This window comes from Shimia litoralis, from assembly GCF_005518135.1.
Classification (GTDB): Bacteria; Pseudomonadota; Alphaproteobacteria; order Rhodobacterales; family Rhodobacteraceae; genus Shimia_E; species Shimia_E litoralis.
This window is the reverse complement of the sequence record NZ_SULI01000007.1, coordinates 1-56,375: the sequence shown is the minus strand read 5'-3', so window position 1 is coordinate 56,375 and position 56,375 is coordinate 1. Positions and strand designations below refer to the sequence as shown.

Below are 56,375 nucleotides of genomic sequence, written 5' to 3'. Positions count from 1 at the left end.
AGCGCACCAATGCCTATCTGCGGGACCGCAAGCAATTTGGCGTCGCACTGGCGCAATTTCAGGCTCTGCAGCATCGCGCCGCCGACTTGTATACGCAAATTCAAACAACCGAAGCGATCACCAGTGCGGCACTTGCTGCATTCGATGCAAACCATGAAGACGCAGAGCGTTTGTCACGAGTCGCCAAGGCCAAGGCCAATAAAACGGCGTCTTTGGCCGTGCGCGAGGCCGTACAAATGCATGGCGGTATCGGGATGACGGATGCTATTGATATCGGCCTATTCATGAAAAAGGCGCGCGCGTGCATTGAGTATCTTGGCGATGACAGTTGCCATGCGGAGTGGTTGTTACAGGATCGAGGTCTCTGATCCTCTGATATTTGCGAGGGCTGCCCGGCATTGGGGTATGTGCGCGCAAAATCGACAATGGCGCGCGTATCCCGCGCGCGCCCTTCTTGCCAGAATCTCTCAAGACCCAAAGATCGCCATGCCGTATTTGCGGAATATCCGGTCGGAAGGCGCCCTTTTCGGTCGCAAATTTGAACCCGCTGAGGCGCGAAATGGCACGGGAATCGCGAAAAAGTGTGAATTTCCGCACATTTTTTTGACGCTTCGTCACTGGCAAAGGGTCGCACCTAGCGTAAAGCCCTAAAAATAAGGGGCATTTCCGGTATGCGGAATCTGTCAAACAATGTTGCTAGGTGAGCATAGCTCTGCTACATCCACGACGGATTTGACTGCCCTGAGTTTTCGGGGCTATGAAACGCCCCCGACGACGGCATACAATTGTATGCCAAAATCGGGGCCAGAAAGCGGAAGGGTGGACGTGTCCGAACCAGCTTCGATCTCCTCCGGCATTGCTGCGCGCTATGCCACAGCGGTCTTCGAGATCGCAAAAGAGAACAAGGCGCTTTCCAAGTTGGAAGGTGGTCTTGATGACCTTAGTGCTGCATTGGCCGAAAGCGCAGAATTGCGCGACCTGATTTCCTCGCCGGTTTATAGCCGCGAGATGCAGGGCAAGGCTATTGCGGGTATTGCAAAGAAAATGGGCCTTCAGCCTGTGCTGGTAAACGTTTTGGGCTTGATGGCCGAGAACCGCCGCCTGTTCGTGTTGCCACAATTGATTATTCAATTGCGCGCCATGATCGCTGAAGAAAAAGGCGAAGTCACTGCAGACGTGGTTTCCGCAAAAGCTCTGACCAAAACGCAGAGCGAAAAACTTTCAAAGACACTTACGGCCCGTGTGGGCAAAGATGTCAAAATCAATGCGACCGTTGATGAATCCCTCATTGGCGGTCTTGTCGTTAAGGTGGGCTCGAAGATGATCGATACGTCGATCGCCTCCAAGCTCTCTTCCCTCCAGAATGCAATGAAAGAGGTCGGATAATGGGTATCCAAGCAGCCGAAATTTCTGCGATCCTTAAGGACCAGATCAAGAACTTTGGCAAAGACGCCAAAGTGGCCGAGGTTGGCCGAGTGCTTTCCGTCGGTGATGGTATCGCACGCGTCTATGGTCTGGACAATGTTCAGGCCGGTGAGATGGTCGAATTCCCAGGTGGCATCATGGGCATGGCCCTGAACCTGGAAAATGACAACGTTGGTGTTGTTATCTTCGGGACCGACCGTGACATCAAAGAAGGTGACACAGTTAAGCGCACCAACTCGATCGTGGACGTTCCAGTTGGCCCAGAGCTTTTGGGTCGCGTCGTAGACGGTCTGGGTAACCCGATCGACGGCAAAGGTCCGATCGAAGCCAAACAGCGCGGTCTGGCAGACGTAAAAGCACCGGGTATTATCCCGCGGAAATCGGTTCACGAGCCAATGGCGACTGGTCTGAAGTCTGTAGACGCGATGATCCCAATTGGCCGTGGCCAGCGCGAGCTGATCATTGGTGACCGTCAGACAGGTAAAACTGCTGTGGCACTTGACGCCATCCTGAACCAGCAGTCTTACAACGACGCCGCTGGCGATGACGAAAGCAAAAAACTGTACTGTGTGTACGTTGCGATCGGTCAAAAGCGTTCGACTGTTGCCCAGCTGGTTAAGAAACTCGAAGAATCTGGCGCACTGGCGTATTCGATCGTTGTCGCAGCGACAGCGTCCGATCCTGCACCTATGCAGTTCCTCGCACCTTACTCGGCAACCGCGATGGCGGAATATTTCCGCGACAACGGCAAGCACGCCCTGATCATCTATGATGACCTTTCTAAGCAGGCTGTTTCTTATCGCCAGATGTCTTTGCTGTTGCGTCGCCCACCCGGACGTGAAGCTTATCCTGGTGACGTTTTCTATCTTCACTCGCGCCTGTTGGAACGTTCGGCTAAACTGAACGAAGACAACGGTTCCGGCTCGCTGACAGCGCTGCCCGTGATTGAAACTCAAGGTGGTGACGTTTCTGCGTTTATTCCAACCAACGTGATTTCGATCACCGACGGTCAGATCTTCCTTGAAACCGAATTGTTCTACCAAGGCATCCGCCCTGCTGTGAACACTGGTCTGTCAGTTTCGCGTGTTGGCTCTTCGGCTCAAACCAAAGCGATGTCTTCGGTTGCTGGCCCTGTTAAACTGTCGCTGGCTCAGTATCGTGAGATGGCTGCGTTTGCTCAGTTCGGTTCCGACCTTGATGCTTCTACACAGCAATTGCTGAACCGTGGTGCGCGTCTGACTGAATTGATGAAGCAAGCTCAGTACTCGCCGCTGACCAACGCCGAAATCGTATGTGTCATCTTTGCGGGTGTGAACGGCTATCTTGATACAGTCGACGTCAAAGACGTTGGCCGTTACGAGCAAGGCATGTTGCAGCACCTGCGTAGCAAACACGCCGACCTTCTTCAGTGGATCACAGACGAAGATCCCAAGATTAAGGATGCAGCCGCGGATAAAGTCAAAGCAGCACTCGACGAATACGCCGCTGACTTCGCTTAAGGGGCCTGACAGATGCCAAATCTTAAGGATCTCAAAAACCGGATCGCGAGTGTGAAAAACACGCGTAAGATCACAAAGGCCATGCAAATGGTTGCCGCGGCGAAACTTCGCCGCGCGCAGGAAAGTGCCGAACAGTCACGCCCCTACACAGAACGGTTCAATGCTGTTCTGGGTGGGTTGGCTGCTTCGGTTGGTGGATCTGACTCTGCGCCCAAACTGCTTAGCGGTACGGGCAAAGATGATGTGCACTTGCTTGTCATCATGACAGCTGAGCGCGGTTTGTGCGGTGGTTTTAACTCGAACATTGCCAAACTTGGCCGTGCTCGGGCCCAAGAACTGATCGCGCAAGGCAAAACAGTGAAAATTCTCACTGTTGGCAAAAAAGGCCGTGACAGCATCAAACGTGAATTTGGCGATAATTTCGTCGGCCACGTTGATCTCAGTGAAGTGAAGCGCGTTGGTTATGATAACGCCCAAGACATCGCGCGCGATATCTTGGCCCGTTTTGATGCCAGCGAGTTTGACGTCGCAACGATCTTCTATGCGAAGTTCGTGAATGTTGTGACGCAGATCCCCACCGCACAGCAAATCATCCCGGCAGCATTTGATGCCGTCGAAGGTGAGACTGCAAGCACTCTGTATGACTACGAGCCAAGCGAAGAGGCCCTTTTGGCCGATCTTTTGCCGCGCGGCGTGGCCACACAAATTTTCGCTGCTCTTCTGGAGAATGGCGCCTCGGAACAAGGCTCACGGATGTCCGCTATGGACAACGCGACACGTAACGCTGGCGAAATGATCGACAAACTGACTATCGAGTATAACCGCTCGCGTCAGGCCGTCATCACCAACGAGCTGATTGAAATCATTTCGGGCGCTGAGGCGCTCTAAGAGACAACCGGAGACAAACACATGGCAAACGCAAAAGGCAAAATCACGCAGGTGATTGGCGCCGTTGTCGACGTTCAGTTTGAGGATGATCTGCCTCAGATTCTGAACGCTCTGAACACTGAAAACAATGGCAAGAAACTGGTTCTGGAAGTTGCTCAGCACCTTGGCGAAAACACTGTACGTGCCATCGCTATGGACGCAACCGAGGGTCTGGTTCGTGGCGCAGAGGTCACAGACACGGGCGCACCTATTCAGGTTCCAGTTGGTACCGGCACATTGGGCCGTATTCTGAACGTAACTGGCGACCCCGTTGATGAAAAAGGTCCGGTTGAAGCAACCGAAACCCGCGCGATTCACGGCGACGCTCCAGCATTTTCCGAGCAGTCCACTGCAACGGAAATTCTGACCACAGGTATCAAGGTTATCGACCTTTTGGCCCCTTACACCAAAGGTGGTAAAATTGGTCTGTTCGGCGGTGCCGGCGTTGGTAAAACCGTTCTGATCATGGAACTCATCAACAACATCGCAAAAGTGCACTCTGGTGTGTCTGTGTTTGCGGGTGTGGGTGAGCGTACACGTGAAGGGAATGACCTTTATCACGAGATGATCGAATCTGGTGTTATCGTTCCTGAGAACCTGACCGAGTCGAAGATTGCTCTGGTTTACGGCCAGATGAACGAGCCTCCCGGTGCGCGTATGCGTATTGCTCTGTCCGGCTTGACGCTGGCGGAACAGTTCCGTGACGACACAGGTTCGGACGTTCTGTTCTTCGTGGACAACATCTTCCGCTTTACCCAAGCTGGTTCAGAAGTTTCGGCTCTGCTGGGTCGTATTCCTTCGGCGGTTGGCTATCAGCCAACATTGGCGACCGACATGGGTGCGATGCAAGAACGTATTTCGTCAACCAAATCTGGTTCGATTACTTCGGTGCAAGCCGTTTACGTTCCTGCGGATGACCTTACCGACCCTGCACCAGCGACATCGTTTGCGCACCTTGATGCGACAACTGTTCTGGACCGTGCGATTTCGGAAAAAGGTATCTACCCTGCTGTGGATCCACTTGGTTCGACCTCGCGTCTTCTTGATCCGCTGATCATTGGTGATGAGCACTACAAAGTGGCAACTGACGTTCAGCAAATCCTGCAACGTTACAAGTCGCTTCAAGACATCATCGCGATTTTGGGCATGGACGAGCTGTCAGAAGAAGACAAACTGGCCGTTGCACGTGCACGTAAGATCGAGCGCTTCTTGTCTCAGCCGTTTGACGTTGCGAAAGTGTTCACTGGCTCTGACGGTGTTCAGGTTCCTCTGGAAGACACAATCTCGTCGTTCAAAGCTGTTGTGGCTGGCGAATACGATCACCTGCCCGAAGGTGCCTTCTATATGGTTGGCGGCATCGATGAAGTGATCGCTAAAGCCGAAAAAATGGCTGCTGAAGCGGCCTAAGGAGGCCCGAAATGGCAAACACGATGCAATTTGATCTGGTCAGCCCTGAGCGAAGCCTCGCTTCGCTTCAGGTGACTGCCGTACAGATTCCTGGCGCAGACGGTGATATGACTGCAATGCCCGGCCACAGCGCGGTTCTGACCTCGTTGCGCCCTGGTGTCGTACATGTTCAGTCACCTGATGGGGACAAGGACTTTGTCGTCACACGCGGTTTTGCCGAGATTTCGGCAGACTCTGTGTCTGTGATTGCCGAACACGCGCATGTGGGTTCGGATGTCAAAAAGGCTGATCTGGAAGATGTTCTGACTGCCGCGCGCGAAAGCGCCAGCGCAGCCAGTGCAGAGGATAAAGATGCTGCAGAGAAATTTGTAGCTGATCTTGTTCATCTGCTAGAGAACATGGACTAAGGATTAGCTCCTTAATCTATAGAAAAGGCCTCACCGCGCTGGTGGGGCCTTTTTTGTTTGCACTCGAAAGAGATTTGTTCTTTATCAGTGCGATCAACTGGAAGAACGAATGAAACGACTACAAAATCATCTTATCGGTGTCGAACAAGGCGATGTGCCGTTGTTCGCCGACTTCGAAGACGGCGGTGAAATGTGGACAGGAACTGGTCCACGCGAACGCCGCAAGAAGATTAAGTTTTCAGAGGAATTCAAGACCCCGCCTTCGATACAGGTCGGGTTGTCATTGTCAGACATGGACAGTGGCCCGCATCACCGTGCAGAGGTGACGGCAGAAAACGTCGGACGGCGTGGGTTTGATCTGGTGTTTCGTACATGGGGCGATAGCCGCGTGGCACGTGTTCGCATGAGCTGGTTTGCCATTGGTGAGTTGGCGCATGACGATGATTGGGCCGTAGAGTAACGACCTAACCCTTTCGATACAGGGCGGTGCTTTCACAGATGTCCTGTTTTACCCTACGCGTGGGCTGTTGTCTTTGTTCGCAACAGCGGCGGCCTTCATCCGATCCAACAACTCTTGCTTGGCATCTTTGCGAGCATAGGGATTCTTGTTGGTCCCTCGCGCGTTGTGTTCTTGGTGGCGGGGCTTATTCGTGCCCTTTCTTGGGGCGCCTGCGGCTTTGTAGTCCATCATAAACTCCTTGGGACGTTGGCGGGAATTGGATGCTCATGCCTTAGCAGGTGCACGATTGCAAGCCGATCTCTGAAACCGAGTGTCTTGGTGAATGCAAGCTGACAGGTTTGTCGAAAGACCAAAAAGAAAGAAGGCGCCACGAGGGCGCCTTCGAATTCAAATGTGTCGATCAATGTTTAGAGATCGTAGAGGCCTTCATAAGCTGGCTCTAGAGTTTCTGTTTCGAACAACGATGAAACGCTCGTGCCATTCCAGATATTCAGGATTGCTTGGGCAAACAAAGGAGCTGTGGGAACAATCCGAATGTTTGGTGTGTTTTTGACCGCATCAGTTGGCTCGATCGAGTCTGTGATGACCAAGGATTTCATCACGGAATTCGAGATACGCTCGACAGCAGGGCCGGAGAGCACACCGTGCGTGATGTATGAATGCACTTCGGTCGCGCCGTGCTCCATCAAGACTTCTGCAGCTTTGCAGAGCGTTCCGGCGGTATCGCAAATGTCGTCTACAATGATACATTTCTTGCCAGACACATCGCCGATCACGGTCATTTCTGCGATCTCACCGGGCTTTTCGCGACGTTTGTCAACGATTGCCAGCGGGGCATTGATCCGTTTGGCAAGTTCACGTGCGCGTGCAACGCCACCGACGTCAGGGGACACGACCATTACATCGTTAAGGCCAGTGTCTTTGAACTGATGCAGAATATCGAGCGCAAAGATCGGGCTTGCGTACAGGTTATCCACCGGAATATCGAAGAAGCCCTGAATTTGGGCGGCGTGCAAATCCATGGTCAGAACCCGCTCAACACCAGCTTCGACGAGCATATTCGCGACCAGCTTGGCAGAGATAGGCGTGCGTGCTTTGGCGCGACGATCCTGACGTGCATATCCAAAGTACGGGATCACCGCAGTGATGCGCTTGGCCGAAGAGCGGCGCAACGCATCTGCCATAATCAACAGTTCCATCAAGTTGTCGTTGGCTGGGCGGGATGTCGATTGGATAATGAACATGTCCTCGCCGCGGACGTTGTCATAGACTTCGACGAAAATTTCTTGGTCGTTGAACCGTTCAACACGCGCATTAACCAGCCCGAGATTGCGGTGGATCGACATGCGGCGCGCGATCGCCTTGGCCAGTGGAATATTGGCGGTGCCGGTGATAAGTTTCGGTTCCAGAGTAGTAGGCATGGTGAGTGGTCCCCGAGGAAGATGTCCGATAGAGCAGATGACAGATTCGTGACGTGCACACCGCTTAACATGCCCCTAACGTCTGGCAAAGATATGCCTTTGCCTGGAGGGACCTAAATGGCACATATTGACTACTATTTTTCGACGATTTCCCCGTATGCGTATCTGGCGGGTGCGCGATTGGAGGAAATTGCCGCGAAACATGGCGCAACGATTACCTATAAACCTCTGGATATTATGGCCCAGTTTTCGCGCACGGGTGGGACTTCGCCCAAAGATCGTCACGTGTCGCGCCAAGAATATCGTGCAATGGATTTGGTTCGACAGGCCAAAATGCTGGGCATGGACTTTAACCTAAAGCCCGCACACTGGCCGACCAATATGGCACCTTCATCTTATGCCGTGATTGCAGCAGCAAAAGCAGGCGGCGGCGACGTTGGTGCCTTGGTGCAAAGCCTGATGCGAGCCTGTTGGGTCGAGGAAAAGGATATCGCAGAGGACAGTGTCATCAAAGAATGCCTGACCAACGCAGGATTCGATCCTTCTTTGGCGGATAGCGGGCTTTTGGTGGGTGCTGAGACATATGCGCGTAATCTGGAAGATGCGGTCGAGGCGGGGGCTTTTGGCGCGCCGTTTTATGTCACGGATGATGGTGCGCGGTTTTGGGGGCAAGATCGTCTTGTCTACCTTGACCAGCATCTTGCGGATGCGTCCTAACCGCCTATCGCGGTTGCAATCCCAAGGAATGCCAAACGCGCATTCCTTGGATACCCGCCAAGATGATCAGGGCGTGTTGCCGCGCACAAGGTCGACAAACTGATCTATCAACGCGTCCGAGATGCTCCAGTCACAGACCAAGCGCGCTTCTAGCATTTCATTGGGATCGTCACCTTCGAGCGTGCCAGACCACACATAATACATTGCGCCAGCATCATGCAGACGTTGATGTGCTGCGCGTGGAAAACTGCAAAAAATCATATTGGCTTGCGGCTCGTGCATGAACGACACGGTCTCAGTGTCGCGCAATCCGGCAACCAAGCGCGCACAGTTGGCGTTCGCTTGGCTTGCGTTCTTCTGCCACAAGTCGTCGGCAAGATAGCTTTGCATCTGGGCCGACAAATAGCGATGCTTTGAGAAAAGATGCGCACCGCGTTTGCGGCGCAATTCAAATTCCATAGCTTTATCTGGATCAAACAGGATCAGCGCCTCGACGCCGACACACCCGTTTTTGGTTCCGCCAAAACTGACAACATCAACGCCAGCCTTCCACGTCATCTCGGCTGGAGTGCAGCCAAGAGCCATCATCGCGTTGCCAAAGCGCGCACCGTCAAGATGAACAGGCAAGCCAAAGCCTTTTGCAACGGCGCATAGGTCGGTCAGTTCCTGAACTGAATACGCACTACCACGTTCGGTCAATTGGGTGATCGACACAGGTCCGCGTTTTGGTCCGTGCACGCCGCGGGTTTCTTCGTTCGCGATTGCCGTCCGCAATGTTTGCGGTGTCATCTTGTCGCCTTGGCCAACAAGGGTCAGCTTTGCGCCACCAGAAAAGAACTCGGGTGCATTGCATTCATCTTCGTGGATATGCGCGACGGGGCTGCAAAAAATTGTCTCAAAGGGCTGACATACACAGGACAAAGCCAATGAGTTTGCCGCAGTGCCTGTCGCAACAAGGTACACGGCAGCGTTGGGGGCCTCGAATGTATCGCGAATTTGCGCACGCACGTCATCCATGATCGTGTCGGCACCATACGGCAGGGCATACCCCGTGTTTGCGTCTGCCATCGCTTGCATAATGGCAGGGTGGGCAGGACCGGCGTTGTCAGATGCAAAATACACTAGATAGGCTCCTCGATGATGTGGTCTTCCCAATCTTCTTCGGGGGTTTCGAATTCGGACACGGTCCACCCTTGGACGGATACACCCGCATCGTGCACAGATTTCGGGGTGCCCGTCAGCAACGGGTGCCACTCGGGCAGAGATTTACCTTCCCATAAAAGACGATAGGCGCAGGTTTGGGGCATCCAATAGGCGTGTTCGTCTAGGTTCTTGGGGGTCAGCACAATACATTCCGGCACAAATTGGTGGCGAATGTCGTATTGGGTGCACCTGCAGCTTTCGTCATCCAGCAACCGACATGCCACGCGTGTCAGCGCGACGTCGCCGGTATCGGCATCTTCCAATTTGTTCAGACAGCATTTCCCGCATCCATCACACAGCGCTTCCCATTCCTGTTGGTTCAGTTTGGCCAGCGGCTTGCGTTCCCAAAAACGACGCGACAGCCCGCGGCGGTCAATTGGATCTTTGGCTGTCATTGCGTGTCCAGTATTTGGCGGCATGTGTTACAGTCCGCATCCATTTGAGCAATCAGCGCGTCCAGTCCATCAAATTTCATTTCCGGGCGCAGATACTCGACAAGAGCGACCGAGAGGTTGGCCCCATACAGGTCGCCTGAAAAATCAAACAGATAGGTTTCGATATTGGCTTGGTTCTCGCCAAACATCGGGCGCACACCAACCGAAGCTGCTCCTCGATAACTGCCTTGATTTGGTCCGTCTAACACGTCGACCATGACGGCATACACGCCAAATTTCGGAGGGTGCAAACCATCGATCGACATATTCGCCGTCGGAAAGCCCAGTTCGCGCCCGCGCTGTTCGCCACCAATCACAGGGCCGTCAATGCGATGCCAATGTCCCAGCATCTTGGCTGCATCTCTGGGGCGCCCTTCGGATATCGCATGCCTGATATTGGTCGAGGACACCTGACTTTGGCTGGATTTGACCAACGGAGCAATTGTCACTCCAAATCCCAATTGTTGGCCCAAGGCCTCAAGGTCTTCGGCGGTGCCTTTGCGCCCTTTGCCAAAGCAAAAATCGGCACCAATCACGACGTGCGTTAATCCCAATCCATCTGCCAGAACGTTTTTGGCGAACTCAAAGGGCGTGAGCTCCGACAAGGCCGTGTTGAACGGCAGTTCATACAGCAGATCGACACCAAGCTTTTCAAGACGATGCGCGCGGCTTTTGGAGTTGGTGAGGCGAAAGCTTGGCCCTTTGGGTGCGAAATATTCTCTGGGGTGGGGTTCGAACGTCACAATCCCCAGTGGAGCCTTGGGGGCCGCGTTTCGGGCAATTTCAATGACAGATTGGTGCCCCAAGTGGACACCATCAAAGTTGCCGATCGCAGCACTTGCGCCGCGATCTTGGGGGGGGACGAATTGATAATCTCGAAGTATGCGCATGAAGCTGGGTTACCTGTCTGGGCGATCGCTTGCAAGAGGGCAGGGTGCATGCCTGAGTTTGACAAGAAAAGGGGGTACAGTGACTGTACCCCCTTGGGACATTAGAGCGATTATTCAGACAAAACGTTGAGCAATGAGCCGCTCGTGGTCTTAGCGTGAAGGCGCCAGCACGGTGGCTTCGCCAATCAGCACCTTTTTGCCATCTACTGAACAGTGGCAATCCATTTTGACGCGGCGTTTTTCTGGGTCAAAATCTGTGACTTTAACTTCGGCGTATACTTCATCACCGGGGCGTACTGGTGCCAAGAACTTGAGGGTTTGCCCCATATAGACGGTCCCATATCCCGGAAGCTGCTCTCCGATCACTGCGGAGATCAGCCCAGCTGTCAGCATGCCGTGCGCGATACGCCCTTTGAACATTGTGCCTTTTGCATAGTCATCGTCCAGATGCACTGGATTATGATCTGTCGAAACCTGAGCGAACATTTGGATATCTTCGTCAGTGATCACTTTGGTCAGTGAACGCGCAATTCCCACTTCCATTTCGTCGATATAGATAGTGCCGCGCGGCAAGGTCTCAGTCATCTCATTCTCCAGATTTGGGATGGCTTGGTAATTTTAAGGCGCATTTTGCGCAATTCTCGCAACTTTATTACTTTGCAGGTGCAGAAGATCAAGCCCAAATCGCATCACCGCAGTTGGCCAATGGTAAAATTGGGCGCAGAGTTTTCTTTTTGCAGATACTCTTGCAGGGCCATTGGATCAGGGGTGTCGGTGGTACGTGTTTCTTCGGCGGCCAGCCCGCCTGAGATGAACAGAGAATCGATGTCTTCGCCCATCGCGCCTTTGATGTCCGTTTGCGCGCCATCGCCAATGGCGAGGATCGCAGAATCCGGGATATCTTTGCCCAGAGCAGCAAGGCGACGTCGCGCGAGGTCATAAATAGGAGGGTGCGGTTTGCCAAAGTAGAGGCTTTCGCCGCCCATTTCTGTGTAGAGCTGTGCCAATGCGCCTGCGCACCATTCCCGTACGTCGCCGCGATCGACGACCAAATCAGGATTGGCGCACAAAAGTTTGAGGCCATTGGTCTTGGCATACAGAAAATCCGCGCGGTTTACGGCGGGATCGGCCATTGGGTCAAATGGGCCACAACACACGACACCTTGGGCGTCGGTGAGGGGGACGCGCTTGATAGGCACTGGATTCTCAATCACGTCCAATGGTGCGAAAAACTCTTCGTCTCGCCGCCATTCTCCCATGAAATATACATCTTCGCCCACCGCCCCGGTGAACATCGCGGCTCTGGCGCTGTCACCAGAGGTGGCGATTGTGTCATACGCATCGTCAGGAACACCAAACAGGCCAAGTTGCGTGATGACACCCGCGCGTGGTTTGGGCGAATTGGTCACCAGAACCACAATGCCGCCGCGCTGGCGATACGCCTGAAGCGCGCTTACGGCCTCTGGATAGGCGGTGACGCCGTTATGAACACACCCCCAAAGATCTACGAACAGAGCGTCGTAACGGTCGGAAACTTCTGCGAGGGATTGAATAATCTGTGTCATGCCGGCCTATCCTGCGTACGCGTTGAGTCAAAAGTTGTATCGCAAAGCCGATGCGGTGTTTCCAGCGAAATCCGGTGGATGACCTGGGCAGAGTATCTGAGCGGCGCGTCTTGCGTGGCCGCAATAAAGCAAAGTGCGAAGACAATTGTGTGACATTTCAAGACATATCGTTGTGGTTACGGTACGTTTTGCCGTCTTCGCAACGTAAGGTGTCGAATGGTGAAACGACTGCCTCTTGATCCCGTACATCAACACGTCTATACGCCCACGGTGGCCAATCTGGCTATAGAATCAAAATTAAGAAAAGCCGTGTTTGACCTCTTACGCTTCGTGGGTCATTTCCGGCATAAGGAGAAGCGATATGAAACTTCATGAATTGCGCGACAACGAAGGCGCCACCAAACGACGCAAACGCGTTGGCCGTGGCCCTGGTTCGGGTATGGGTAAGACTGCTGGCCGTGGTATCAAAGGTCAAAAGTCTCGTTCGGGTGTAGCCATCAACGGTTACGAAGGCGGCCAAATGCCGTTGTACCAACGTTTGCCTAAGCGCGGCTTTAACAAGCCAAACCGTAAGAAATTTGCTGTTGTGAACTTGGGTCTGATCCAAAAGTTCATCGACGAAGGTAAGCTGAACGCGAAAGAAGCAATCACCGAAGAAGCGCTGGTAGCTTCCGGCGTTGTACGTCGCGTTCTTGACGGTGTTCGTGTTCTGAACAAAGGCGAAATCACTGCCAAAGTTGAACTGAATGTCACCGGTGCCTCCGCTGCAGCTGTTGAAGCTGTTGCAAAGGCAGGCGGCTCGCTGAAAGTCACAACCGCGCAAGCGGCTGAATAAGAGGTTGTGAGCCGGCGCTGAGCCGCTTACATACTCCTTAGTTTTCCAAACGCCGCCAAACCGGAGAACGGTTTTGGCGGCGTTCTTATTACAGAGAGATCCGAATGGTATCTGCAGCAGAGCAAATGGCGGCCAACACAAGCTGGGCCGCGCTTGGTAAAGCCACCGATCTTCGCAACCGCATCCTGTTCACATTGGGTTTGCTGGTCGTGTATCGTCTTGGCACCTATATTCCTGTGCCCGGCATCGACGGCGTCGCACTTCGTGAATTCATGGAAGAAGCCGCACAAGGTATTGGGGGCATCCTGACGATGTTCACCGGTGGTGCCTTGGGTCGGATGGGCATTTTTGCTTTGGGAATCATGCCGTATATCTCGGCGTCGATTATTATTCAGCTTCTGACCTCTATGGTGCCTGCGCTTGAGCAGCTTAAGAAAGAAGGCGAGCAGGGCCGCAAGAAGATCAACCAATATACCCGCTATGGTACGGTTGCTCTGGCCACGCTACAGTCTTACGGATTGGCTGTCAGCCTCGAGGCAGGAGAGCTTGTGACCGACCCGGGTATGTTCTTCCGGATTGCCTGCATGATTACGCTGATTGGCGGTACCATGTTCCTGATGTGGCTGGGTGAGCAAATCACCGCACGCGGGATCGGTAATGGCATTTCGCTGATCATTTTTGTGGGTATTATCGCCGAAGTTCCTGCCGCACTGGCGCAATTCTTTGCCTCTGGCCGGTCCGGTGCCATCAGCCCAGTTGTGATCATTGGTGTCATGGTCATGGTGATTGGTACGATTGCGTTCGTGGTGTTCATGGAGCGCGCTCTGCGCAAAATCCACATCCAGTATCCGCGCCGCCAAGTTGGCATGAAAGTCTATGATGGTGGGTCGTCTCACCTTCCGGTCAAGGTGAACCCAGCAGGCGTGATCCCCGCGATCTTTGCGTCGTCGCTGTTGCTGTTGCCGACCACAATCTCGACGTTCTCTGGCTCGCAAACGGGTCCAATCATGTCGACGATCCTGGCGTACTTTGGACCGGGTCAGCCGCTGTATCTTTTGTTCTTTGTTGCGATGATCGTCTTCTTTGCCTATTTCTATACGTTCAACGTGTCGTTCAAACCGGATGAAGTTGCGGATAACCTCAAGCAACAAAACGGATTTGTCCCGGGTATTCGCCCCGGCAAAAAGACCGCCGAGTATTTGGAATATGTCGTCTCGCGGATTTTGCTGCTCGGCTCCGCGTATCTCGCGGCTGTGTGTTTGCTCCCTGAAATCCTGCGTGGTCAATTCTCCATTCCGTTCTACTTCGGTGGGACATCGGTGCTGATTGTCGTGTCGGTTACGATGGACACAATCCAACAAGTGCAAAGCCATCTGCTTGCACACCAATACGAAGGCTTGATTGAAAAATCACAGCTTTCCGGTAAAGGGCGCGGCAAGCGCAAACGGAAAGGACCGGCTCGCCGATGAACCTTATTCTTCTAGGACCACCCGGTGCGGGCAAGGGAACTCAGGCGCGCCATTTGGTAGATGACCGCAACATGATCCAGCTTTCTACAGGCGACATGTTGCGTGAAGCCAAAGATAGCGGAACAGAAATGGGCGAAATCGTTGCCGGCGTTATGGCGCGTGGCGATCTCGTGACCGACGAAATCGTGATCGGCCTGATCCGTGAAAAGCTTGAAGGCGACAAAGCAGGCGGTTTCATCTTTGATGGGTTTCCGCGCACGCTTGCGCAGGCCGATGCGTTGGGTGAACTTCTGGCCGAAAAGGGCGAAGTTCTGGATGCGGTCGTCGAAATGAAAGTGGATGATGAAGCGTTGGTTCAACGTATCACAGCGCGGTCGACATGTGGGGCTTGCGGTGAAGTCTACAACGACATCACCAAGCCACAGCCCGCAGATGGCAAGTGCTCGAATTGTGGTGCTGCGGACTTCAAGCGTCGTGCAGATGATAACGAAGACAGCCTTAAGAACCGCTTGATGGAGTACTATAAAAAAACATCTCCGTTGATCGGCTATTATTACGCCAAGGGTGATCTTAAGACCGTAAATGGGCTTGGAGAAATCTCGGATGTCAAAGCCGAAATAGAAAGCGCGCTTGGATAAGGCACCATACAGAAATGATCGAAAGCTCCTCAACTTGAGGGGCTTTTTTTCTGAGCTGTAACAGCGCAAGCAATGGCAAAATTGCACCAACGTAGATCAAATTGGCGCCGACTGTTCTCGTGGATGAAAGTTGATCTTGGTTTTTTTGTCGCCAAAAGTTACGAAATTGTTAATTGTATCAGTTATTTTTGTATTTGTTTTTTTTCCGAATTTTCGCATGAGGAATCCTCCATGCAAATTTGTCCATTTTGCAAAACAGAATTACCAGATGACTCCATAAAATGTTCGGGCTGCGGCGCGCGCCATGGATACTTGATCCGCAAGACAGTACAGCAAAAGCCTTGGCTTATGGTTCGTCTTTTTGTTTGGATCGGGATCGCCGTCGTTTGTTTGCTCGGAGGCTATGCCGTCACGGCGGCCCTCGCAAAAATCCCATTGATTGCGATGGCGATTTTCGCGGTGTGGAAGGCAATTCCATACGGGGTATTGTTGCGCAAGAAGGCGCGCTGGTGGCGCCGAACCTAGTCAGATTTTGGCACCAGAGGGGGGCGACGAAAAGATATATCCCAAAGCCGCGTGCGTGGGGTTGACGATATCCCGTAATCTCAATATTCAGCCCTATCTCGAAAGAGAATCATAATCATTTTGCGGGTCGCACCCAATGAGTGAGATCACCTGATCAGCTGAAGCCCGATGGCGCGATATTGCCTCGGGCTTGTGTTGTGAAAAAAGGTTCCGGAGCTACGGAATCGCAACGAAAAAGGAAAGTGGCACTTGGCACGTATCGCCGGCGTTAACATCCCGACCCACAAGCGGGTCCCGATCGCCCTGACATATATCACTGGTATTGGTAACACCTCTGCCCAAGCAATCTGCGAAGCCGTAGGCATCGACGCAACTCGCCGTGTAAACGAGCTGAGCGACGCTGAAGTTCTGGCTGTGCGCGAGCATATCGATGCGAACTTCACCGTTGAAGGTGACTTGCGTCGTGAAGTTCAGATGAACATCAAACGCCTGATGGATCTTGGTTGCTACCGTGGCCTGCGTCACCGTCGTAACCTTCCTGTACGCGGTCAGCGTACCCACACTAACGCTCGTACTCGCAAAGGTCCTGCTAAGGCCATTGCTGGTAAGAAGAAGTAATAGGAGGGTTTGATCAATGGCACGCGAAAAGACTCGTACGAAGAAAAAAGAGCGTAAGAACATCGCCTCGGGCGTTGCTCACGTAAACAGCTCTTTCAACAACACAAAAATTCTGATTTCTGATGTGCAGGGCAACGCCATTTCATGGTCGTCCGCCGGTACCATGGGGTTCAAAGGCTCTCGTAAGTCTACACCTTATGCTGCTCAGATGGCTGCAGAAGATGCAGGCAAAAAAGCACAAGAGCACGGCGTGAAAACCTTGGAAGTTGAAGTTCAAGGCCCAGGTTCTGGTCGTGAATCAGCACTGCGCGCGTTGGCTGCTGTTGGATTTAACATCACGTCTATCCGCGATGTAACTCCGATGGCACACAACGGCTGCCGTCCGCCAAAACGCCGCCGCGTCTAAGCGAACTTTGCACCTCTGGGGCCGCGTCTGACGCTCGGCCCCAGTTCGTCATTTTGAAACCTCGGGAGTCTTGACCTTTGGGACATGGAGGTCAGACAAGAATGGAGGGACGCATGATCCACAAGAATTGGGCAGAACTAATCAAGCCGACACAGCTTGACGTAAAACCGGGAAATGATCCGGCACGTCAGGCGACGGTCGTTGCCGAGCCGCTGGAGCGTGGTTTTGGTTTGACAATGGGCAACGCGCTGCGTCGTGTTTTGATGAGCTCGCTGCAAGGCGCTGCAATCACCAGCGTTCAGATCGACAACGTTCTGCATGAGTTTTCCAGCGTTGCCGGCGTTCGCGAAGATGTCACCGACATCATCCTGAACCTTAAGCAGGTATCTGTTCGCATGGAAGTTGAAGGACCTAAGCGTCTTTCAGTGAATGCTAAGGGTCCCGGTGCGGTGACCGCAGGCGATATCTCTGACAGTGCAGGCATCGAAATTCTGAACAAAGATCACGTGATCTGCCATTTGGATGACGGCGCTGACTTGTTCATGGAACTGACTGTGAACACCGGCAAAGGCTATGTGGCTGCAGACAAAAACAAACCTGAAGATGCGCCTATTGGCCTTATCCCAATCGATGCCATCTATTCGCCGGTTAAGAAGGTCTCTTATGACGTTCAACCAACCCGCGAAGGTCAGGTTTTGGACTATGACAAGCTGACGATGAAGGTGGAAACCGACGGGTCGATCACACCAGATGATGCTGTGGCATTTGCTGCACGCATTCTGCAGGATCAACTGTCGATCTTCGTGAACTTCGAAGAGCCCGAGTCGGCCAGCCGCCAAGACGAAGACGATGGTCTCGAGTTCAACCCGCTTCTTCTCAAGAAAGTGGACGAGCTGGAATTGTCTGTACGTTCGGCAAATTGCCTGAAGAACGACAACATTGTCTACATCGGCGATCTGATCCAAAAGACCGAAGCAGAAATGCTGCGGACACCAAACTTTGGCCGCAAATCTTTGAACGAAATCAAAGAAGTGCTGTCAGGTATGGGGCTGCATCTTGGCATGGACGTTGAGGACTGGCCACCGGACAACATCGAAGATCTGGCTAAGAAGTTCGAAGACTCGTTCTAGAGCTTTTGAGGAGGGCGCAAGTCCTCCTCTTCAATGCCCGAGAAGTCGGGGAAATATGGGCAATCCTGCCCCAAGGAGAGGGACTGACCCGCATCGGTCTCCAGACAAAGCACAAGCTTAACAAGGAATTAGAAAATGCGTCACGCACGTGGTTACCGTCGCCTGAATCGTACACATGAACACCGCAAAGCGTTGTTCTCGAACATGGCTGGCTCGCTCATCGAACATGAGCAAATCAAAACAACATTGCCAAAAGCTAAAGAACTGCGCCCGATCATTGAAAAAATGGTCACATTGGCGAAACGTGGCGATTTGCACGCCCGTCGTCAGGTCGCTTCCAAGCTTAAGGAAGACAAAGATGTCGCAAAACTGTTCGAAGTTTTGGGACCGCGCTATAAAGAGCGCACAGGTGGATACGTCCGCATCATGAAAGCCGGTTTCCGCTATGGTGACATGGCTCCGATGGCGATCATTGAATTCGTGGATCGCGACGTTGATGCAAAAGGCGCCGCTGACAAAGCCCGTCTGGCCGCTGCAGAAGCTGCTGAAGAATAAGAATTTCGGATTGTCCCGAATGTTCACCCCCGTCTGGAAACAGGCGGGGGTTTTCTTTTTGGGCCTGTGGTTGCAATCTTGTCGGCAGCCTCGCATATGCGAGTCATCTTTGTCGCCGGAGGCCCCATGATACGCGCAATCCTGACCATATTGACCATGTCCATTGCGTCTCTTGGAGGCGCAGAAACCAAAGTCCCCCAAAGCCAGTCAGAGATATCGTTAGGCTTCGCGCCTTTGGTTAAACAAGCCGCCCCTGCTGTTGTGAATATTTACGCCAAGCGTGTCGTGAGTGTGCGATCAAGCCCGTTTCAAGGCGATCCCTTCTTTCAAAACCTGTTCAGAGATTTTGGTGAGCCACGTCCTCAGGTGCAGAATTCTCTTGGGTCTGGGGTCATTCTGTCAAGCGACGGCATTGTTGTGTCAAACTTCCATGTGGTCGGGCACTCGACTGACATTCAGGTACATTTGAACGATCGCCGCGAGTATTCGGCCAAAGTGTTGCTGGCCGATCAAGGCAGCGACCTTGCGATTCTTCAGCTGGAGGGCGCCCAAAACATGCCATTCTTACCGTTACGCGAGAGCGATACGGTCGAAGTCGGAGAGCTGGTGTTGGCGATCGGCAATCCCTTTGGTGTTGGGCAGACGGTCTCGAGCGGAATTGTCTCGGGCCTTGCGCGCTCCGGTATCGCGACAGGGAACGGACGAGGGCTATTCTTGCAAACTGATGCGCCGATCAATCCCGGAAATTCGGGTGGTGCGCTGATTGACATAAACGGCGCCTTGATTGGCGTGAACACATCCATTCTGACGCGTTCGGGTGGATCAAATGGGATCGGGTTTGCGATCCCGTCGTCACTGGTGGCGCAATTTGTGCGTCAGGCGCGCGCTGGAAATGATCGTTTCTATCGTCCGTGGGCGGGGATGTTTGGACAGCCTGTCGATTCCGATTTGGCGGAAACGCTTGACCTTGGGCGTCCCAATGGAGTGCTGGTATCTGACCTTCATACAGATAGCCCGTTTCGCGCGGCGGGGTTCCAATCAGGCGATGTTATCCTTGAGGTCAATGGAATGCCGGTAAATACGCCCGCCGAAATGGTGTTTCGGATTTCTGTTGCCGGGATCGGATCTGTTGCCGAGGTTACTGGCATGATGGGCGGGGCGTTGGCAACGGTTCCGGTCAATCTGATTGCTGCGCCGGAAAGCCCAGCCCGCAAAACACTAGAGCTGGGCCGAAAATCGGGAATTCCGGGGTTGGTGATCTCGAATATCAATCCTGCGGTTGCCGAACAGTTCAGTTTGAGCAGTGACGCCAAAGGCGTCCTGATTGAGCGTCCCGGCGAGGTGGGGACCCGATTGGGGTTGGCATCTGGTGACATTTTGCGTGCCGTCCAAGGGACGGATGTCACAACAACAAAAGAGGCCAAGGCCGCATTCCACAAGTTGCGCGGACGTGTGTCGATGATTGTTCAGCGTGGTGATCAGCGTATCATCATGCGGTTTAGGTTGTGACGCATGGCTGATCTTTTTAGCACCTCATCCGATCCAACGATTGAGAGCGCTCAAAGACCGCTGGCGGATCGGTTGCGGCCCCGTGTATTGTCAGATGTCATTGGACAGAAACAGGTTCTTGGGCCGGACGCACCGCTGGGTGTGATGTTGGCGTCGGGAAGTTTGTCGTCGCTGGTGTTTTGGGGACCTCCGGGGGTTGGCAAAACCACTATCGCCCGGTTGTTGGCAGATGAAACCGATCTGCATTTTGTGCAAATCAGCGCGATCTTCACCGGTGTCCCGGAGTTACGCAAAGTGTTCGAAGCCGCGCGTATCCGTCGGCAAAACGGGCAGGGGACGTTGTTGTTTGTCGATGAAATTCATCGCTTCAACAAAGCCCAGCAAGATGGATTCTTGCCATATATGGAAGACGGCACCATCCTTTTGGTGGGGGCCACAACCGAGAACCCATCGTTCGAGTTGAACGCAGCGGTCTTAAGCCGTGCGCAGGTTCTGGTTCTTGAGAGGTTGGATTTTGCCGATCTGGAGCGTCTTGTGCAACGCGCCGAAAAAGAGATGGACCGCGGGTTGCCTTTGGATGGTCCTGCCCGCGAGGCGCTTTTGGAAATGGCGGATGGCGATGGGCGGGCGTTGCTGAATCTGATCGAACAGGTGTCCGCATGGAAGGTGCAAGGCAAGCTGTCCACGGATGCCTTGGCGACCCGATTGATGCGCCGCGCGGCCAAATATGATAAAAATGGCGATGAGCACTACAATCTCATCTCGGCGCTTCACAAATCGGTGCGGGGATCGGACCCGGATGCGGCTTTGTATTGGTTTGCCCGCATGCTGGCAGGTGGTGAAGATCCACGATATCTGGCGCGCCGGATCACACGCATGGCTGTAGAAGACATTGGCCTTGCCGATCCACAGGCCCAAGCGGTCTGCCTGCAATCATGGGAAACCTATGAACGATTGGGAAGTCCAGAGGGCGAATTGGCTTTGGCACAGGCGGTGACCTATCTGGCGCTGGCCCCGAAATCCAATGCGGCCTATGCAGCCTATAAAAATGCCATGGCGGCGGCGCGCAAAACAGGATCAGAGCCGCCCCCCAAGCATATTTTGAACGCCCCGACATCTTTGATGGCAGACCAAGGATATGGTGACGGCTATCAATATGACCACGACGCCGAAGATGGCTTTTCGGGACAGAACTATTTTCCTGAAACCATGAAGCGGCCGGTGCTGTATTCACCTGTAGAGCGGGGATTCGAGCGTGAACTTAAGCGCCGCTTGGACTATTTCGTGAAATTGCGCAGCAAACGCTCCGACTAGTGAAGGTTTCGTTGGCTTGCATGGGGCGCTTTTGCCAATAAGCCGGAAAACTTGACATTTCGGCCATTGCGCGCGACAGACGCGGGATGATAACAACCCTTCTTTCAGTGGCCCTTGGGGGCGCCGTTGGTGCATGCCTGCGCTATGTGACTGGTCTTGGTGTCGTGCGCCTGTTGGGGCACGGATTTCCAATGGCGGTGATTACCGTAAATGTCGTGGGATCCTTCTTGATGGGGGTTTTTGTGGTGCTGGCTGCGCACCGTGGGCTGACGCATTTGTCACCCTTGATTATGACGGGGCTTCTGGGCGGGTTCACAACGTTTTCGGCGTTCTCGCTTGAGACAGTGAATTTGTTTGAACGTGGTCAATTTGGCGCTGCTGCCGGATATGTGATGATTTCCGTGGTGGGATCGGTCGGGGCCTTGATGTTGGGAATGTGGATGACACGCGGAGTATTGGCATGAGCCGGGTACAAACAATTACGGTTTCACAAGATGACGCCGATCAGCGCCTTGATCGTTGGATGCGGCGGATATTCCCCCACATCAACCAGATCAGAGTCGAAAAGCTCTGCCGAAAGGGCGAAATTCGCGTCGATGGTGGTCGGGTGAAGCCCGCCACGCGCTTGCTAGAAGGTCAGACGGTACGAATTCCGCCGCTGCCCGATCCGGGGCAAGAACCTAAGCGCGCAGTTGATTTTGTGTCTGATGCAGATGCACGCATGATCCGCGATTGTGTCATCTATAAAGACGACCATATTATCGTGATCAACAAGCCTCCAGGCTTGCCAACACAAGGTGGCAGCAAACAGACCAAGCACGTTGATGGTCTTGCCGAAGCGCTGAAATTCGACCTTGAGGAAAAGCCGCGCCTTGTGCACCGCTTGGACAAAGACACATCGGGTGTGCTGGTTCTGGCCCGCACGCGCAAAATGGCCAGCGCGTTGACCACAGCATTTCGCCATCGTGAAACCCGCAAGATTTACTGGGCTGCCGTCGCTGGTGTGCCGATCCCGATGCGGGGTCAAATCAAATATGGTCTGGTCAAAGCGGCTGGCCACGGGCAACGCGGTGAGGGCGAGAAGATGTACTGCGTACATCCAAAGGATGTTGCGGATACTTATGGAGCTAAGCGCGCGGTCACGGATTATGTCGTTTTGACTCGTGCGGCTGGCCGTACATCTTGGGTGGCGTTGGAGCCCATCACCGGTCGTACGCACCAGTTGCGCGCGCATATGGCTGAAATTGGCCATCCGATTATTGGTGACGGCAAATACGGTGGATCAGGTCAGGAAAATCTTGGCGATGGATGGGGCGCACAGCTCGGCGGCGAGATTTCCAAGAAACTTCATCTGCACGCACGGCTGATCCGATTTGAACACCCCGAGACCAAAAAGATGGTCGAGATCATCGCAGACCTGCCCAAGCACATGGCGCACACGTGGGATACCTTCCAATGGTTGCCCGAAGATGTAGAGCGTGACCCGTTTGAGGGTGATGAATGAGCGAAGCGCTTCGGCTTGTCATCTTTGACGTAGACGGCACCTTGGTGGACAGCCAAGGTGATATTCTTGCTGCGATGGCATCAGCATTTTCTTCTGTGGGGGCTGCGTGTCCGTCGCGTGAGGCGGTTTTGGGGATCGTTGGGTTGTCGCTTGATGTGGCCATGCCCAAGTTGGCGCCAGATCAGAGCGCGGCAATACACGACCAGTTGGTGGATGCCTATAAAGACGCCTATATGACATTGCGTGCTCAGACCGGGGCGGCCGAGTCCTCGCCGCTGTACCCAGGCGCGCTAGACGTGCTGCATACCCTAAATGCCCAAGACAATGTGTTGCTGGGGGTTGCGACTGGCAAGTCGCGCCGTGGTTTGGACAAGTTGTTAGAGGGGCATGATTTGACCTCGGTATTTGTCACGGAACAAGTGGCAGATTTCCATCCGTCAAAGCCGCATCCATCGATGGTTATGGCGGCGTTGGCGGAAACAGGCGTGGCACCAGAACATGCCGTTATGGTTGGGGACACCAGCTTTGATATGGCGATGGCCAAAGCTGCGGGTGTTCGCGGTATTGGCGTGAGCTGGGGGTATCACGACATCGGTGCGCTTGGTGATGCGGACTGTGTGATCGACGCTTTTGGTGATTTGCCTCGAACTTTGGATTTGATGTGGGAACTTTGAGATGAGTGGTTGGACGAAGAACAAGCGGTTCTGGAAAGAGGCGACTGTCAGCGCGCAGGGGCATGAGTATACGGTTCTATTAGACGGGCGAGGTCTTAAAACCCCTGCCAAAGCGGATTTGCGAGTGCCGACCGCGAAAATGGCAGAGGTCATCGCCTCGGAGTGGCAGGCCCAAGGTGAAGAAATCCAGCCGCTGACCATGCCGACAACGCGATCTGCAAATGCTGCAATTGACAAAGTGCGCATCCAACACTCCGAAGTTGCGGACATGATTGCCGAGTACGGTGGCTCTGATCTTGTATGTTATCGCGCCACTGAACCCGAAGAGCTGATTCGCAAACAAGCCGAGCTATGGGATCCGATGCTCAGCTGGGCCGCCTCTGAACTCAAGGCACCTCTTGTGCCAGTCTCGGGCGTGATGCACGAATCCCAAGATGCGACGGTTCTCGCCAGCTTGGCCAAGCGGGTCCATGACCTGACAGATTTCGAACTGGCCGCGTTTCACGATTTGGTGAGCCTCTCTGGCTCTCTGGTTCTTGGATTTGCTGCAGTGCACTCTGTGCACTCGGTCGATGAAATATGGGACTTGTCGCGAGTCGATGAGAAATGGCAGGAAAGCTTGTGGGGAGAAGACGAAGAAGCCCAAGAACTTGCAGAAATCAAACGCCAAGCCTTCTTGCACGCCGACAGATTCTTCCGTTTATCACAGCTCTGACGCCCTAATATTACTCTGTTGGCAAGCATTCATCAGGCAGTTGTGCGCATAGATTGAAATTTGTGATCTGGCACTTGACGTTTTGCAATGATTGCGCCCAAACTAACAAATGCCGAGGACAAAGTATCCTTTGCGTTGTTAATGGTCGGGAGCGGCCACAATATTTGCCCCTTTAAATGGGGCAGCCAATGGGGAAATAAAAATCATGAAAAAATCCGTACTTTTGGGTGCGCTGACTGTTGCTGGCCTGGCGGCTGGCGCTGCTGCTGCTGGCACTCTGGATGACGTAAAAGCACGCGGCAAACTGAACTGTGGTGTAACAGTCGGTCTTGTCGGTTTTGCGGCACCTGATGCAAACGGCAACTGGGAAGGTTTCGACGTGGGTATCTGTCGCGCCGTCGCCGCAGCTGTTCTTGGCGATCCACAAGCCGTCGAATTTGTGCCAACAACTGGTAAAACACGTTTCACGGCACTTGCGTCCGGTGAAATCGACATGCTGGCACGTAACACCACTTGGACCTTCTCGCGCGACGTTGACCTCAAGTTCACCTTTGTTGGTGTGAACTATTATGATGGTCAGGGCTTTATGGTTCCGGCTGAATTGGGCGTATCTTCGGCAAAAGAGCTGGATGAAGCGACCGTATGTATTCAAACTGGTACAACCACCGAGTTGAACTTGGCCGACTTCTTCCGTGCCAACAACATCAAATATGATCCGGTGCCAATCGAAACCAATGCCGAAGCTCAACAGCAATATCTTGCTGGGGCATGCGACGTCTACACAACAGACGCGTCTGGCCTTGCTGCGACACGCGCAACATTCGAGAGGCCGGGTGACCACGTTCTCCTGCCAGAAATCATCTCGAAAGAGCCTTTGGGCCCGCTCGTCCGTCATGGCGACAACCAATGGGGCGACGTTGTACGTTGGTCTTTGAATGCTCTGATTTCAGCTGAAGAGCTTGGCGTGACATCTGCAAACGTTGCGGAAATGTCAGCTGGTACGGACAATCCAGAAGTTAACCGTTTGCTCGGCTCCGAAGGTAACCTTGGCGAAATGCTTGGTCTGTCTGCTGACTGGGCTAAGAACGCCATCATGGCGGGCGGCAACTATGGTGAGTTGTTCGACAACAACATCGGCGAAAACACTTCGATCGGTCTGGCACGTGGCCTGAACGCTCAGTGGACCGAAGGCGGCCTGCTGTATTCGCCTCCCTTCCGCTAAATCCCAATTCAAAGGGCGCGAGACACCTCGCGCCCTTTGCTTTTCATAAAGTTCAAAACATCGACCACCGGCAAAAAGCCTATAAAAACAAGGTCGAGTAACGGGGAACTTCTTACATGACTACTTTGACCGACCCTCCGAAGGCGTCGTTCCGGCTATCTATGCTGATTTACGACACCCGGTATCGCTCGATGACAATTCAAATTGTCGCGCTGATCGGGTTTCTCATTCTGATCGGCTGGCTCATCAGCAACACGGCGCAAAACCTTGCTGATTTGGGGAAACAACCAAGCTTTGGCTTTTTGTTCGAACCCGCTGGCTATGACATCAACCAGCGGCTGCTGGATTATAATTCTCAACACACACATCTGCGGGCTGCTTTCATTGGTCTTTTGAATACGTTGCTTGTCGCCGTATTGGGATGCATCACTGCGACGATCTTGGGTGTGATTATTGGCGTTCTGCGCCTCTCTAAAAACTGGCTTATTTCCAAGCTGATGACAGTGTACGTGGAAACATTCCGCAACGTACCAGTCTTGCTTTGGATCGTGTTCATCATGGCCATCATGATTGAAACCATGCCTGCCCCAAGGGCTTTCCGTGGTGAAGACCCTGCTGCGACTATGAAAGTTTTCGACAGTGTGGCGCTGACCAATCGCGGTGTGTATATTCCTGAACCGCTATTTTCCAACAGCCTCGGTAATGTCCACCTGTTTGGAGCAAGCAGCTTCCGGTTTGATGTATCGCTGGATTTGGTCGCATTCTTGGTCGTGTTGTTTGCAGGGCTGTATGCAAGTTTCAAAATCAAACAGCGTGCAGACCGGATGCAAGAATCAACCGGCGTGCGGCCCACAACGTGGTATTTACGTTTGGGCGTTGTGCTGATCCCAGTGGCGATCCTGTTCGCGGTATTGGGCTTCCATCTTGGCTATCCAGCGCTGAAAGGGTTCAACTTCAAGGGCGGCATCTATATGCGCAACTCGTTGATTGCGCTCTGGTTGGCATTGTCTCTCTATACGGCTGCATTTATCGCAGAGATCGTTCGTGCCGGAATTCTTGCCATCAGCCATGGCCAGACCGAGGCTGCGAGCGCTCTGGGGTTGCGCCCCAACCGGACAATGAACCTTGTTGTGTTGCCGCAAGCGTTACGCGTCATCATTCCGCCGCTGATCTCCAACTATTTGAACCTGACCAAGAACTCGTCTTTGGCGATTGCTGTCGGGTACATGGATCTTACCGGCACATTGATGGGGATCACCCTGAACCAGACCGGGCGCGAGCTTGAGACGGTTCTATTAGGGATGGGCATCTATCTTGCGATTTCGCTGACGATTTCGTTTGTGATGAACTGGTATAACAAACGCGTCAAATTGGTGGAGCGGTGATATGAGCGATATTTCGTATGTTCGTACTGAGATGCTTGCTGAACAAGATCCTCCGGCCACGTCGGTTGGCGCTATTGGATGGATGCGTGCGAACCTGTTTTCGGGTGCTTTCAATTCGATACTGACCATCGTCTCGCTGGGCCTGATCTATGTGGTTCTCTCCAAAATTCTGCCGTGGGCGTTCTCGCCGACATGGGATGCCACGTCGCTGAGAGAGTGCCGTGAAATTATTGCCGCTGCTGGCGGCGGTGGTGAACACGGCGGCGCATGCTGGGGTGTTATTCGGGATCGCTGGGTTCAGTTGTTGTTCGGCTTCTACCCGTCTGAACTGTATTGGCGCCCAATTCTGGCATTTGTGTTGCTAGGGGTTGCTTTGGCTCCTGTGTTGTTTGCTGACCATGTGCCTGCAAAAATGATGCGTTTCTCAATGCTGTATCCGTTTGTCATGCCTTGGTTGCTTTGGGGAGGATCTATATGGGTACCCGTCGGGGCATTGCTGGGCTTTGTGATTGGCTATGCGGTCTATTCCGTCGTCACCAACACGATGAGTGGGCTGCTTGGGATAATTACCGGTGTCATTGCAGCAGTAGTATGGTGGATGTTCCTGACCGGAGGTTTCTCTTCAATTTTGTCAGGGATCGCCCCACTCGAGTTGGACTTCGTAGACAGTCGTAGCTTTGGTGGCATGATGTTGTCGCTCACCATTGGCGTGGTCGCGATTGGGTTTTCCCTTCCGATTGGCATTGTTTTGGCTTTGGGACGTCAATCTGATTTGTTGATCGTCAAGGCACTGTGCGTTGGGTTCATCGAATTCATTCGTGGGGTTCCTCTGATCACCCTGTTGTTTGTGGCGTCGACGCTTTTGAACATCTTCATGCCTCCGGGGACGAACTTTGACATCATCATGCGTGTGATCATCATGGCGACCTTGTTTGCATCCGCCTATATGGCCGAAGTTATTCGAGGTGGTTTGGCGGCATTGCCCACAGGACAATATGAAGGGGCGGACTCGTTGGGTCTGAACTATTGGCAGGCTCAACGGCTTGTCATCATGCCTCAGGCGCTGAAAATCTCTATTCCTGGGATTGTCAGTACATTCATCGGACTTTTCAAAGATACCACACTTGTGTCGGTGATCGGTCTTTTGGACCCGCTGGGCTTGTCCAATGCTATCCGTGCTGATGCAGCGTGGAACGGCATCGTATGGGAGCTGTATGGCTTCATTGCGCTGATGTTCTTCGTCTTTTGCTTCGGCATGTCCCGTTATTCCATGTATCTGGAGCGCAAGCTTCAGACAGGTCACAAATAAGGAGATCACCAATGTCTGATCTTGCAACAAATCGAGAAATCGACCGTTCCAAAATGCATGTCTCTGATGATGTGGCGATTGAAATTTCTGGAATGAACAAGTGGTACGGATCTTTTCACGTACTGCGCGATATCAATCTGACTGTGAACGAAGGCGAGCGGATCGTGATCGCCGGACCTTCAGGGTCGGGGAAGTCGACACTGATCCGGTGCATCAACCGTCTGGAAGAGCATCAGCAAGGCAGGATTGTTGTTGATGGAACCGAACTTACCTCGGATTTGAAAAACATCGACAAGATCCGTTCCGAAGTGGGCATGTGCTTCCAGCACTTTAACTTGTTCCCGCATTTGACCATTCTGGAAAACTGTACTCTGGCCCCGATTTGGGTGCGCAAGACGCCTCGGAAAGAGGCTGAAGAAACAGCGATGCACTTCCTTGAAAAGGTAAAGATTCCAGAGCAGGCTGATAAATATCCGGGTCAATTGTCGGGTGGTCAACAACAGCGTGTGGCGATTGCCCGCTCGTTGTGCATGAAGCCACGCATCATGCTGTTTGATGAACCGACCTCGGCGCTTGATCCTGAGATGATCAAAGAAGTTCTGGATACGATGATCGAGCTGGCCGAAGAAGGCATGACGATGCTGTGTGTCACCCACGAAATGGGTTTTGCACGTCAGGTCGCCAACCGGGTGATCTTTATGGATCAAGGTCAAATTGTTGAGCAAAACGAACCAGAAGAGTTCTTTAACAATCCGCAGAGCGAACGCACCAAGTTGTTCCTCAGCCAGATTTTAGGTCACTAGACAGAGACCATAGTCTTGAAAAAGCCCCGCAACTGCGGGGCTTTTTTTATGTGCGTTCTGATAATTCTCTGGGAACCACAAAGGCCTTGATTTTTCCGGTGCCGTATTGGACTTCCTGCCAACTATCTGCATCAAACTCCAAAACGGTGGTGGCACAGGTTGGATAGTCCAGGAATCTGGGATGGCGTGGCAGTTCGTGCGCCAAGCGTTCTGCAAGCTCGGCAATGCTCGGATTATGTCCCACCATCAAAACAGCCTGTGCGGTTTGCTGCGTAAGTTTCGCCCGCATCGTATCCGCCGAGCAATGGTACAGCCCTTCGTCGAACTCAACTGGGGCATCAAGCGCCAATAATGCTAGGGTTTCGCGCGTGCGTGCCGCAGTGGAACACAAGATAGTTTGTGGAACAAAGGACTGATCGCGCATCCAATCGCCCACAGCTTGGGCTGATGCGCGACCACGTTTGTTCAAAGGGCGGTCGTGGTCTGATTGACGCAAGTCGTCCCAGCTCGATTTAGCGTGTCTGGTCAGGATTAGCCTAAGTACCATTCTCAAGAAATACCTTCATATGATAGGCCGATTGGGCCTCTTGTCGGTTGTAGGTCTGCGAAATCGGACAAAGTCGCCGCGCGGCGCACCCTTTTTCAAGGCAATGCGCGGGGTCAGTGGCGCGCAGGGCCTGCTTACAGGCTGGCACATCATAGAGACCTTGGTCAAAGGCGCTAACAGGGCAGGCGGTGCGGCATGGCTGACCTGTGCACGTCTCACAGGGGGTGGTGGACGGTGCAGGCAGGTCAAGACGTTGCCGGAACCCCAGAGCGCCCCGAAAGGAAACGAACAGGCCTGACGTATCATGCACCAGCAGGTTGATCGGGGATTGGTGGCACCTCTGGGTTCGCAGAGCCCACTGAAAAAACGGGGCATAGGGTGGGCCTGAAAATGGGAAAAAGGGTGTCGCGCCAAATGCGACGGCCAAAGCGGTGATCACGCGAGACGACCAGCGATCCACAGGATTGGCTGTTCCATCTTGAAACTCGGGCTCCGTCACAAAGGCATCCCAAAACGCGGCCCCACTTGGCCCCAATAATAGCACGGTTTCAAGACCCGCAAGCTCTGGCTCGTCGGGGCTGGGATGGAACCCACCAATCACGTCCAAATGACGCGTCGCGAGTGTGTTGGCGATCAAATCATACATTATTTTCGTCGAAACGGGAGCCATAGACTCCAGCCGAGGCGTGAGGGTTTGTCGTCTTGCCAGACAAGACCGATCTTCATGGCGTCGTGACCGTCAGCAGGTTGAGCGATATAGGTGCCAAACATCCTGTCCCAGATCGAGAGCGAAAACCCATAGTTGCTGTCATGTTCGTGACGATGCACTGAATGGTGTACGCGGTGCATGTCAGGCGTCACCAACACGAGCCGCACCACGCGATCAACGCCCAAGGGCAATCGCATGTTGGCGTGATTGAACATCGCTGTTCCATTCAGAACAATCTCGAACAGTATGATGGCCAATGCCGAAGGCCCCAATATATAGACCAACCCGATCTTGAGAAGCATAGACAATGCTATCTCTAACGGATGAAACCGGATGGCGGTGGTGACGTCAATATCGCGGTCAGCATGGTGGACGCGATGTAGTCGCCACAATAGAGGCACCTTATGGGTAATGAGGTGCTGCGCCCATATGGCAAAATCAAACACAAGTACAGCCAAGATCACTTCGATCACAAACGGCCAGTCGGTAAGATTGAAGAGCCCCCAGCCAAGCGCATTTGCATCAATCGCAGCCCCAACGGCAAGCAAGGGCAATGCAAAAGCCATGACGCGCATTGTGAGCGTATTCACAATGGTCAACGCCCAGTTTGTCACCCAGCGCGATCGACGAGGTTGGGTGCGTTGTTTGCGTGGTGCCAGTGTTTCAGCGATCGCAAAAATTGCGAACAGCCCGGCAAACACACCCAGTCGGATGAGGACTTCGTTCTGCATCACATGGCCTTGGTTAAGAAGCGTCAGCCTTATAATATTCTATTCCAAGAATATTATAAGGCTTTTCTTGCCTAATCCGCGCGGATCAGCGATCCGGCGCCATGTTCTGTAAACAGCTCAAGCAAACAGGCATTCGGGGCGCGGCCATCCAGAATGACAACCGCTCGGACACCGCCATCAATGGCGTTCAGCGCAGTTTCGGTTTTGGGGATCATGCCGCCAGCAATTACACCGCTTGCTGTGAGGTCGCGAATTTGCTGCGCCTTGAGCTCGGTCATCACATCCCCAGAGGTCCCTTTGACGCCGGCCACATCGGTCAACAGCAGCAAACGATCAGCCTTGAGAGCCGCTGCGATCGCGCCGGCGGCGTTATCGCCATTCACATTGAATGTTTCGCCATCTTTGCCTGCCCCAAGTGGCGCAATGACGGGGATCGTGTCATTGGCGAACAGATCATGAAGCACGTCTGGGTTCATTTCCGAAGGTGTGCCTACGAACCCGAGGTCCGGGTTGGTTTGTTCGCACACCATCAGGTTTGCGTCTTTGCCAGAAAGTCCCACAGCTTTGCCACCTTGGCGGTTGATGGCTTGGACAATACGTTTGTTGACCACGCCGGACAGAACCATTTCGACGACTTCGACGGTTGCGGCATCAGTGACACGTTTGCCATTCACAAACTCCGACTGAATGTCGAGTTTGTCGAGCATTGCATTGATCATCGGGCCACCACCGTGAACAACGACCGGATTGACGCCAACTTGGCGCATCAATACGACATCGCGCGCAAAATCATCCATGGCTTCGTCGCTGCCCATGGCGTGTCCGCCAAGTTTGATAACGACGATCGCCCCAGTATAGCGTTGCAGATACGGCAATGCTTGGGACAGGGTACGTGCGGTAGCGATCCAATCGCGATTCATGTCTTGCTTCTTCATCTTGAAATCCTCTTGGGGTCTGTTGTTAGACGCTTGGAGGAGAGCTGCCAATAGGTCAAAATTGCCGGTCAGCTGCAGATATTACCCGCGTCGGGCGCGGATGTGCGGGTGGTGTGACATGCGCCGCTAGTCAAGTGTTGCCACAATAGAGCGCAATGTCGCGATGCCATCACCCTTTTCGCTGCTGGTAAGTACGATTTCAGGATAGGCAGCGGGATGTTTGGACAATGCCTTGCGCACTTGCTCAAGCACCTTTTCGCGGTCAGACACTTTGACCTTGTCTGCCTTGGTCAGCACCACCTGAAATGTCACGGCCGAGCTGTCGAGCAGGGACATGATTTCTTCGTCAACGGATTTGACACCATGACGGGTATCAATCAACACAAACGCACGACGCAAGCTTGCGCGCCCCGAGAGATATTGCTTGAGCAGCTTTTGCCATTTCTCGATGACCGGCAGGGGGGCGTTTGCAAAACCATATCCGGGCAAATCGACCAGATAATGGCTGTCGGCCAGTGTGAAAAAGTTGATCTCTTGCGTCCGGCCGGGGGTGTTTGATGCCCGCGCCAAACGTGTTCGCCCAGTCAGGGCATTGATCAGGCTGGATTTCCCAACATTGGAGCGTCCGGCAAAACAAACTTCGATGCGATCCGAGGGGGGCAGCCCATCCATGGCAACGACCCCCTTGAGGAAATCGCTGTTGTTGCCTGCAAAAAGCTTGCGGCCTTTTTCAGACGTGAATTCATCCGGCTCTTCAACCAGCGGGAAGGGTAGTTGCATTAGAGCACCTCGATTGTATCGCCGACAGCAATGTCGCCAGAGCATGTCACCACAGCATAGACGCCAAACTCTTGATGCCCAAAGGAAGACTTGAGCGCCTTGAGCGTGTCGGCATCGCGTATACCAGTTTCAGGGTTTGCTGTTGTCGCAAGACAGCGCGTGATCTGCTCGCGAATGGCAAGTTCGGCTGTCCCAATTTTCAATGTTTTGCCGATCCAGTCATTCTCGGCCCAAGCAGAGAGACCCTGAATGTGGATGTTGCCGCGCCAACGATCCATCGACAGGTTTGTGTCCATCACTTCGGAAAGTGCGTTGTTCGACGCCAAATTTAACAAGCTGACAGAGGGGAAATCTGTATCCGTCATTCCGCATGTCTCAGCCCGGACAATCTGTGCCGACTGCGCCCGGTTTTGGGGCATAATTGGATTTACCCACGCCAAGAACTTTGCGTTTTCGGTGTCAGGGTCAAATCGAAGTTGACCCAAATCGGGGTGTGACAGTTCTAGGGTGCCAGCGGCCTCGTTTGATGTGGCCGTGATGGCCATCAAACCCGGTGCTTTGGCGCCACGAGAAAAGTTATTGCAAGGAGCCCACGTTGCGCCATCTACGTTCGCCATCTCATGTGCGACGGCCCAACGCCGATCCCACGGCATGGTCTGTCCTTGTGTCAGCGAAGCGCGTGAAAGCGCTTCGCGACCATGGCTCTTGATGGGATGCCGCCACAGAGCAGCGATCCGCGCAGTCATCACTCGCCCGACTGGGCTTTGCGCTTAAAGCCTCGTTTGATGTTTCCGAAAACATCGGGTTTGTATCCATGGCTACGCATGATCAAATACTGCTGGGTAAACGTGATGACGTTGTTGGTAATCCAGTACAGAACCAGACCTGACGCAAAGCTGCCGAGCATGAACATGAACACCCAAGGCATCCAAGCGAAAATCATCGCTTGCGTTGCGTCTGTGGGCGCTGGATTCAGTTTTTGTTGCAGCCACATCGAGATACCCAATAGAATGGGCAAGACGCCAAGGCTTAGAATGAAGAAGATCGAACCGGGTTCTGGCGTCGCAAAGGGCAATAGACCAAAGAGGTTCAAGATCGAAGAGGGATCTGGGGCGGAAAGGTCGGTGATCCAACCAGCCCAAGGCGCATGGCGCAGTTCGAGCGTGACAAAAATAACTTTGTAGAGCGAGAAGAAGATCGGAATCTGAATCAGGATCGGCAAACAGCCCGAGGCAGGGTTTACCTTTTCCTTTTTGTACAGCTCCATCATAGATTGCTGAACCTTCTGGCGATCACCACCAGCGGCTTCTTTCAGCTTTTCCATTTGTGGCTGAAGCTCTTTCATCTTCGCCATGGAGGCATAAGATTTATACGCCAGTGGGAACACAATCGCCTTGATCAGAACTGTGAGGGCGATGATTGACCAGCCCATGTTGCCAATATGGCCATTCAGCCAGTGCAAAACGGCGAACATTGGCTTGGTCAGGAAAAAGAACCAACCCCAATCGATCGAATCCAAAAAGCCTTTGACGCCGTCGTTTTCTTCATACTGTTTGATGGTCGCCCATTCTTTGGCACCTGCAAACAACTCGCTCGAAACGGTTGTCGTTTCGCCTGCTGCCACTGTTACGGTCGGCATCAGGGCGCGCGTGTGGTACGTATCGGCGCGTTCGTCATATCGAACGGCGGCTTGGAATGGAGTGCCTTGCGAGGGAATTAACGTCGCCATCCAGTAGTGGTCGGTGAACCCGATCCAGCCATCTTGCGTAACGGCTGTGGTTTCGGCGCGTGCGCCTTCCCGTTGGTCGTATGGCAGGTCCGTCACATCGTCGTAGTCAATTTCAGAAAGCTCGCCATCCGCCATACCGACAACACCTTCATGCAACACAAAGAAGTTCTTAAGGTCTGCGGGTTGGCCATATCGGGACAGAATACCGTAGGGGGCGAGTGACACAGTGCCAGCGCCGGTGTTTTCAACGGTTTGATCGACGGTAAACATATAGTTTTCGTCCACCGAAATCGTGCGGCGGAACACGAGCCCTGATCCGTTATCCCATACAAGTGTGATCGGAGAGGTTTCGGTCAATGCTTGGCCGCGCTCAACGCTCCATTCGGTGTTGGCACCTGGGACAGTATCGTAATCCAGTCCCGCACCAGGGGCCCAGCCATAAAGTGCGTAATATGCGTGAGGCTCGCCTTTTGGTGACATCAAAGTCACCGTAGCGGCGCCTTCGTCCAATGTCTCGCGATAGTCGTTAAGTTTTAGGTCGTCGATGCGGCCACCCAGAAGCGAGATGGACCCGCTTAGGCGTGCGGTCGAGATATCGACACGCGGTGCATTGGTGGTTTCGACGATGTCTGTCTCAGTGGCTGCGGCTGCTTCGGTGGTTGGTGCCAATGCAGGGACGCCGCCTTCGACAGTTACAGGCGCCGCTGCAACGGCTGGCGCATTCGGATCCTCGACCTGTTCGGGAGGAGGAAACAAGACAAACCATACAAGGATCACGACAAAGCTGAGCACAGTCGCGAGAATTAGGTTCTTATTCTGATCGTCCATTGCCTTGGGCCACCTGTCTTTTAAACGTTGAGGTGGTTCAACAGAGGTGTAGCCCAAAGGTCAAGAGGATTCCGGCTCTCAAGCGGTTATGGGTCCGTTTCGCGCTGCTCTATTGCGCCTTTTTTCCAATTTGGGGCGCGGTTTGCAATTTCGCATTGTGTTTGTGAAGCCACGTAATGACCGACGTCGGGGCAAGCGGTCGGGAGATTCCAAAGCCTTGGACGTGCGAACATCCGAGCTGGGACAAGATTGCGTGTTCACCTGCGGTCTCTACGCCTTCGGCCAGTGTATCTAGGCCAAGGCGCTCCGCCATCGTGAGAATCGCTGCGATCATGCGTCTTTGGTCACTGTCTTGGTCACACTGTGTGACAAAAGAACGGTCAATTTTCAGGCGTGTAATGGGCAAATGTCGAATTGAAGAAATGGACGCGTGCCCCGTGCCAAAGTCGTCTAGGTCAATGGGACAGCCCAGTTTGCAGAGCGCGGTCACATTCCGTGCAACGATATCGTCTGGCGAGCCTGCGATCACATTTTCAATAATTTCAATCGCGAGTCGAGATGGGGCGAGATCAAATCGATCCAGTTCCCATTTGACCATTTCCGGTAAACTAGGGTTGCGCAGTTCGTCGGCGGAAAAGTTTACGCCAATTTGAGGAATTGAGACGCCCGAGCTGTCCCAAACCTGAAGCGCGCGCAGAGATTGGTCCAACATTTGCTTGGCAAGCGCTTCCATCTGGCCCGTGCGTTCAAATATCGGAAGAAATTCGCTTGGGGGAAGAAGGCCTCGGGTCGGGTGTTCCCAGCGCGCAAGCGCTTCAAGGCCACTCAGTCGGCCAGTGTCTGTGGAAATTTGCGGTTGAAACCATGCTTTGATCTCGCCGCGCTCAAGTGCGTGACTTGCTTCGTTCTCTGCCTTGCGACGGGATACTGATTTTTGCTTTAGTTCATTCGAGTAGGCTCTGATCGCAGAGGGGCTCGCGCGCAGCGCCTCGGCCATGGCAATCTGGGCCGCGTTTCGCAAGGCCTCTGCTGACGATCCAATAGATGAGTGTGAGGTCGCAAATCCTACCGCACAAGACACAAAGATCGATGCACGCGAGAGTAAGACGGGTTCTTCAAGCGCTGACTGGATGCGCGCGGCCATCTGAATGCAGGACTCTGTCGTGAGATGATGTGCCGGCGCAAGTGCGATCGCAAATTTTCCATCTTCGATTTGAGAGATCGCATCATCTTCTCTAAGGGCATCACACAAACGACGCGCGCAACATCTGGCGACATCTTCGGAAATGTTGGAGCCAAATCGTTTTCGAATGGCATCGAGATCATCGATATTAAGCAGAAAATATGCGCTCTTGCGCCCAGTTTGAGTGGCGTCGCGCAACATTGTCGTCAGGGTGCTGTGAAATGCGTCTTCGGTAAGAACTCTGAGAAACCCTTGATGAGGGTCGCGCACATATCGCGCCAAATGTGCGTATCGCTTGAACAGCAAAATGCTTGATGGCAATAGCATCGACACACCAAGTAACCATCCTTCACCACCGACGACATAGACCAGCAAAATCAACGCAGCGGCCAAGACCGGCACGGCGCGATTGAGCGATTGTTCGATCGCAGGGGTCATGCGAAGTTTTGTCGTACCGAGCCCGTTTCGAAGCAACATGAAATCCGTTTTCCTAGAAGCAGCGATTCTGCCTGACTCTAGGGGCGGGTGTTGTTCAGGGCCTTAACGTAGCTTTGGAATGTCGCTCTCAATTTGTTCAAATTTGACAGACCCGCGCTCAAGGCCGGCAAAATCAAACAATTTGGGATCCAGCAAATGTGACGGGCGTGCATTCATCAACGCGCGAAACATAACTTGGCGGCGCCCCGGAGAATTGGTCTCCCACGTGTCCAGTATTTGTTTGACTTGCTGGCGCTGCAAACCATCCTGTGACCCGCACAAATCGCAGGGTATGATTGGATAGTTCATAGCCTGCGCAAACTTTTCGCAATCCGCTTCAGCGACATGCGCCAACGGGCGATACACGAATAGATCTGCCTCTTCGTTCACCAACTTTGGTGGCATGGTCGCAAGACGCCCACCGTGAAACAGGTTCATAAAAAAGGTCTCAAGGATGTCGTCGCGGTGATGCCCCAGCACGACTGCAGAACACCCTTCTTCGCGGGCGATGCGATAGAGGTTGCCGCGCCGCAATCGTGAACATAAGGCGCAAAAGGTGCGGCCCTCGGGGACTTTGTCCATCACAATCGAATACGTGTCTTGGTATTCAATGCGATGCTCTACGCCCATACGTTCCAGGAATTCGGGCAGAACTGTCGCAGGAAAGCCGGGCTGACCTTGGTCGAGATTGCAAGCCAAGATTTCCACGGGCAAAAGGCCGCGCCACTTGAGTTCATGGAGAACCGCGAGCAAGGTGTAAGAATCTTTGCCGCCAGACATGCATACAAGCCACCGCGCGCCGGGTTCGATCATTCCGTATTGTTCAATGGCTTCGCGGGTATGGCGGACGATGCGCTTGCGCAATTTTTTGAAATTTGCGGAAGACGGGGCGCCATGAAACAGCGGGTGGATATCATCTAGATCATCAAGCATGGGTCGCCTTTAGGCGAAATTCGATGATCGGGCAAGAGATCGCTAAGTTGCGAAAAATGATTGCTTGGCCAAATGTTCGCGAAAAGGCCATAAACCCTTTCGCGATGCATCGTATGTGACACGCTTACATTTGTTTTGCGTTACACTCACGCGCCATCTCAAGCGCCTTATAGGTGCCTTTTAGGTCCACGATGAACCCATAAGATTTTTCAGGGAACACAGCCATTGTGTATTGTTTCGCGATGTCCTCGGCGACCTGCGGGTCATCCGTCAAAACGTAGCCTCCGGAATAGCCTTCGGTGATGTTGCCGCGCATGCCAGTGGCTTCGCCCGTGTAAAGATTGTCTCCAATCAGAATGGCTACACCTTCTTTTTGGCCCTTTTTGATATCTGTTTCCGCCTTGGTGAATACACCGATATAGGCCACAGAACGATCGTCGGTCAGCCCCATCTGCACGACGTTGCTCAGGTCATCCTTGGCTTCGATCAGGCATGATTTTTTTTCGTGGTCGACAAATACATTCCAACCTTCGACGGAGCCAAAATGTTCGAATTTTTGTGCAAGGGCACCTGTCGCGATAACAGTGCCAAGCAGGGCGGTTCCCATGATTTTTGCAAGCTTCATAAATCTGAATCCGTAATTGTTACTAATTGAGCCTAAACACTAGGCGAGGCGCGGCGACGGGTCCAGCAGTCGATCATCTTGATCGGTGGATTTTCGCCTCTTGGTTGATTTATTGATCGTGGGAAGATCTGTCGTCCTTGGCGTCTGGAACGGGATCATACCCGTCTCCGCCCAAAGGATGGCAGCGACCGATGCGTTTGATCGTCAAAAAACTGCCTTTTAAAGCGCCATGCTTTTCCAAAGCTTCAAGCGCGTAGGCGCTGCATGTTGGTTGATATCGGCAATTAAAGCCGACCCAAGGCGAGAATATCAAACGATATGCTCGCACGGGCAGGGCAACGATGTGCGCCAAAAGGTTCATGATCCGTCCGTATGCAATTTCTTAAGTGCATACTTAAGGTCACCCTTAAGATCTTCAAAGGGTCGCAGATCCGTTACCTGAAAGCGGCCAACCAGAACGTAATCCCATCCCGGTCGTCCCAATGTCGGCAGGATCAACCGTGCGACTTCGCGTAGACGTCGCTTGGCGCGGTTGCGTGCAACTGCATTGCCTACTTTTTTGGTACAGGTGAACCCGACGCGTATTGCGTCGCTGGGGACAGATTCGTCAGGGCGGCGTTTGCGGGCCTGCACCATCATCCCTTTGCTGGCTTGGCGGCGCGCACGGGATGCGGCGACAAAGTCAGCTCTGACTTTGAGGATGTCCAGACGAACGGAAACCGCCGGTGGCGTATCCCGATGGCTGGTGTTGCCATCTATTGGGGCCTCCGGCGGTGTCATATCCGTCAAATGCGACTGAGTGCTTTATGCGCTCAGCGATTTGCGACCCTGTGCACGACGTGCGTTCAGGATCTTACGACCAGCTTTGGTCGCCATACGTGCGCGAAAACCGTGGCGCCGTTTGCGGACCAGGTTCGAGGGTTGGTAGGTGCGTTTCATCGCTCCGTCTCCATTCTGTCGGGCGCCTTGCGACAGATTCGCTGGCCCATGTGCTATTCGAAGTTCGTCCTATAGGGGGGGCTTTCGGATAAGTCAAACACCCGATGACGGTTTTGCAACAAATTCGCCAGTCGGCGCCAAGGTTTGTTTCATTTCGGCTTGAAAGGGGCCTTGTTCATCACGAGAGCGCCCGCCGTCATCAACCAACCGTGATCGGACTGTTGTTTACCCAAATACTGCCGCATGTTGGTTCGGAATAATTAGCACGGGCCAATCATGAGCGATATGACATATCAAAGCAAAAGCGGACGAGGGCGCATTTTACCCTTTTTGGCGATTATTGTGATTGCGGGGATTGGCGCTGCGACATTGGGCGATATCTTGAGCTATCAGGCCCTGCGAGACAATCGCGAGGCGCTGCTGGCTTATCGCGACGCGCATTACGGGATTACGGTGCTGGTATTCATGGGAATATACACAGCAATTGTGGCGTTTTCCTTACCTGGGGCGCTTGCCGCGTCGCTCACTGGGGGGTTCTTGTTCGGCACGTTTGCGGGATCATTGATCAACATTACATCGGCCACTTTGGGTGCGACCCTGATTTTTCTTGCGGCGACATGGGGTTTTGGCGAACGCCTTTCTGCACGCATGGATGCGGCCGACGGACGTGTGAAAAAGATCAAAGAGGGAATCGACGACAATCAGTGGTCGATGTTGTTTCTGATCCGGTTGGTTCCGCTGGTGCCGTTTTTTGTCGCGAATCTTGTCCCTGCGCTTGTGGGGGTTCCGCTCGGTCGGTTTGTTGTGTCGACGTTCTTGGGAATCATCCCTGGCGCTGTCGTCTATACGTCGGTTGGTGCCGGTCTGGGCGGGGTCTTTGAACGTGGCGAGACGCCGAACCTTGGCGTGATCTTCGAACCACAAATTATCCTGCCGATTCTCGGGCTGTGCGCACTGGCAGCATTGCCCATTGTGATCAAGGCGATCCGCGGGGGCAAAACACTATGACGACACATATGAAAACCGACTTGCTTGTCATCGGGGCCGGATCAGGTGGCCTGTCCGTTGCTGCAGGCGCGGTGCAAATGGGCGCGGATGTTGTTCTTCTGGAAGGGCACAAGATGGGCGGCGATTGCCTGAATTACGGATGTGTTCCGTCCAAAGCGTTGATCGCAAGTGGTAATGTGGCCCACCTGCAGGCGCATGGCGCAGACTTTGGCGTCTCGAATGTGGTGCCCCGCGTCGATTATGCCGCTGCCAAAGATCATGTGGCGGATGTGATTGCGCAAATTGAACCAAATGATTCAATTGAACGGTTCGAGAGCATGGGCGTACATGTGATTTCTGAGTTCGGCAGTTTTGTGTCACCTACCGAGGTTCAGGCCGGTGACACGCGGATCACTGCGCGGCGCATCGTTATCGCGACGGGGTCGTCACCGATGGTGCCCCCAATTCCCGGCCTTGAGACGGTCCCGTATCTGACCAACGAAACCCTTTTTGACCTGCGCGCGCAACCCGAGCACTTGTTGGTGATCGGCGGTGGGCCCATTGGCATGGAAATGGCACAGGCCCATCGACGCCTAGGCAGTCAAGTCACGGTGATTGAAGGGGATAAGGCCTTGGGTCGCGATGATCCGGAAATGGCCGAGATTGTCCTAACCGCACTGCGATCAGAAGGTATTCAGATCGAAGAAGATGCACTGGCTGCCGAAATACGGGGGCATGCAGGTGCAATCGAAGTCGAGACAAAAGACGGGCGTATCTTTCGCGGCTCACATCTTTTGATGGCCGTCGGGCGCAAGCCCAACATTGATCGTTTGAACCTTGAGGTCGCCGGTATTCAAACACATCGCGCCGGTATTCAGGTCGATGAAAGCCTGAAAACCACCAATCGCAAGGTGTATGCAATTGGAGACGTGGCAGGGGGTGCACAATTCACCCATGTCGCAGGGTATCATGCGGGGGTTATCATTCGGTCTGCTCTGTTTGGGTTACCCGCCAAGCAACGCGTCGATCACATTCCCTATGCGACCTATACGAATCCCGAGTTGGCCCAGATCGGCCCGACCGAGGCGGACGCGCGCAAGCTTTATGGTGCCAAGCTTGATGTGGTCCGGTTTGATTTCCACCATAATGACCGCCTGCTTGCCCAGCGACAGGCGAAGGGCTTGATCAAGGTCATGGTCGTCAAGGGGCGCCCCGTCGGGGTATCCATTGCCGGACCACAGGCGGGTGAGCTGATTAACCTATGGGCCTTGGTGATTGCGAACAAGCTCAAGATGTCGGCGGTTGCGGCGATGGTCTCGCCGTATCCGACAGTCGGCGAGATCAACAAACGGGTTGCCGGGGCCTATTTCTCGCCAAAACTGTTCGAGAACCCTATGGTGAAACGTGTGGTGGCCTTTACCCAGCGATGGTTGCCCTGATTATGGCCCATAGTCGAATGACACAGGATTAATATGCTCAATACGCTTTCAGGCCGTTTCCTGATTCTGACCACCATCTTTGTGATGCTGGCAGAGATATTGATTTTTGTGCCGTCCGTGGCGCGGTTTCGCGAAGATTACCTGTTGTCTCGACTGGAACGTGCCCAAATCGCATCGCTCGCCTTGTTGGCCGATGACATGATTGATGCAGATCTCGAGGCCGAACTGTTGCGCAACGCCGAGGTCTTTAACGTGGTTTTGCGGCGCGACGAGGTTCGGCAATTGATGCTGTCTTCACCCATGCCGCGTCCGATTGATGAGACATTTGATCTGCGTGCACCCGCGGCGACCGAGTTGATAAAAGATGCCATGATGCGTCTGTTCGATCGCGAAGAGCGGGTCATTCGGGTCATTGGCGCGCCCGTTCGCGAGGCTGGACTGTTGATCGAGGTCACCATGCAAACCTCGGGGTTGCGTATGGCCATGATTGATTACGGCCTGAATATTCTTGTGCTGTCTGCAGTGATCTCGGTGATTACGGCCTTTCTGTTGTTTCTTGCAGTACGCGCAACGTTGGTACGTCCGATCAAGGGAGTCGTGGGGTATATGCAGTCTTATGCGGCGGCCCCCGAAGATGCGCGCCGGATTATTCAGCCCTCTGCCGGTGTTGTTGAGTTGCGAGAGGCCGAGGAGGCCCTGCAGTCTCTGCAAATCGAGTTGACGGCATCCCTGAAGCAAAAAGAACGCTTGGCGCAGTTGGGCGGGGCGGTGGCCAAAGTCAGCCACGATCTGCGCAATATCTTGACGACGTCGCAACTGTTTACCGACCGCATCGAGATGAGTGAAGATCCGACCGTCAAGCGGATGGCGCCAAAGTTGGTCAACTCGATCACGCGCGCGGTCAATCTGTGCGAGAGCACATTGGCCTTTGGCAAAGCAGAAGAACCGCCGCCCAAGTTGACCCATGTGTCGTTGATCGACGTGGTGGATGATGTGTTCGATGGGGAACGCCTTGCGATTGGCGATTTTGATCTCAGCCTGTCCGAAGATATTCCGGCGGGTCTATCCTTGCGGGCTGACCCCGAACAGCTGTTTCGCGTGATTTCGAATTTGGTTAGAAATGCGCGGCAGGTGATCGTGGCACGCGGGGAGCGGGCAGAAATTTCTGTGGCTGCTCATGAGGATACCTCTGCATGGTACATTCAAGTTGCAGATACTGGACCAGGGCTGCCGTCTAAAGCGCAAGAACATCTTTTCCAACCTTTCCAAGGTGGGATTCGCAAAGGTGGCTCTGGTTTGGGGTTGGCAATTTCCTCGGAACTGATCCGTGGGCATGGCGGGAGCCTCAGCTTGGTGGGCACTGGAGAGACCGGAACCACCTTTGAAATATGCCTTCCCAAAGGGGATGTTGCAGATATTTGATTTTTTCGGGATTTAGCACTTGCGCACCCTCTGAACTCGGTCTAAATCCCACTCAAACGCGCTCTGGTAGCTCAGCTGGATAGAGTACCTGACTACGAATCAGGGGGTCGGGGGTTCGAATCCTCCCCAGAGCGCCATTTATTCCCTCACAGAATTATATCATTGGTTTTTACATTCATTTTGTTGAACCATCGTCGTTGGGTTCGTTATTTTTTGAATCCGGTTTGTTCTACCGAAGCTTCGAAAACCCTTAATTGATTGTCCGTCGTCAGAGTTTTTGGAACCAAGAGCGGCGTAAACTAAGAGAGTGTTCGGCTCATCTGGTTGGTGTGATTATGCGGCGCGTTGGCTGTGATGCAAGCGTCGCGCTTCGAGCGTCTTTTGTTTGATCCTCTCCCGTTGTTGCAGAATGGCTTTGTCCCGACCGAAGTAGACATCGGCTGGCGTGACGTTCTTCAGGCTCTCGTGATAGCGCTGATGGTTGTAGTGATTGACGAACGCTTCGATCTGAGTTTTGAGATCTCCCGGCAGGAAGTATTTTTCCAGCAGAATGCGGTTCTTCAGGGTTTGATGCCATCGTTCCACTGCCCGGCAGTGCATTGCGCAGCAATGTCACGAGAGGGATCTTGCCTTGGGTTTGTGGATGGTACGGCGCACCACGACTGTGTTTCATACCTTTGTCCTGTAACCATTCAGCCAAGTCGGCAGAGACATAACTTGAGCCGTTGTCACTGAGCAGTCTTGGCTTGTGGACGACATGAACCTGATCACAGCCAGATGCCTGCAAGGCCAGATCGAGGGTGTCTGTCACATCCTCAGCCCGCATGGTCGTGCAGAGCTTCCACGAGATGATGTAGCGGCTGTAGTCGTCCAGAATCGTGCTGAGGTAGAACCAGCCCCACCCCAGAACCTTGAGATAGGTAAAGTCGGTCTGCCACAGCTGGTTGATCGCCGTTGTCTTGTGCTCGAACTCGTTTGCAGCTTTCAGCACGATGAACGCCGGGCTGGTGATCAGGTCCAACCTTCACTGCGGCAGCTTGGATATGCCGTGGTGGCAAAACAAGAAGTACTTTCACCTAGCGCTTCTCAAAATGTAAAAGCGGCCCAATCTGAAGGCTACGCTTACTAAACCCTCAAACTGAACCACAACATCAGTTCAAAGTGGCGACCTTCAAAATGGGGCACTTGCGGTTATCTGAATCAACACAGTCCGTTTGCCCGAATGCGCAGATTGCATTTAGGCGCTCGTGCCAGAGCTGTTTTAACCCCGCCGAAACAGCTTTAGAGGGGCTAACATTGGCAGCAATAGGTCAAGGCGTCCGAGTTCATGCAAGTTGTTGAAACTGAATGCTTAATGTACCTCTAGTCGGCGGGGGGCTAAATATCAATTGCAAGTTGGGGGCAGTTTGGGCGAGTGTTCCTAACATTTGGCACGCATTTACTTGCATAACTCGGACAAGAACATGACAAACGCTAACGCCGAGGAAACAAAAGAAATGCGCCGCGCAGGCGTAAGGCGGCGAGGGGCACTTTGCCAAAGCTGGCACTACTAAACTCGGACATAGCGTCCGTGTTTGTTCGATATTGTCAGTATCGGACTAAGAAGCCTTATTTCTAACAGTTTTTTTGGTCGGCGTGTGGCGATCAAAACAAATTCAAACTCGAACGTTATCCCATTACCAGCTTTGTGAGACGAAGGGCGGATAGAAGACGTTCGCTGCGGGAGGCGCCAAAGGCTGCTTTGCGGGCTCAGCGCCTCCCAAAAACAGGGGCAAAGGTGTCAGCGCGTCATTCGGAACGTTACATTGGTGTGACCCAAATTGGCGATGAATAGGCTCTTTCTTGTTGCCACGGTTCAAGATGAGAAGGTCGATCCACGCCAAACACCAAAGCATCAAATGTGGTCCAGCGCGGCGTCGGGATTTCCAGAACACGGACATAGTAAAACGCGCGTTGGCTTGGATCAAAATCGAGATCTTCCCAAAAAGCCTCGAGAAATGGGGACCCTATTGAGTTGCGGTACGTTGCGGTTTCAACATCAACGGTATTGCCAACCAGCGGCAGCTTGTTGTCATCCCCAACAACACGGTCATCTGACCATGCGACGTCGAAAACCTGTTCGTTCAGATCGCCAGCCTTTGTGAGCCACCCCTTAACAATCTGAACACGATCAAGATTGGCCCCATTTGGATCACGCATCGCACGAACCAGAAGTTTCGGCGCGGGTGTTTGGTCATCAGCGATCAAATCGCCACCCATAGGCACTCCGTTTGCATAGCCAAATTTGGCAAAATCGGAACGGGTAAGGTCATCTCTGTCAAAACCGAACCCTGCGAAAACGCGGACGCGCATACGTGTGCCGGTTGTTGCAAAGACTTCTTTGCGCATGAGCGCGTCCCAAATCGCCTCGCGTGTGTTTTCACGTGCCCAGACTGCGGCAAGCCCTGCCGCAAGCCCGTCTGCATGCGTCAAGTCATCAGATGGATCATCGGGGGTAAAACGCCCTGTGATACGCTCTTCAAAGCGATGCGGATTGGCCGAAGGTTCAACAAGCGACACCTTGCCGAAGAAGTTGCTTTCCTGCGCTGTAGACAGACCCGTATGAGAATCCGTAGACCCAACCACGCCAAATTTGAACGGGTTCACCCCAAGATCATCTTCATAGGCCATGCCGCGCTTCCATGCGCTTCGGGCATACTCTTTTGGCAACATATCGTTTGTCTTGGGTTCTGGTCCAAAGCTGCCTTTGTCCCAAGTTCCATAGTCCGCAAAATCATCCTGTGGCGACAACAGGGGGTGTGCTTCTCCATCCCCTTTGATCTGGGTAATCTCATAGATCGGTTCCCACCGTTGACGGCGCAACGCATAGTCGCGATCAATCGGCTCGCCGGAGAGGGTCGTATCATCAAACATCAGTCCGTTTGACAGGTTACCATTGTGCGGGATTGCCAGCACCTGCCCTCCAGTCAAACTTTCGTAGTTTTCAAGCCAGTCCCAAAGCTTTTCGGGGTCTTCGGAATCATAGGCACTAAATGGAACAATTTGGTCTGCCAGTGCTTTACCGTCCCGGAATATGATGTTCCGATGCAAGTTGTTGCCGTTTGGTCCAGACGTCCATTCATAGCCGATCAACGCGGTAAATGCGCCGGGCTGATTGTGCTGTTCAGCAGCAGCCGTTACGCGCGGCCACATGGCCTCGCTGAAACCAGTTCCGGCAAGCGGGTCGGTGACGATGTTAAGCGCGTCTTGCATCCAAGTATCATATGACAAGGCCCGAGATTCATCTGTACGCGGTGCATAAATTTCGCTGATCTTGCGCCCCCACTCATTCTCCAGCAGAGCGGGGCTATCTTCTTCAAGCGCAATTGGCAGGCCAAGGTTTTCGGCATGGTCCGTCACCACCAACCAATCTAGTGGCTGCTGCAAACGCGCAGGAATTCCATTGGACGAGGTGATTTCTTCGCCTTTGGCAAACTTGTAGGCGTCATCTGGGGTCAGAATTGCCCCAACCAGACCGGCATCGGCCGAGTAAGCAGTGTGTAAATGTGTGTCACCAAAAAAGACCTGATTTGGAAAATCGTCATTTATGTAAGGTGAGTACTCGATTTCCTCAGTCGGCTGAGACCCCAGATCACCCAATTCTTGGGACATGGCTTGATGAGCGAGGGAAAGAGCGCAGCCAAGAAAAACGGCGCGGTAAATCTGATGGGTTGCGAAATTAGCCATTGTGAATTCCTGTTTGCCTACTTGGTCCATCGCAATTTTTTTGCTGTCAGCAACATCCTACGACAGACGAGAGACAAATTCAGCATCTATCGATAGCAGGTACAGAAACAAACAGCTCAAACAACGGTGTCTATTGCTCGAAGCAATAAGGGACCGTAACGGAAAGGGGCGATATCGTGAAACCGATAATGCGTGGAAATGCATTTCAAACCAGACTTGCGCTGCGTCGCGCACCAACGTCCGGTCAGAGACCTTGATGGACGCCCTTAATGGAGGGACGTAGTGCAGCGAGTGAGACCAAAAACCCAAGGTCGTGATGACAGCAAGGGGCACTCCAACTGAATGGACCAGCCGTCACGAGGGCAAGGAGCCTGTCCGGCTTCCGGTTTTACTATTCGTGCATCAGGGCCTAAAAGCAGAAAACCGTCTTGCGAGCGACGTCTACAAAACTCGAATGAAAGCGTCCCCATGGCCACAAAATCGAAGCTGCACCCCCGCAATCAGCATTCAGAAGGGTATGATTTCGAACGTTTGATGGCGCAGATGCCTGATCTAGAAGCCTTCATGACCCGTAATCCTGCCGGTCAAAATACGATTGACTTTAAAGACGTGAACGCGATCCGTATGCTGAATCGGGCTTTGCTAAAGGCGCATTACGAGGTTGATTTTTGGGACATTCCCGCCGGTTACTTATGCCCACCAATTCCCGGCCGGGTCGATTACATCCACTATCTCGCGGACTTGCTTGCGGAAAGCAACAACCAAGAGATCCCACGTGGGCATCATATCAAAGCGTTGGACATCGGCACTGGTGCAAGCTTGGTTTACCCCCTTACCGGGCAGAGTGAGTACGGCTGGCACTTCACTGGCGTCGATATCGACGCGGGGGCGATCAAATCGGCAAAGCAAATTTGTGACCGAAACAAATTGGCAATAACACTTAGGCGGCAAAGCAAGCGTGAGAACATCTTTCGCGGTGTGATCCAGCCTAACGATGTCTTTCACCTCACCATGTGCAATCCACCTTTCCATGGGTCTATCGAGAAAGCGCGCAAGGGGACTCAACGTAAATGGGCCAACCTTGGCAAAGGGCGTTCAACAAACCTCAATTTTGGTGGGCAAAGTGATGAGCTTTGGTGTCCCGGCGGCGAGATTAAGTTTATTGCCCGCATGGTTGAACAAAGCATGGAGTTCGCCGATCAGTGCCTATGGTTTACATCATTGGTGTCGAAAAAAGACAACCTCCAGCCCCTCTCCCGAATTCTAAAAAGAGCTGGGGTTACTGACTATAAAGTCGTCGAAATGGCGCAGGGGCAAAAGACAAGCCGCTTTATTGCTTGGACTTACAAGAAGAAAAATCAACGCTCCTTGTTTATGAAACGAAACTGAGCACAGAGGTTTTTCATGCAACAATATCGGCTTCGGCGGCGCTGAATCGTAGGATTCCAAAATACCGTTGATGTCCGCTTTGGGCCGTTCACTACATCCGCCCCGTGTTGTCGAAATGCCATGTCTGCTTTGGGCTGGGAGCGGTCCTTTAGGTGGTTCGGTTTGAGAAGATTTCGCTGCAACCGTGCTGCCGCACCGCCGCAAGGCGGCTTCGAGCCCAAAGTGGCCGCACACTTCTGGGTTGCAACTAAGACGCATTCGGTTGAGACCATTATTGTGCGTCGGCAGAGTTTTTGGGTCCTGTCTGACGTCAGCGCTTGTTGGAGAGATTTGAGGGTTTGAGTAACGGAGGATTTCTGGTTCATCGGAACTGATATGGAGTGAAGATGAGACAGAAATCCGGACAATCGAAAGCCGCTGCTGACAAGGTAGTGAAAAGCATTCGCCGCAAAACCCGCAGGCATTACTCAGCCGAGGAGAAGATCCGCGTTGTTCTGGCAGGGCTGCGAGGCGAAGAAAGCATCGCCTCCTTGTGCCGCCAGGAAGGCATCTCTGAGAGCCTGTATTACAGCTGGTCGAAAGAGTTTCTTGAAGCCGGGAAGCGCCGTTTGGCGGGCGATACGGCCCGTCAGGCCACTTCGCCTGAGGTGAAGGATTTGCGGTCTGAGTCTGCAGCCCTGAAAGAGGTCGTGGCGGAACTGACCCTTGAGAACCGGCTGCTCAAAAAAAGCATGATCGGGGATGGGGAGGACGAGGCATGAGATACCCAGCCTCTGAGAAGCTTGAGATCATTCGAACGGTTGAAGCCTCGCATCTGCCAGCAAAACAGACGCTGGAAATGTTGGATATCCCCAGTTCTACGTTTTATCGTTGGTATGACCTTTATCTGGATGGCGGATTGGATGCTCTGCATGACAAATCCCCAAAGCCCAGATCGGTGTGGAACCGTGTCCCTGACGACATGCGAGACCAGATCATCGACTTCGCACTGGAAAACGAAGACCTGACGCCACGAGAACTGGCGGTGAAGTTCACCGACACCAAACGTTACTTCGTGTCGGAATCCACTGTGTACAGGCGGCTGAAAGAGCAGGATCTGATTGCCAGCCCGGCTTTTGTGGTGATTAAGGCCGCCGAAGAGTTCAAAGACAAAACAACGGCCATCAACCAGCTCTGGCAGACCGACTTCACCTACCTGAAAGTCATCGGATGGGGGTGGTTCTATCTCAGCACCATCCTGGACGATTACAGCCGTTACATCATCTCATGGAAGCTTTGCACGACAATGAAAGCAGGCGACGTCACAGACACGCTGGACCTGGCATTGGCCGCATCGGGTTGTGATCAGGCCACGGTTCTGCACAAACCGCGCCTGCTCAGCGACAATGGCTCATCCTACGTTGCCGGCGATCTGGCCAATTGGCTGGAAGAAAAAGGCATGGATCACGTTCGAGGTGCACCGTTCCATCCACAAACCCAAGGCAAGATCGAGCGCTGGCATCAAACGATGAAGAACCGGGTCCTGCTTGAGCATTACTATCTGCCCGGTGACCTGGAACAGCAGATCGAGGCCTTCGTCGACTACTACAATCACCGACGTTACCACGAGAGCCTGAACAACGTCACACCGGCCGATGTCTACTTTGGCAGGGCTGAAACCATTCTCAGAGAAAGGAAGAGGATCAAGAAACAGACAATCCAGAAACGCCGCTTGCAGCACCAGAAAGCTGCCGCCTAATATGAACCCAATGATGAACCAGAGCCTCGGTTAGCAAAAACGCTCAGTTCTCCAGAAAACTCTGACGACGGACACCCCTTCGCAAGGTACCCTGAAAGGAAAAATGTTTGTTTTTCGTCCGGATTGTCAGGTCATTAAATCCATATGCGATGTACGTGACGCCAACACCTTTATTGCCACGTGTTTCTCCTCCAGATTTAAAAGAGATACTTGGCGCAAGAAATGCCTTGAACTCAGCCTCTTCAAAGCCGCACCCATTATCAACCACTTCTATAGAGTTGTCAGTAAGGTCAATATTAACTTGAACCTTTGGAATAACGTCTTCCTCAGCCCGGCATCTTTTTTCAACCGCATCCATCGCATTTTGGATCAACTCCGAAAGAGGATCATAGTTGCTAACATATGACTTCAGAATATTCTTAATTTCACGCTTCTTGGCTGAGGCAAGGACATTTGCGTCTACCGTGTCGGCCGCCTCTAGTGGGTCCCAGCTCAATGGCTTATCGTTCAACGGCATCACTTCGGCTCCTCGAAGAATGTAGCGCCTAGAAGTGGCCCTACATTGGGATTGATTTCTGGAAACCTATGACACTTCCAAGGCATTAATACCAGGTTTCCCGGCCACAATTAGGACGTTCCCCCCCGCAATGTGACGGCATTTGCTCGAATCAAACCCAACATGGTGGCAGTTCAATAATCGAAACGTCGACCTTCCCCGCTCCCCTCCAAAACCCTGCAAACTGGGGAGTTCGGGGATGATGCAAGGGATCATGAGGGGAAAGGCCAACAGAACTGGCGGTGAATCGTGAAATGTTTTGAGTGTTTCGGGGAGCCAATCCGCTTGCTAGGGATGCGGTGGGGATATCCTCGGGGAGGTAGAACGCCTTATTATTCAATAAATTCAATACTCAACATATTATAGGGAGGTTAGGGAGGGGTATATAACGCATATGAGGAAAACACCTGTAACAGCATGTTTTGAAAAGACAGCGGGTGCCCCCTCCCCAGCGTCCCTCCTGTCCCCAAGGCGCGCGCACCCAACCGGCCTAAGTAGTTTGGGTCCTTCCTACAGCGCGTAACGTGGGTATATTCGCGCCCCGTTTCTTTGGACGCTTTTGGTTCTTGGACAAGTGGGGTTTTGGGTTGGGGTTGTTATTGTTTGACGGGCAGTGGAGTGCGATTTGAGTTGATCTCGAGTTGCCGTTGCGTGTTTTTGTGTTCGCGGGCCGGATTTCGCTAGGCGTGGGTGTCCCCACCAGGCCGGGATCAGTCCTCAATTCGGGCGCGGGGTCCTGGCCGGTGCGGTTCTCGGCACCTCTAGCCGATCCACTGGTCCAGTGGTCATTGCATCGTTCTGGTGTGCCCTAAGGGGCATTTGCGGTCCAGCCGCGTTTGCCTCCCCCTAGCGCGCGATGTTCTGATCTTGGGGAGTGTCCGTGTCTGTGACCCAACCGGGTTGCGGGGCACCCTCTTAGTTAACATCAATTCAAAGTTATTACCCATTGCAACACGGTGCGAACGCGCCTTGCAAAAAAAATGTTGACGTGAAAAAATCGTCACACCCTCTGGTTCCTAAGTCGAATGCAAATCAACTTTGGGAATCAGCATGGAAATGGACAATGCAGCCAACGATCCTATTACCTCGTTCTTAGCGGTATATACGGTCCGCGATCCATGGGGCCGGACCTCGACGTTGGAGTTCCACCAGGCTTTTGCCGCCTGGTATGCTGACTGGCAGGGCGAACCAATTTCCTTAGGCGATGGGAAAACCGGAAACGCGACTGTGCAGGACGGACTTTCCGCACACGGCATTCGCAAAATTAAATCCAATGGAAATATGACGTTTGCCGGAATCCGATGGCGCGACGCTACCGCCGTCCAAGCCCTATTGGCAAAACCTCCTGCGAAAAAGTGGCCTGACTATTCCGTTTCACCGCCCAATCCCGCCGCAAAGGATCAAAACATGACTAAAGGTAACAACACCACAGGCTCAACCGAAACTATCCAGCTTGGTCGGCCGCACGTCGTTGCGGCTTGTTTGGCGGTACTGACTCGCGAAATCCATTGTGCAGGTGTCGAACAACATGACGCCTTAGACCTCCTACGCGACGCCCCGGACAAGATCGAAGCGGCCTTGACGAGAGGCCCTGGGGCGTTGGTGGTGTATCGACTGGACCCAAACGGGGCGCGGGGTGTGGTTACAGATAGCGTGTCCCGTTTAGAGCGTTTTGTGGCAGCTGCCGAACATGAGTCCGCGCCGCTATTTGGGTTTTGCCCGGCCGCCATTGCTGAGTTGGCGACCCACATCGACGCGGGCGCGGCCTCTCTGAAAAAGGGCGGTTGATCATGACACACCAGCGATTTGCAGATTTAGAAACGCCCGCTTTCGGCCCCCAGGTCGCGGCAGAGGTGAAGGTGGAGGACCAGGGCCGGACGGTCCTTCTGTCCTTCTCGAGCGAAATTCCGGTCCTGCGGGATACTCCGATAGGAACGGCCTATGAGGTTCTGGGACATGATCCAAGTGAGGTTGACCTGTCACGGCTCAACACTGGATCGGCCCCGGTCCTCAAAGATCACCGGCGTGACGTGGACTCGATGGTAGGGACGGTAGTTTCCGCCCGGATCGAGGGGCGCCGGGGCCGCGCAGTTGTGCGGCTTGCAGACACGAAAGAAGGCAACTCAATGCTATCCCGCATCAAGGCGGGTGAAGTGCAATCGGTATCGGTGGGTTACGCCGTCCATGAGTTGAAACCAGCGGGCGAACAAGACGGGTATCCCGTTTTACGCGCCACTAAATGGGAAGCGGTAGAGGTCTCTCTTGTCGCGGTCCCGGCAGACCCCACGGTCGGGGTCGGTCGGACGCTGGCAGGTGGTTTTTCCGCGCCCCTCCCTCACATTCCGAAAGGTTCAAACATGACGACTCCCACCACAACCACCATGGAACACCAGCCTACCTTGGCTGTCGGTTCCGTTAGTTCCGAACGCCGCCGCGCATCTGAAATCTCCCTCCTAGGCCGCAAATTCAACATGCCTTCCGAAGATGTTGAAAGCGCGATTAAGGACGGCTTGTCAGTTGACGCATTCCAGTTCTCCATTCTGGACGACATGGGGACACGTGACGCGCCGACGACACGCAGCCGCATGGGTATGCCTGCAATCGCCGCCGCCGAACGTTCCTACTCCCTGTCTCGCGTCGCTCAAGCTCAAGTTACCAATGATTGGTCTCAAGCCGGTTTCGAGCGTGAGGTTTCGCAAGAACTGCAAGGCCAGATTGGGCGCAGCGCCTCAGGGACCTATGTCCCCACAGCTGCATTGGCAGGGCGCGCCTTAGTCACAACAGGGACCGCGCCTTCACTGATCGGCACGCAGCAGATGCACGACGCCTTTGTTGAAGTCCTAAAACCCCAGGTCCGGGTCATGGAGCTGGGCGCAACAGTCCTGCCTGGCCTGGTTGAAAACGTATCCATTCCACGTCAGACGGCCGGATGCTCCGCCGAATGGATCGCAGAAAACAGCGAGGCGGCCGAATCCTCGCCCGGCTTTGACGCCGTGACCCTGACCATGCACCAGCTTTCCGCTCACACGAGAATTTCACGCCGCCAACTCAAGCAAAGTCTGCCCGCCGTAGACCAAATCCTCACCAATGACTTGCGCGCGCAGATTGCGGTGGCCCTAGACAAGGCGGCTATTGCTGGGACAGGAATTGCCCCTGAACCAACTGGCATACTGAATATCGCTGGTATCGGGGACGTGACGATGGGGACGGACGGCGATTTCGTCATCTGGGCCAAGCTGATGGAGCTTGTCAGCACCGTTGAAGCAGCCAACGTTGATCCAGCGTCCTTGGGTTTTCTGTCCAACCGCAAGGTCAAAGGCTGGCTTATGTCCACCCCACGTATTTCTGGGACAGACACAATGATGCTTGATCCTGACGCGGCCGCAACGGCCGAGGGCTTACGCTTGGCGGGTTACAAAGCCAGGTTCTCGGGGAATGTGCCGTCAGACCTGACCAAGGGCGCGGGTGTGGACTTGTCAGCGCTTATCTTTGGAGCTTGGTCCGAGCTCCTAATCGGGCAGTGGGGCGGAATCGACCTAATCGTGGATGATGTGACGGAGGCCGCAAAGGGCAACGTCCGACTTGTGGCCCATTCCGAATGGGACATAGCGGTTCGGTATGCTGAATCGTTTGCAGCAATCCAGGATATTGAAACGCCCTGATCGGGTTTCGCTCCTGATCATTTCCCCGCCCGCTTACGCCCTTCCGTAGCGGGCGGGGATCACCCACACCCAGTAACGAGCCGGAGATACTGTGATGCAAGCTATGCCGTCCCATGACATTCACGCCGTCCCTTTACCGACACGTCGGGGGCTTTCCCGCGTTGAAGCGGCTGAATACATTGGGATCGGAACGTCAAAATTCGACGGTTTGGTCACGGATGGACGGATGCCAAAGCCCAAGAAAATAGACGGACGGCGCGTTTGGGACGTGCGATTAGTCGACAAGTTCTTTGAGGCCTTGCCCGGTGGCGATGATTCAGACCACAATCCCTGGGACGAATAGATGTTCGAGGGTGCTATGAAGTTTCGGTTAAAGTATGTTGTTGAAGACACCGACAGGCATGGCAACGTGCGACTATACTATCGCCGCAACGGGCGGAAAACACGCCTCAGAGGGCCAGCAGGATCGCCTGAGTTCTTACTTGACTATCGCGCCGCCGCTGCCGAACCAAAATCACCAACAAACAAGACTGAACAAACTGGCCGTGTTGTCCCGCGCAGCATCAGGTGGCTTTGCGTTCAATATTTCAAAAGCGCTATGTTCCAGGAATTGGACCCACGGACCCAAAAAGTCCGCCGCGCGATCCTGGAACGTTTTTGCCAGAATAAAGGTGATGGTGACAAACCGTTTGCCCTATTGCTTCACCGCCATATCCGCGTCCGCCGTGACGAGATGGCAGATCGCCCGGAGGCCGCGAACAGCATGGTCAAGGCTCTGCGGCAACTCTACCGTTTTGCCCTCCGCTATGATCACCACGAAGACAACCCCGCCGACAAGGTGGAATACCTCAAAGGCAATGCCGATGGGTTCCATTCGTGGAGCTTAGCAGAGATTGAAAAATTTGAAGACACCCACCCTATAGGGACACCAGCACGGCTTGCCCTTGCCTTGGCTCTCTACACCGGCCAAAGACGCGCTGATTTGGTCGTCTTTGGGAAACAGCATGTCCGAGACGGTTGGCTGATCTTCACCCAGCACAAGGGGCGAAACCGTAGTCCTGTCCGTTTGGAAATTCCAATCATTCAGGAATTACAGACAATCATTGACCAAACTCCAACTGGGGACCTGGCTTTCTTGGTCACGGCCTTCAACCGCCCGTTTACGTCAAATGGCTTTGGCAATCGTTTCCGCAAGTGGTGCGACGAAGCTGGGCTTTCAAACTGTTCCGTTCATGGCCTACGCAAAGCCGCTGCCGCGCGCCTGGCCGAACTAGGATGCACAGAACAGGAAATTATGTCGATTACGGGCCACCGGACCAGTAAGGAAGTGACCCGCTACACCCGTGCCGCCAGTCAAAAGACAAGGGCAGAGAGTGCGCTACGCCGCATGTCTGCGGAACAAACACCGGACAAAAGTGTCCCACTTTTAGATGGGGTTGTTTCGAGTGGGACAAAAGCGCAATCTAAATAACTGATATCAAATCAGTATTTAAAATAATGGTGCCCAGGGGCGGAATCGAACCACCGACACGAGGATTTTCAATGCAGGTGGCGATAGATTACTGTTCAATTACAGTGATATAGCGTGTCATATTTTTGGTGTGCGTAAAAGTGTGTTTTTGGTGATTTTGTGAGGATTGGGCGGGAATACTGTGTTGAACACGAGGTTTTATGCTTACTCGAGCATGTTAATTGTTAAAGTAGTTTGGTTTAAAAAAACCGCTTTCTTTATTCTCAATGGCTTTTTGAAAATAGCGTTGGAACACAGGATCGTTTGATAAACACCAGCCACCCTCAGTACGGCAATGTGGCAGCGCCCTTTCAAACGACTGCCGTGCGTCTTGCTGTGTGTATCCGTCTTGATCAGTTCGTGCATAATAGAACTGAGCAGATACTAAGGCTCGAAGAGATTCCCACATGACGATTTCGCAGGCGCGATAATGTAATTGCAGCTGCCCTTCAGCAGCAGTTTCCACTTGGCGCTTACGTTCAGATTGAGAATAAAAATATTGAAGTGGTCCTGCTTTTTAGGACAGGTTTGCGGCTTGGCTAAGATGCATCTGGTTTATGTTCA

At 53.4% G+C, this 56,375-nt stretch carries 57 protein-coding genes, 1 tRNA gene and 1 pseudogene (1 of these 59 running past the window's edge); 36 read left to right on the top strand and 23 right to left on the bottom strand.

Annotation, left to right across the window (positions count from 1 at the left end):
- The 7 genes from FAP39_RS07895 to FAP39_RS07865 all read left to right on the top strand — a co-directional run.
- Positions 1-368: the final stretch of an acyl-CoA dehydrogenase family protein gene (locus FAP39_RS07895; protein ID WP_138015859.1), read on the top strand. Its footprint begins 739 nt before the window's first position; the window shows 368 of its 1,107 coding nt (coding positions 740-1,107); its start codon lies beyond the left edge, outside the window; its stop codon occupies positions 366-368.
- Positions 369-825: 457 nt separating this feature from the next.
- Positions 826-1,386: a F0F1 ATP synthase subunit delta gene (locus FAP39_RS07890; RefSeq protein ID WP_138015858.1), complete on the top strand. Its 561-nt coding sequence runs from the start codon at positions 826-828 to the stop codon at positions 1,384-1,386.
- Positions 1,386-2,924 carry a F0F1 ATP synthase subunit alpha gene (gene atpA, locus FAP39_RS07885; RefSeq protein ID WP_138015857.1) on the top strand — a complete coding sequence of 513 codons (1,539 nt, stop codon included), beginning with the start codon at positions 1,386-1,388 and terminating at the stop codon, positions 2,922-2,924. The genes FAP39_RS07890 and atpA overlap by 1 nt, the downstream gene beginning before the upstream one ends.
- Positions 2,925-2,936: 12 nt before the next feature.
- The gene (locus FAP39_RS07880) at positions 2,937-3,812 is read left to right on the top strand and encodes a F0F1 ATP synthase subunit gamma (protein ID WP_138015856.1); all 876 of its coding nucleotides are present in this window, start codon (positions 2,937-2,939) and stop codon (positions 3,810-3,812) included.
- A 21-nt stretch (positions 3,813-3,833) separates the two neighbouring features.
- On the top strand, positions 3,834-5,258 hold the full coding sequence (gene atpD, locus FAP39_RS07875) for a F0F1 ATP synthase subunit beta (protein ID WP_138015855.1): 1,425 nt from the start codon (positions 3,834-3,836) through the stop codon (positions 5,256-5,258).
- A gap of 11 nt (positions 5,259-5,269) precedes the next feature.
- Positions 5,270-5,665 (top strand): F0F1 ATP synthase subunit epsilon, encoded by a 396-nt coding sequence (locus FAP39_RS07870; RefSeq protein ID WP_138015854.1) that lies wholly within the window; start codon positions 5,270-5,272, stop codon positions 5,663-5,665.
- 109 nt (positions 5,666-5,774) lie between these two features.
- The gene (locus FAP39_RS07865) at positions 5,775-6,125 is read left to right on the top strand and encodes an H-type lectin domain-containing protein (protein WP_138015853.1); all 351 of its coding nucleotides are present in this window, start codon (positions 5,775-5,777) and stop codon (positions 6,123-6,125) included.
- Positions 6,126-6,532: 407 nt separating this feature from the next.
- On the opposite strand, the gene FAP39_RS07855 is transcribed toward FAP39_RS07865, so the two are convergent.
- The gene (locus tag FAP39_RS07855) at positions 6,533-7,546 is read right to left on the bottom strand and encodes a ribose-phosphate pyrophosphokinase (protein ID WP_138015851.1); all 1,014 of its coding nucleotides are present in this window, start codon (positions 7,544-7,546) and stop codon (positions 6,533-6,535) included.
- Between the two features lie 117 nt (positions 7,547-7,663).
- Here FAP39_RS07855 and FAP39_RS07850 point away from each other — a divergent pair, with 117 nt between their 5' ends.
- On the top strand, positions 7,664-8,263 hold the full coding sequence (locus FAP39_RS07850) for a 2-hydroxychromene-2-carboxylate isomerase (RefSeq protein WP_138015850.1): 600 nt from the start codon (positions 7,664-7,666) through the stop codon (positions 8,261-8,263).
- A 66-nt stretch (positions 8,264-8,329) separates the two neighbouring features.
- Here the strand turns inward: FAP39_RS07850 and FAP39_RS07845 are convergent, their stop codons facing one another.
- The 5 genes from FAP39_RS07845 to FAP39_RS07825 form a co-directional block, all read right to left on the bottom strand.
- A complete protein-coding gene (locus FAP39_RS07845; protein WP_138015849.1) occupies positions 8,330-9,385 on the bottom strand; it encodes a threonine aldolase family protein in 1,056 nt (351 codons plus the stop codon).
- A complete protein-coding gene (locus tag FAP39_RS07840) occupies positions 9,385-9,861 on the bottom strand; it encodes a YcgN family cysteine cluster protein (protein WP_138015848.1) in 477 nt (158 codons plus the stop codon). The genes FAP39_RS07845 and FAP39_RS07840 overlap by 1 nt, the downstream gene beginning before the upstream one ends.
- Positions 9,858-10,790 (bottom strand): bifunctional riboflavin kinase/FAD synthetase, encoded by a 933-nt coding sequence (locus FAP39_RS07835; RefSeq protein WP_138015847.1) that lies wholly within the window; start codon positions 10,788-10,790, stop codon positions 9,858-9,860. Before FAP39_RS07835 ends, FAP39_RS07840 begins: the two co-directional genes overlap by 4 nt.
- Positions 10,791-10,940: 150 nt before the next feature.
- Positions 10,941-11,375, bottom strand: coding sequence for a MaoC family dehydratase (locus FAP39_RS07830; RefSeq protein WP_138015846.1), 435 nt, complete (start codon positions 11,373-11,375; stop codon positions 10,941-10,943).
- 104 nt (positions 11,376-11,479) lie between these two features.
- Positions 11,480-12,355, bottom strand: a complete 876-nt coding sequence (locus FAP39_RS07825; RefSeq protein ID WP_138015845.1) for an HAD family hydrolase — start codon at positions 12,353-12,355, stop codon at positions 11,480-11,482.
- 361 nt (positions 12,356-12,716) lie between these two features.
- Between FAP39_RS07825 and rplO the strand changes: the two genes are divergently transcribed.
- The 18 genes from rplO (at position 12,717) to FAP39_RS07735 (ending at position 28,966) form a co-directional block, all read left to right on the top strand.
- Positions 12,717-13,190 (top strand): 50S ribosomal protein L15, encoded by a 474-nt coding sequence (rplO, locus tag FAP39_RS07820; protein WP_138015844.1) that lies wholly within the window; start codon positions 12,717-12,719, stop codon positions 13,188-13,190.
- A 104-nt stretch (positions 13,191-13,294) separates the two neighbouring features.
- Positions 13,295-14,659: a preprotein translocase subunit SecY gene (secY, locus tag FAP39_RS07815; protein WP_138015843.1), complete on the top strand. Its 1,365-nt coding sequence runs from the start codon at positions 13,295-13,297 to the stop codon at positions 14,657-14,659.
- On the top strand, positions 14,656-15,297 hold the full coding sequence (locus tag FAP39_RS07810) for an adenylate kinase (RefSeq protein WP_138015842.1): 642 nt from the start codon (positions 14,656-14,658) through the stop codon (positions 15,295-15,297). Before secY ends, FAP39_RS07810 begins: the two co-directional genes overlap by 4 nt.
- A 123-nt stretch (positions 15,298-15,420) precedes the next feature.
- Positions 15,421-15,822, top strand: coding sequence for a hypothetical protein (locus FAP39_RS07805; RefSeq protein ID WP_138015841.1), 402 nt, complete (start codon positions 15,421-15,423; stop codon positions 15,820-15,822).
- Positions 15,823-16,071: 249 nt separating this feature from the next.
- On the top strand, positions 16,072-16,440 hold the full coding sequence (gene rpsM / locus FAP39_RS07800; protein ID WP_138015840.1) for a 30S ribosomal protein S13: 369 nt from the start codon (positions 16,072-16,074) through the stop codon (positions 16,438-16,440).
- Positions 16,441-16,456: 16 nt separating this feature from the next.
- Positions 16,457-16,846 carry a 30S ribosomal protein S11 gene (gene rpsK, locus FAP39_RS07795; protein WP_138015839.1) on the top strand — a complete coding sequence of 130 codons (390 nt, stop codon included), beginning with the start codon at positions 16,457-16,459 and terminating at the stop codon, positions 16,844-16,846.
- 113 nt (positions 16,847-16,959) lie between these two features.
- Entirely contained in the window at positions 16,960-17,976 is a 1,017-nt protein-coding gene (locus FAP39_RS07790) for a DNA-directed RNA polymerase subunit alpha (protein WP_138015838.1), read from the top strand.
- A gap of 135 nt (positions 17,977-18,111) precedes the next feature.
- Positions 18,112-18,531, top strand: coding sequence for a 50S ribosomal protein L17 (gene rplQ, locus FAP39_RS07785; protein WP_138015837.1), 420 nt, complete (start codon positions 18,112-18,114; stop codon positions 18,529-18,531).
- 126 nt (positions 18,532-18,657) lie between these two features.
- Positions 18,658-20,040, top strand: a complete 1,383-nt coding sequence (locus FAP39_RS07780) for a trypsin-like peptidase domain-containing protein (protein ID WP_138015836.1) — start codon at positions 18,658-18,660, stop codon at positions 20,038-20,040.
- Between the two features lie 3 nt (positions 20,041-20,043).
- Entirely contained in the window at positions 20,044-21,354 is a 1,311-nt protein-coding gene (locus tag FAP39_RS07775; RefSeq protein WP_138015835.1) for a replication-associated recombination protein A, read from the top strand.
- A gap of 86 nt (positions 21,355-21,440) precedes the next feature.
- On the top strand, positions 21,441-21,818 hold the full coding sequence (gene crcB / locus FAP39_RS07770) for a fluoride efflux transporter CrcB (protein ID WP_138015834.1): 378 nt from the start codon (positions 21,441-21,443) through the stop codon (positions 21,816-21,818).
- The gene (locus FAP39_RS07765; protein WP_138015833.1) at positions 21,815-22,858 is read left to right on the top strand and encodes an RluA family pseudouridine synthase; all 1,044 of its coding nucleotides are present in this window, start codon (positions 21,815-21,817) and stop codon (positions 22,856-22,858) included. The genes crcB and FAP39_RS07765 overlap by 4 nt, the downstream gene beginning before the upstream one ends.
- Positions 22,855-23,532: an HAD-IA family hydrolase gene (locus tag FAP39_RS07760; protein ID WP_138015832.1), complete on the top strand. Its 678-nt coding sequence runs from the start codon at positions 22,855-22,857 to the stop codon at positions 23,530-23,532. Before FAP39_RS07765 ends, FAP39_RS07760 begins: the two co-directional genes overlap by 4 nt.
- A 1-nt stretch (position 23,533) precedes the next feature.
- A complete protein-coding gene (locus FAP39_RS07755) occupies positions 23,534-24,247 on the top strand; it encodes an ATP12 family chaperone protein (protein WP_138015831.1) in 714 nt (237 codons plus the stop codon).
- A gap of 205 nt (positions 24,248-24,452) precedes the next feature.
- Positions 24,453-25,469, top strand: coding sequence for an amino acid ABC transporter substrate-binding protein (locus FAP39_RS07750; RefSeq protein WP_138015830.1), 1,017 nt, complete (start codon positions 24,453-24,455; stop codon positions 25,467-25,469).
- A gap of 116 nt (positions 25,470-25,585) precedes the next feature.
- Positions 25,586-26,854 (top strand): amino acid ABC transporter permease, encoded by a 1,269-nt coding sequence (locus tag FAP39_RS07745; protein ID WP_138015829.1) that lies wholly within the window; start codon positions 25,586-25,588, stop codon positions 26,852-26,854.
- A 1-nt stretch (position 26,855) separates the two neighbouring features.
- Positions 26,856-28,163 carry an amino acid ABC transporter permease gene (locus tag FAP39_RS07740; RefSeq protein ID WP_138015828.1) on the top strand — a complete coding sequence of 436 codons (1,308 nt, stop codon included), beginning with the start codon at positions 26,856-26,858 and terminating at the stop codon, positions 28,161-28,163.
- A gap of 11 nt (positions 28,164-28,174) precedes the next feature.
- Entirely contained in the window at positions 28,175-28,966 is a 792-nt protein-coding gene (locus tag FAP39_RS07735) for an amino acid ABC transporter ATP-binding protein (RefSeq protein ID WP_138015827.1), read from the top strand.
- A gap of 46 nt (positions 28,967-29,012) precedes the next feature.
- Here FAP39_RS07735 and FAP39_RS07730 read toward each other — a convergent pair whose 3' ends face one another.
- The 13 genes from FAP39_RS07730 to rpmH form a co-directional block, all read right to left on the bottom strand.
- Positions 29,013-29,513 carry a SixA phosphatase family protein gene (locus tag FAP39_RS07730; RefSeq protein WP_138015826.1) on the bottom strand — a complete coding sequence of 167 codons (501 nt, stop codon included), beginning with the start codon at positions 29,511-29,513 and terminating at the stop codon, positions 29,013-29,015.
- Positions 29,503-30,159: a ferredoxin gene (locus FAP39_RS07725; protein ID WP_138015825.1), complete on the bottom strand. Its 657-nt coding sequence runs from the start codon at positions 30,157-30,159 to the stop codon at positions 29,503-29,505. The genes FAP39_RS07730 and FAP39_RS07725 overlap by 11 nt, the downstream gene beginning before the upstream one ends.
- Positions 30,159-30,953 (bottom strand): sterol desaturase family protein, encoded by a 795-nt coding sequence (locus FAP39_RS07720; protein WP_138015824.1) that lies wholly within the window; start codon positions 30,951-30,953, stop codon positions 30,159-30,161. The genes FAP39_RS07725 and FAP39_RS07720 overlap by 1 nt, the downstream gene beginning before the upstream one ends.
- A 71-nt stretch (positions 30,954-31,024) precedes the next feature.
- Positions 31,025-31,888 (bottom strand): acetylglutamate kinase, encoded by an 864-nt coding sequence (argB, locus tag FAP39_RS07715; protein ID WP_138015823.1) that lies wholly within the window; start codon positions 31,886-31,888, stop codon positions 31,025-31,027.
- A 126-nt stretch (positions 31,889-32,014) separates the two neighbouring features.
- On the bottom strand, positions 32,015-32,668 hold the full coding sequence (gene yihA, locus FAP39_RS07710; RefSeq protein WP_138015822.1) for a ribosome biogenesis GTP-binding protein YihA/YsxC: 654 nt from the start codon (positions 32,666-32,668) through the stop codon (positions 32,015-32,017).
- The gene (locus FAP39_RS07705; protein ID WP_138015821.1) at positions 32,668-33,414 is read right to left on the bottom strand and encodes an MOSC domain-containing protein; all 747 of its coding nucleotides are present in this window, start codon (positions 33,412-33,414) and stop codon (positions 32,668-32,670) included. The genes yihA and FAP39_RS07705 overlap by 1 nt, the downstream gene beginning before the upstream one ends.
- Entirely contained in the window at positions 33,414-35,225 is a 1,812-nt protein-coding gene (yidC, locus tag FAP39_RS07700; RefSeq protein ID WP_138015820.1) for a membrane protein insertase YidC, read from the bottom strand. Before yidC ends, FAP39_RS07705 begins: the two co-directional genes overlap by 1 nt.
- Positions 35,226-35,334: 109 nt before the next feature.
- Positions 35,335-36,885, bottom strand: a complete 1,551-nt coding sequence (locus FAP39_RS07695; RefSeq protein WP_138015819.1) for a putative bifunctional diguanylate cyclase/phosphodiesterase — start codon at positions 36,883-36,885, stop codon at positions 35,335-35,337.
- Between the two features lie 63 nt (positions 36,886-36,948).
- Complete coding sequence (gene ttcA, locus FAP39_RS07690; protein ID WP_138015818.1) at positions 36,949-37,818, bottom strand: tRNA 2-thiocytidine(32) synthetase TtcA; 870 nt, start codon at positions 37,816-37,818, stop codon at positions 36,949-36,951.
- Positions 37,819-37,942: 124 nt separating this feature from the next.
- Positions 37,943-38,443, bottom strand: coding sequence for a hypothetical protein (locus FAP39_RS07685; RefSeq protein WP_138015817.1), 501 nt, complete (start codon positions 38,441-38,443; stop codon positions 37,943-37,945).
- 109 nt (positions 38,444-38,552) lie between these two features.
- Positions 38,553-38,804, bottom strand: a complete 252-nt coding sequence (gene yidD / locus FAP39_RS07680) for a membrane protein insertion efficiency factor YidD (protein WP_138015816.1) — start codon at positions 38,802-38,804, stop codon at positions 38,553-38,555.
- Entirely contained in the window at positions 38,801-39,223 is a 423-nt protein-coding gene (gene rnpA / locus FAP39_RS07675; protein WP_138015815.1) for a ribonuclease P protein component, read from the bottom strand. The genes yidD and rnpA overlap by 4 nt, the downstream gene beginning before the upstream one ends.
- Positions 39,224-39,247: 24 nt before the next feature.
- A complete protein-coding gene (rpmH, locus tag FAP39_RS07670; RefSeq protein ID WP_108800938.1) occupies positions 39,248-39,382 on the bottom strand; it encodes a 50S ribosomal protein L34 in 135 nt (44 codons plus the stop codon).
- 276 nt (positions 39,383-39,658) lie between these two features.
- On the opposite strand from rpmH, the gene FAP39_RS07665 reads away from it, so the two are divergent.
- The 4 genes from FAP39_RS07665 (at position 39,659) to FAP39_RS07650 (ending at position 43,367) form a co-directional block, all read left to right on the top strand.
- Positions 39,659-40,390 (top strand): TVP38/TMEM64 family protein, encoded by a 732-nt coding sequence (locus FAP39_RS07665; RefSeq protein ID WP_138015814.1) that lies wholly within the window; start codon positions 39,659-39,661, stop codon positions 40,388-40,390.
- Positions 40,387-41,808, top strand: coding sequence for a dihydrolipoyl dehydrogenase family protein (locus tag FAP39_RS07660; protein ID WP_138015813.1), 1,422 nt, complete (start codon positions 40,387-40,389; stop codon positions 41,806-41,808). The genes FAP39_RS07665 and FAP39_RS07660 overlap by 4 nt, the downstream gene beginning before the upstream one ends.
- 33 nt (positions 41,809-41,841) lie before the next feature.
- Positions 41,842-43,230, top strand: a complete 1,389-nt coding sequence (locus FAP39_RS07655) for a sensor histidine kinase (RefSeq protein WP_138015812.1) — start codon at positions 41,842-41,844, stop codon at positions 43,228-43,230.
- 60 nt (positions 43,231-43,290) lie between these two features.
- Positions 43,291-43,367, top strand: a tRNA-Arg gene (locus FAP39_RS07650).
- 196 nt (positions 43,368-43,563) lie between these two features.
- On the opposite strand, the pseudogene FAP39_RS07645 reads toward FAP39_RS07650, so the two are convergent.
- Together FAP39_RS07645 and FAP39_RS07640 are read right to left on the bottom strand one after the other, a co-directional pair.
- Positions 43,564-44,248, bottom strand: a pseudogene (locus tag FAP39_RS07645) (transposase); the annotation flags it as partial.
- Between the two features lie 782 nt (positions 44,249-45,030).
- On the bottom strand, positions 45,031-46,956 hold the full coding sequence (locus FAP39_RS07640) for a DUF3604 domain-containing protein (protein ID WP_138015811.1): 1,926 nt from the start codon (positions 46,954-46,956) through the stop codon (positions 45,031-45,033).
- Between the two features lie 468 nt (positions 46,957-47,424).
- Here FAP39_RS07640 and rlmF point away from each other — a divergent pair, with 468 nt between their 5' ends.
- Complete coding sequence (gene rlmF, locus FAP39_RS07635; protein WP_171006804.1) at positions 47,425-48,345, top strand: 23S rRNA (adenine(1618)-N(6))-methyltransferase RlmF; 921 nt, start codon at positions 47,425-47,427, stop codon at positions 48,343-48,345.
- Positions 48,346-48,731: 386 nt separating this feature from the next.
- Positions 48,732-50,083, top strand: a protein-coding gene (locus FAP39_RS07630; RefSeq protein ID WP_138015809.1) for an IS3 family transposase whose coding sequence is annotated in 2 segments (ribosomal slippage) — positions 48,732-49,068 and positions 49,068-50,083 — 1,353 coding nt in all. Because the reading frame shifts where the segments join, the coding sequence is not laid out codon by codon here.
- Positions 50,084-50,126: 43 nt separating this feature from the next.
- Here the strand turns inward: FAP39_RS07630 and FAP39_RS07625 are convergent.
- Positions 50,127-50,600, bottom strand: coding sequence for an ATP-binding protein (locus FAP39_RS07625; RefSeq protein WP_212743408.1), 474 nt, complete (start codon positions 50,598-50,600; stop codon positions 50,127-50,129).
- A 1,089-nt stretch (positions 50,601-51,689) separates the two neighbouring features.
- On the opposite strand from FAP39_RS07625, the gene FAP39_RS07620 reads away from it, so the two are divergent.
- The 4 genes from FAP39_RS07620 (at position 51,690) to FAP39_RS07605 (ending at position 55,772) form a co-directional block, all read left to right on the top strand.
- The gene (locus tag FAP39_RS07620) at positions 51,690-52,427 is read left to right on the top strand and encodes a hypothetical protein (RefSeq protein WP_138015808.1); all 738 of its coding nucleotides are present in this window, start codon (positions 51,690-51,692) and stop codon (positions 52,425-52,427) included.
- Between the two features lie 2 nt (positions 52,428-52,429).
- Positions 52,430-54,301: a phage major capsid protein gene (locus FAP39_RS07615; RefSeq protein WP_138015807.1), complete on the top strand. Its 1,872-nt coding sequence runs from the start codon at positions 52,430-52,432 to the stop codon at positions 54,299-54,301.
- Positions 54,302-54,395: 94 nt separating this feature from the next.
- Complete coding sequence (locus tag FAP39_RS17505; RefSeq protein WP_171006803.1) at positions 54,396-54,644, top strand: helix-turn-helix transcriptional regulator; 249 nt, start codon at positions 54,396-54,398, stop codon at positions 54,642-54,644.
- Positions 54,645-54,899: 255 nt separating this feature from the next.
- The gene (locus FAP39_RS07605) at positions 54,900-55,772 is read left to right on the top strand and encodes a tyrosine-type recombinase/integrase (RefSeq protein ID WP_246059008.1); all 873 of its coding nucleotides are present in this window, start codon (positions 54,900-54,902) and stop codon (positions 55,770-55,772) included.
- 217 nt (positions 55,773-55,989) lie between these two features.
- Here the strand turns inward: FAP39_RS07605 and FAP39_RS07600 are convergent, their stop codons facing one another.
- Positions 55,990-56,277, bottom strand: a complete 288-nt coding sequence (locus tag FAP39_RS07600; protein WP_138015805.1) for a hypothetical protein — start codon at positions 56,275-56,277, stop codon at positions 55,990-55,992.
- Between the last annotated feature and the right edge of the window lie 98 nt (positions 56,278-56,375).

What these genes read in the sequence shown, in the direction of transcription:
- FAP39_RS07805 (WP_138015841.1), top strand. Translation starts at nt 15,421, where the DNA reads ATGAAAGTTGATCTTGGTTTTTTTGTCGCCAAAAGTTACGAAATTGTT.
- FAP39_RS07625 (WP_212743408.1), bottom strand. Translation starts at nt 50,600, where the DNA reads ATGCCGTTGAACGATAAGCCATTGAGCTGGGACCCACTAGAGGCGGCC.
- FAP39_RS07865 (WP_138015853.1), top strand. Translation starts at nt 5,775, where the DNA reads ATGAAACGACTACAAAATCATCTTATCGGTGTCGAACAAGGCGATGTG.
- FAP39_RS07725 (WP_138015825.1), bottom strand. Translation starts at nt 30,159, where the DNA reads ATGTATGATTTGATCGCCAACACACTCGCGACGCGTCATTTGGACGTG.
- FAP39_RS07705 (WP_138015821.1), bottom strand. Translation starts at nt 33,414, where the DNA reads ATGACTGCGCGGATCGCTGCTCTGTGGCGGCATCCCATCAAGAGCCAT.
- atpD (WP_138015855.1), top strand. Translation starts at nt 3,834, where the DNA reads ATGGCAAACGCAAAAGGCAAAATCACGCAGGTGATTGGCGCCGTTGTC.
- FAP39_RS07880 (WP_138015856.1), top strand. Translation starts at nt 2,937, where the DNA reads ATGCCAAATCTTAAGGATCTCAAAAACCGGATCGCGAGTGTGAAAAAC.
- FAP39_RS07755 (WP_138015831.1), top strand. Translation starts at nt 23,534, where the DNA reads ATGAGTGGTTGGACGAAGAACAAGCGGTTCTGGAAAGAGGCGACTGTC.
- FAP39_RS07745 (WP_138015829.1), top strand. Translation starts at nt 25,586, where the DNA reads ATGACTACTTTGACCGACCCTCCGAAGGCGTCGTTCCGGCTATCTATG.
- FAP39_RS07810 (WP_138015842.1), top strand. Translation starts at nt 14,656, where the DNA reads ATGAACCTTATTCTTCTAGGACCACCCGGTGCGGGCAAGGGAACTCAG.
- FAP39_RS07665 (WP_138015814.1), top strand. Translation starts at nt 39,659, where the DNA reads ATGAGCGATATGACATATCAAAGCAAAAGCGGACGAGGGCGCATTTTA.
- rpmH (WP_108800938.1), bottom strand. Translation starts at nt 39,382, where the DNA reads ATGAAACGCACCTACCAACCCTCGAACCTGGTCCGCAAACGGCGCCAC.
- FAP39_RS07780 (WP_138015836.1), top strand. Translation starts at nt 18,658, where the DNA reads ATGATACGCGCAATCCTGACCATATTGACCATGTCCATTGCGTCTCTT.
- FAP39_RS07730 (WP_138015826.1), bottom strand. Translation starts at nt 29,513, where the DNA reads ATGGTACTTAGGCTAATCCTGACCAGACACGCTAAATCGAGCTGGGAC.
- FAP39_RS07775 (WP_138015835.1), top strand. Translation starts at nt 20,044, where the DNA reads ATGGCTGATCTTTTTAGCACCTCATCCGATCCAACGATTGAGAGCGCT.
- FAP39_RS07735 (WP_138015827.1), top strand. Translation starts at nt 28,175, where the DNA reads ATGTCTGATCTTGCAACAAATCGAGAAATCGACCGTTCCAAAATGCAT.
- FAP39_RS07615 (WP_138015807.1), top strand. Translation starts at nt 52,430, where the DNA reads ATGACACACCAGCGATTTGCAGATTTAGAAACGCCCGCTTTCGGCCCC.
- FAP39_RS07695 (WP_138015819.1), bottom strand. Translation starts at nt 36,885, where the DNA reads ATGTTGCTTCGAAACGGGCTCGGTACGACAAAACTTCGCATGACCCCT.
- ttcA (WP_138015818.1), bottom strand. Translation starts at nt 37,818, where the DNA reads ATGCTTGATGATCTAGATGATATCCACCCGCTGTTTCATGGCGCCCCG.
- FAP39_RS07840 (WP_138015848.1), bottom strand. Translation starts at nt 9,861, where the DNA reads ATGACAGCCAAAGATCCAATTGACCGCCGCGGGCTGTCGCGTCGTTTT.
- argB (WP_138015823.1), bottom strand. Translation starts at nt 31,888, where the DNA reads ATGAAGAAGCAAGACATGAATCGCGATTGGATCGCTACCGCACGTACC.
- FAP39_RS07720 (WP_138015824.1), bottom strand. Translation starts at nt 30,953, where the DNA reads ATGCAGAACGAAGTCCTCATCCGACTGGGTGTGTTTGCCGGGCTGTTC.
- atpA (WP_138015857.1), top strand. Translation starts at nt 1,386, where the DNA reads ATGGGTATCCAAGCAGCCGAAATTTCTGCGATCCTTAAGGACCAGATC.
- FAP39_RS07655 (WP_138015812.1), top strand. Translation starts at nt 41,842, where the DNA reads ATGCTCAATACGCTTTCAGGCCGTTTCCTGATTCTGACCACCATCTTT.
- FAP39_RS07685 (WP_138015817.1), bottom strand. Translation starts at nt 38,443, where the DNA reads ATGAAGCTTGCAAAAATCATGGGAACCGCCCTGCTTGGCACTGTTATC.
- yidD (WP_138015816.1), bottom strand. Translation starts at nt 38,804, where the DNA reads ATGAACCTTTTGGCGCACATCGTTGCCCTGCCCGTGCGAGCATATCGT.
- yihA (WP_138015822.1), bottom strand. Translation starts at nt 32,668, where the DNA reads ATGCAACTACCCTTCCCGCTGGTTGAAGAGCCGGATGAATTCACGTCT.
- secY (WP_138015843.1), top strand. Translation starts at nt 13,295, where the DNA reads ATGGTATCTGCAGCAGAGCAAATGGCGGCCAACACAAGCTGGGCCGCG.
- rpsK (WP_138015839.1), top strand. Translation starts at nt 16,457, where the DNA reads ATGGCACGCGAAAAGACTCGTACGAAGAAAAAAGAGCGTAAGAACATC.
- FAP39_RS07660 (WP_138015813.1), top strand. Translation starts at nt 40,387, where the DNA reads ATGACGACACATATGAAAACCGACTTGCTTGTCATCGGGGCCGGATCA.
- rplQ (WP_138015837.1), top strand. Translation starts at nt 18,112, where the DNA reads ATGCGTCACGCACGTGGTTACCGTCGCCTGAATCGTACACATGAACAC.
- rplO (WP_138015844.1), top strand. Translation starts at nt 12,717, where the DNA reads ATGAAACTTCATGAATTGCGCGACAACGAAGGCGCCACCAAACGACGC.
- crcB (WP_138015834.1), top strand. Translation starts at nt 21,441, where the DNA reads ATGATAACAACCCTTCTTTCAGTGGCCCTTGGGGGCGCCGTTGGTGCA.
- FAP39_RS07830 (WP_138015846.1), bottom strand. Translation starts at nt 11,375, where the DNA reads ATGACTGAGACCTTGCCGCGCGGCACTATCTATATCGACGAAATGGAA.
- FAP39_RS07640 (WP_138015811.1), bottom strand. Translation starts at nt 46,956, where the DNA reads ATGGCTAATTTCGCAACCCATCAGATTTACCGCGCCGTTTTTCTTGGC.
- FAP39_RS07760 (WP_138015832.1), top strand. Translation starts at nt 22,855, where the DNA reads ATGAGCGAAGCGCTTCGGCTTGTCATCTTTGACGTAGACGGCACCTTG.
- FAP39_RS07870 (WP_138015854.1), top strand. Translation starts at nt 5,270, where the DNA reads ATGGCAAACACGATGCAATTTGATCTGGTCAGCCCTGAGCGAAGCCTC.
- FAP39_RS07605 (WP_246059008.1), top strand. Translation starts at nt 54,900, where the DNA reads ATGTTCCAGGAATTGGACCCACGGACCCAAAAAGTCCGCCGCGCGATC.
- FAP39_RS07750 (WP_138015830.1), top strand. Translation starts at nt 24,453, where the DNA reads ATGAAAAAATCCGTACTTTTGGGTGCGCTGACTGTTGCTGGCCTGGCG.
- FAP39_RS17505 (WP_171006803.1), top strand. Translation starts at nt 54,396, where the DNA reads ATGCAAGCTATGCCGTCCCATGACATTCACGCCGTCCCTTTACCGACA.
- FAP39_RS07835 (WP_138015847.1), bottom strand. Translation starts at nt 10,790, where the DNA reads ATGCGCATACTTCGAGATTATCAATTCGTCCCCCCCCAAGATCGCGGC.
- FAP39_RS07740 (WP_138015828.1), top strand. Translation starts at nt 26,856, where the DNA reads ATGAGCGATATTTCGTATGTTCGTACTGAGATGCTTGCTGAACAAGAT.
- yidC (WP_138015820.1), bottom strand. Translation starts at nt 35,225, where the DNA reads ATGGACGATCAGAATAAGAACCTAATTCTCGCGACTGTGCTCAGCTTT.
- FAP39_RS07620 (WP_138015808.1), top strand. Translation starts at nt 51,690, where the DNA reads ATGGAAATGGACAATGCAGCCAACGATCCTATTACCTCGTTCTTAGCG.
- FAP39_RS07850 (WP_138015850.1), top strand. Translation starts at nt 7,664, where the DNA reads ATGGCACATATTGACTACTATTTTTCGACGATTTCCCCGTATGCGTAT.
- FAP39_RS07855 (WP_138015851.1), bottom strand. Translation starts at nt 7,546, where the DNA reads ATGCCTACTACTCTGGAACCGAAACTTATCACCGGCACCGCCAATATT.
- rnpA (WP_138015815.1), bottom strand. Translation starts at nt 39,223, where the DNA reads ATGACACCGCCGGAGGCCCCAATAGATGGCAACACCAGCCATCGGGAT.
- rlmF (WP_171006804.1), top strand. Translation starts at nt 47,425, where the DNA reads ATGGCCACAAAATCGAAGCTGCACCCCCGCAATCAGCATTCAGAAGGG.
- FAP39_RS07765 (WP_138015833.1), top strand. Translation starts at nt 21,815, where the DNA reads ATGAGCCGGGTACAAACAATTACGGTTTCACAAGATGACGCCGATCAG.
- FAP39_RS07825 (WP_138015845.1), bottom strand. Translation starts at nt 12,355, where the DNA reads ATGACACAGATTATTCAATCCCTCGCAGAAGTTTCCGACCGTTACGAC.
- FAP39_RS07790 (WP_138015838.1), top strand. Translation starts at nt 16,960, where the DNA reads ATGATCCACAAGAATTGGGCAGAACTAATCAAGCCGACACAGCTTGAC.